This is a genomic window from Pantoea sp. SM3, from assembly GCF_000963995.1.
In the GTDB taxonomy this organism is placed as follows: domain Bacteria; phylum Pseudomonadota; class Gammaproteobacteria; order Enterobacterales; family Enterobacteriaceae; genus Pantoea; species Pantoea rwandensis_B.
In genome coordinates this window covers 115,344-169,748 of sequence record NZ_JZRD01000021.1, presented here as the reverse complement: position 1 = coordinate 169,748, position 54,405 = coordinate 115,344, and the positions used below count along the sequence as shown (strand labels likewise).

Sequence of the window (54,405 nt, the reverse complement as noted above, 5' to 3'; positions counted from 1 at the left end):
TAGTTAATAGTGAAATGGTAACCTAGGGTATTATTATTTTCATCGAAGGCACACAGCCTTCATAGACAACCCAAAGGAATAAAACCATGAAAACCATCAAAACACTGACCATCGCCGCTGCCGCCGCTCTTTCACTGATGTCTGCTGCCAGCTTTGCCCAGAGCATCTCCGTTGAGTCTTCAACTCTTGACGGTGCAGAAGCGAAAGTGGCTGCAGTCGCACAGCAGCAGGGCGCACAGTATAAAATCACTGAAGCGAACACCAACAACCGTGTGCACATGACTGCAGAACTGTACAAATAAGTTCAGTTTCCGCTTCAGCGTTAAGGCCGCCTTCGGGCGGCTTTGCTATTTAAGGCCTGATAAAACGTATCAGCTGATTGCGTTGACGAAACGCTGCGTTATTTGCTGAGGACGGGTAATCGCGCCACCGACCACCACAGCATGCGCGCCCAGTTTTAAACACTGCGCCGCCATCTCAGGTGTTTCCACATTGCCTTCTGCAATCACGGGCGCCTTCACTGCTGTTAATACTGCACGCAGGAAGTGAAAATCATTTGCCGCCAGAAAGTTGCCGCGCGTTTCCGCCGTGTAGCCATGCAGCGTAGTACCTACGCAGTCGAAGCCGAGTTCATCTGCCAGCAGCGCCTCCTCAACTGTCGCAATATCCGCCATCAGCAATAACTGCGGATAGCGTTGACGAATCGCTGCCACCAACTGCGGCAACTGCAGTTCGCCAGGTCTCTGATGCTGAGTCGCATCCAGCGCGATCATCGCTGGATTCGCCGCCATCAATTCATCGACCTCTTTAAGCGTGGCAGTGATATACACATCACTGCCTGGATAATCGCGTTTGATAATGGCGATAATGGGCAAATCCACGGTTTGCATAATCTGCTCTACATCGATCAGACTGTTGGCGCGGATTGCCGACGCGCCACCTTGCATCGCGGCTAATGCCATACGCGACATGATATAGGCGCTGTGCAGGGGTTCATTTTCCAGTGCCTGACAAGACACCACCAGTTTCCCTTTAATCTGCTCCAGCATGTTTGCTTTCATAGCGCGAGTAACTCCTCAACTTCATTTTTGATAATGGTGACGTGCGGGCCATAGATCACCTGTACGCCGTTGCCACGCTGGATAACCGCGCGAGCGCCCGTGGCCTTCAATGCGGCTTCATTAAGTTTAGAACTGTCGTTTAGCGTGATGCGCAAACGTGTGGCGCAGCAGTCAAGTTCGGCAATATTGCCTTTACCGCCCAGCGCTTCAATCACCTGCAAAGGGCGTTCGCCAGCGGCAACTGGCAAGGTATCGATGCTGACATCTTCACGGCCTGGCGTTTTGAAATTGAATCGTGTGATCAGCAGACGGAAGGTGAAGTAATACAGCAGGAACCACGGCACGCCGACCAAGGGCACATACAGCCAGTGGGTTTTCGCTTCACCCTGCAATACACCGAATAGAATGAAATCGATTAAACCGCCGGAGAAGGTCTGTCCAATGGTGATGTGCAGGATGTGGGCGATCATAAAGGCCAGACCATCGAACAGCGCGTGAATCACATATAATGCTGGCGCCACAAACAGGAACGAGAACTCAATCGGTTCGGTGATTCCAGTCAGGAATGAGGTGAGGGCGGCGGATAATAACAAACCGGCCACACGTTTGCGGTTCTCGGGTTTGGCGGTGTGATACATCGCCAGACAAGCCCCGATCAGGCCAAACATCATGGTGATAAAGCGGCCCGACATAAAGCGCGCCGTTCCCAGATAAAACTGCTGCGTATTGGGATCGGTCAACTGAGCGAAGAAGATGCGCTGAGTGCCTTCAACCAGGTGACCGTTGACCATTTCACTGCCGCCCAAAGCGGTAGTCCAGAAAGGCAGATAGAAGATGTGATGCAGACCAAACGGGCCGAGCATGCGCAACACAAAGCCGTATATGAAGGTGCCGAAATACCCCGTGGCATCGACCAGTCCACCCATACCGAATATCAATTTCTGAAAATGCGGCCAGACGATGGTCATTGCCGCGCCAACGATAATCGCCACAAATGAGCTAATAATCGGGACGAAGCGTGAGCCACCGAAGAAGCCGAGAAATTGTGGTAGGGCAATTTTGTTATAGCGATTGTGCAGCAACGCGGTGACCAGACCGATCACAACACCACCAAACACGCCGGTTTCCAGCGTTTGAATGCCCAGCGCCATACCTTGACCTACAGCGCTTAGATTCCCACTCGCCATTACACCGTTGAGCGTCAGCAGTGCGTTGATGGTGGCATTCATCACTAAATAAGCCAGCAGAGAGGCCAGACCAGCCGTACCCTTATCGCTTTTAGCGAGTCCTACCGCCACGCCTACCGCAAACAGCACCGCAAGATTGGCGAATACCACTGAACCGGCGCTGGCCATGCTGGTAAAGACACCTTGTAACCAGGCGATGTCCAGGAAGGGATAAGCTTTTACCGTGTTGGGATTGGATAACGCTCCGCCAATGCCCAACAGCAGACCGGCCGCGGGTAATACGGCGATCGGTAACATAAAGGATTTTCCGAAACGCTGTGCTTTTTCAAACCAGCTTCCAGAGGAAGCTCCACTGAACATTGACATAAATTTTCATCCCCGAATGATTGTTGTGGTAAAAATTATTATCACAACATACTTCATTTGATGAAAATAACTACCATTAGTGTGATAGCTTTCACTTATAATCAATTCTGCTGGCACAAATCAGGGCCTTTACGCACACTAGACGCCATCAATATTGGCGAACGGAGGGATGTCATGACGGACAATGGAAATATTTTGCTGCATCTGAAGCAGGGCCTGCCGGGTTACAGTCCGGCGCTGCAAAAGCTGGGCGATTTCATCCTGACCGAACCGCAAAGAGTGCTGTATCTCACTATTACCGAGTTGGCGAAAGAAACGGACACCAGCGAAGCCAGTGTGACACGCTTGTGCCGCAACCTGAGTTGCAAGGGCTACACCGAATTTAAAATGGCGCTGGCACTGGATGTGCAACAGAGCCAGCCAATGGTTCCGGCGAGTGGCGATCCCGTCGATGTGCTGGTGGAAGAGTCGGTGCAGGCGCTGCGTGACACCGGTAAATTTATCAATCGCGAGGTTTTACAGCAGGCCGCCACGGCATTGCATCAGGCGCGTTCTATCCAAATTTACGGCGTAGCAGCCAGCGCCATCACCGGTGAATATTTGCATTATCGCCTGCTTCGCCTGGGTAAATCCGCGCAGCTGTTTGGCGATATGCATCGTGCGGCCATGAACGCGTCGACCCTGGGTAAAGGTGATGTGGTGATTGCGATTTCGGCTTCCGGTTCGACCAAAGATTTGATGCACGTGGTCAATGTCGCGAAGAAACGTAAAGCGCAAGTCCTGATGTTGAGTAACACGTTGCGCAGCCCCATGGGCAATCTGGCGGATATGTTGCTGGTGGCAGCCCGTCCGGAAGGGCCGCTGAACGCGGGTACGTTGAGTGGTAAAGTGGGTGCGATGCTGTTGGTGGAAGTGTTGATGGGGGAGCTGATGACGCATGACACAGATTACGCCACAGCCAGTCAGCAAACGGCCAGTGCAACGTTGCCGATGTTAATCTGATCGCTGGGTAATTCGCTCTCAATTCCAACATGACGTAAAAAATCGGTGCGCAGTGATGCGCACCCTGCGAAGATAAATCTACTCACTTGCCAGTGCGGCGACCGGGTCCATGCGAGCCGCTTTGCGGGCTGGCAGATAACCAAAAATCATGCCGATAATGGTGGAGCAGGCGAAGGCTGCCCCCGCGGATTCCCAAGAGTAGATGGCTGTCAGCACACCGCCTGCCATCAGGCTAATCAGCGGACCGATCACCAGTGAGAGCGCCACGCCGAGTGAACCGCCAACTAAACATACCAGCACCGCCTCAATCATAAACTGCTGCATGATATCGCCACGCCGCGCACCCACCGCCATACGCACGCCAATTTCATGCGTTCGTTCGGTGACGGACACCAGCATAATATTCATCACGCCGATGCTGCCGATCATCAGCGCAATCGATGCCACCATCAAAATCAGCAAGGTCAAGGTGGCGGCCGCCCCTTCAATCGCTTTGCGGTACTTATCGCGGTTAAACATCAGGAAGTCTTTGGTGCCATGGCGCGCAGTCAATAATTGTGTGAGAGATTCCACCGCCGGACCACTGACCACATCATCTTTAAGCTTCACGCTGATACTCGTGAGCGCTGTTTGCCCACTGATGCGGTACATCATGGTGCTCCAGGGCAACCAGACGCTGAGACGATTGGGCGAAATGCCGTTATCTTCATGTGCCACACCTATTACTCGCACCGGCACAGACCCTAACACGATCATTTTGCCGATGGGGTTTTCATTGGCTGCAAACAGCTTATTGCGCGTATTGGTATCAATGATGATCTCTTGCCGGGCATGGCGTTCATCACTGAAGTTGCTGCCTTCGGTGAGTTTGATGCCCTGAATCTCAAAGTAATCTTTGCCAACGCCTGATACGGATGCTTTCGACGAGTTGGAGAGGTAGCGGATCGGCTGCGTCGAGAGCAGCTCAGGACTGACTTTGTCGACGAACTGCTGACGAGCAATCACATCGGCATCAGCCATCACCAGCGTCAACACCGGATGCGCATCATCTTCGGCGAAGTCGCCGCCGGCATACACGGACACCACATTCGTCCCGAGACCGGAAATACTCTCCAGCGTTTTTTCACGCGCACCTTGTCCAAGCGCGACGACAGTGACGACAGCGGCAATACCAAAGATAATACCGGTCATGGTGAGTGCGGTGCGCAAGCGATGCGTATTCATGGCATTTAGCGCCATACGCATTGACTCGCGCAGGCGATCAATCAATCCGCGCAGCTTGCTCTGACTTCTGCTCACCATTGGCTGATAGCGCGCTCGCGTCGCCTCTGTTTTTGGCCCGCTGTCAGCAAAAATTTCGCCGTCCTGGATTTCGATGATGCGGTCAGCGTGCTGCGCCACTTTCATATCGTGTGTGACGATAATCACCGTATGACCGTCACGATTCAGGTCATGAAGAATGCGTAACACTTCCTCGCCAGAGTGCGAATCCAGCGCGCCGGTCGGTTCATCGGCGAGAATGATCTCGGCCCCATTAATCAACGCTCGCGCAATACTGACGCGCTGCTGCTGGCCGCCAGAGAGTTCACCCGGTTTATGGTGTTCACGGCCTTTGAGCCCGAGTCGTTCCAGTAATTGAGCAGCACGCTCCCGCCGTGCATGCCCCGGCAAATTGGCATAAATCGCCGGGATTTCGACGTTGCTTAATGCAGTCAGGTCCGGCATTAAGTGGTAGCGCTGAAAAATGAAGCCAATATGTTCGCGACGGACTTTCGCCAGTGCGTCCGGAGAGAGTGAAGCGGTATTCTGGCCTGAGATAAAATAGTGACCGCTGTCGGCGGCATCCAGGCAGCCGAGAATATTCAGCAATGTGGATTTGCCCGAGCCTGAAGGGCCAATGATCGCGACCATCTCGCCACTGGCGATCTGCAAATTGATATCTTTCAGCACAAGCAGAGATTCTGAACCGTTAACATAGCTGCGCTGAATGTTTTTCAGTTCGATCAGGCTCACATCACCACCTTGTCCGCACCGACGGCTTGGGTAGCAAGAATGACTTTCTCACCGGCATTCAAGCCGCTAAGAACCTGAATATCAACGCTGTCTGAAATCCCGGTGGTGATAATGCGTTTCTCTGGCTGATTCTGCTTGTTCGCCACCTCGACAAAGGTCTTGCCTTCTGCGTCTTTTTTCGTTGCCTGTACCGGGATCAACAGTGCGTCTTTCGCGGTGTCGCGCAGCAGATTAACTTGCGCGGTCATGGAGATGCGCAGGGTGTTGTCGGGATTGGGAACATCGAGTAAGGCATTGTAATAAATGGCAGCATTGGTACTGCTGGTCGGCGTACTTTCACTGTTGCCCATCAAGGCATCATCTTTCATCACCGATTCGGGTGCCAGTTCAATGCTACGCAGCGTCGCGTTGTAACGTTTATCAGGATTGGCGAAGGTGGTAAACCAGGCTTGCTGGCCGGGATGGATGTTGGTGATGTCCGCTTCGGAAATCTGAACTTTAATGGTCATGGTGCCAAGTTGCGCCAGCTTGGCGATGGTCGGTGCGCTCTGCGCAGCGTTAACCGTCTGGCCCTGTTTGGTCACGATGGCGATTACCGTGCCATCCATCGGTGCCATGATGCGGGTATAGCTGAGATCGAGCTGCTTCTTGTCCACCTCAATTTGTGCCTGAATGACGCGCGCCTTTTGCGCCGTCAACTCAGCGCGAGCGGTGCTCCACGCTTCTGCCGCCTCGTCAAAATCCTGGCGCGACACCAGATTGGCTTTGATCATTTGCTGCAAACGTTTGAACTGCGCATCCTGTCGGACTAAGGTCGCTTCGCGTGTCTCCAAATCGGCTTGTGCCACGCTAAGCGCGGCCTGCGCATTACGTAAATCACTGCGCTGTGGCTGATCGTCAATTTCAGCGATCAGTTCGCCCTTACTGACGTTATCACCCGCTTTGATATAGAGCTTTTTCACCTGCCCAGACACCTGAGCACCGACGTTGACGCGTTCGATAGCGTCCATCTTGCCTGTCGCGGCGATGACGTTTTCGATGTTGCCTTGACGCACAACGGCGGTGACCAGTGGGTTCGGTTTGGGTTGTGCGCTGTGATAGGCCCAGACCAGAATAATGATCGCTAAAAGAGCGATCGCGACAACAAGCCGCTTTTTAGAGGTATTCAACATAAGCATCCCTTTAATGAAGCGAGAATAGTAATCACTAAATGCAACAAACAGGAGAAAATTCGTCAGGATTCTTGCATTAAATGGATTGTGTTGAGAAAAAAATGAAAATTTTCCGAATAGAAATCGTCGTTGGGTTGTTTACCGCTAAACCACACACTATTTGGGAAATGTTATGTCCGCTTCGACCCGTCAACACTCACGTCAACGCTATGACGCTTTCAGCATGACGTTGCACTGGATCACTGCGTTTAGCGTCATTTTTCTGTTTGCCTCTGCGCATATTTGGGAACAACTGGAAAAGGGCACACCGCTGCGTAAGGGTTTACAGGCGTGGCATATCTCTTTTGGCATTTTGCTGGCTCTGATGATAATTGTGCGCCCATTGTGGCGTTGCTATTGCCAACGTCAGACGCATTTGGCCGTGGTGCCAGCTGAAAACAGCACGCCGATGCGCATCATCGCGCATGCCGTTCATGGCTTGTTGTACCTGTTGTTATTCACGCAGGTTGTATTGGGTTTTCTGTTTCGCTGGTCGCAACAGGAACCGTTTAATTTCTTTGGCCTGTTCGATATTCCAACCTTTATTCATGTCGATACCGCACTGCGTCATACGCTGGCGGGATTACACAATAACGTTGCCTGGGCGCTGATTAGCCTGGCAGGCGCGCATGCGCTGGCAGCGTTACTCCATCACTACGTTCTGCGTGACAACGTGCTGCGCCGCATGCTGCCGTTGCGCGATTCGATGCCACTCCGTGAGGATAAATGAATGATGAAGATGATGACCCCGATTCGCTGGTTTGCCGTGCCGGTATTGTTGATGGTGTTACATGCACCGACTGCATTCGCCATGGGTGATGACGACAGCGACAAGAAAACCCCGGATTGTCCAAAAGGGCAAGTGTATGACAGTAAAACCAAATCCTGCGTGCCGGAAAAAACCAGCATGCTGAGCGATGAGGATAAGACGAATTACGCCTACCACCTGGCGAAAAAAGGCGAGTATCAAGCTGCGCTGACGTTACTGGATACGTTGCACAATCAGAACACCAAAGAAGCATGGAATTATCGCGGTTACGCCACGCGTAAACTGGGCCGCACCGACGAAGGGATGCGTTACTATCAGAAATCGATCGCTCTGGACCCCAAATATGCCAAAGTGCGTGAATATTTAGGTGAAGCCTGGATGATCAAAGGCCGTCCGGATCTGGCTAAAGAGCAGCTCACTATCATCAAATCGCTGTGCGGTGTGAATTGTGAAGAGTATCAGGATTTACACGCGGCCATTAATGGCCATCCTGAGTCCTGATGACCGTTGTTGACGGAGGATAGAAACATTACCAGCACTGAAGTCCGTCAACATCTGGCGGCGCATCTGACGCGTATGTGGCGCTACGCGATGGTGTTATCGCGTAATAAAGATGTCGCCGAAGAGTTAGTGCAGTCCACCTGTGTGCGGGCGCTGGAACGCAGCGCCCAGTTCACACCGGGCACACGCATCGATCGCTGGCTGTTTACCGTGCTGCATTCCGTGTGGATCAACGAACTGCGCGCGCAGCGGGTACGCATGGGGCAGGGATTCGTCGAGAGTGATGAACTGCTCGCTCCCGACCATCAGCAACACAATGAACAACGCATGCAGTACGCCAAAGTGATGCAACGGGTTGGGCAGTTGCCAGAGGCGCAGCGCAACGCGGTATTTTTAGTTTATGTCGAGGGCTTTACCTATCAGGAAGCCGCCGACACGCTGGCCGTGCCGATTGGAACCATCATGAGCCGCCTCGCTGCGGCACGCACCACTTTAGCCAGCGCAGTGACAGCGCGGCCTGCGGTACAGGAGAAACGCTTGTGAATGCACCACGATTTACCTCGCCCTATGCCGATGAAGCTATCGTTGCCTGGCTGGATGGCGAAATGCGCGCGGAGGATGCGCAGGCGTTTGAAACTGAACTAAAGCGTAGTGAAACGTTGTCAGCACGGACGGCTGAGCTAATGAAAAGCAATCAACCTTTTGCGGATGCGTTCGCGCCAATGCTGGATGAGGCGCCGCTGGAGCGCATGGAGTCACGACTGGCTTATCTGTTGGACAACACGCCGTGCGCACCGGTAAAAGAAGCTGTGCAGGTTAGCCGTCGAGCGTTGATCGCGGCATCAGTCAGTTTTCTGCTGGTGGGTAGTGCCGTCGGTTTTTGGGCCAGACCCGTCGCGAAAGCTGAACAGGATGAGAGCGCGCGAATACGTGAACTGGAAGCACAATATATGTCACTTTATAGCCCGGAAACGTTGGCGGATGTCGACAGTTCTCCACAGGTGTTAGCGCGTTCATTACAACGCACGGCGCGCGACCTCGATCTGCGTCTGACGACTGAGCAATTGACGCTTCCTGAAGCGAGCTTGAAAAGTGTGCGTATGTTGCGCTACGACGATTCACTGATCACTCAAATCGCCTGGAATCACAGCAGTTACGGTCCGATGGCACTGTGTATTTCGCGGGAAGATCGAATTAAACAGAGCGTATTGGCGCAGGAAAAACGGCACGGCATGAATCTGGTGTGGTGGCATCGCAGCGGATATCAGTATGTTTTGATTGGGCGCAATCCTGCTGAGCAGTTAAAACGAGCGGCACAGGTGTTAAGCGCCGCTCTGGTGTAATTTATCAGTGATTACCCACTATGCCCCCTGGGATGCAGGATACAAATATCACAGGGGCGTATTAAGGGGTGTTTGCTTAGAGGATGCCCAACTGCTGTTTCAGTTGCGCAATCTCATCGCGCCATTGCGCCTGCAGCGCCGGTTTCTGATGTTTGGGCTTACGTTCTCTATCCTCATCCAGCTTGTTTTCCAGATCACACAACGCCAGCAGCAGCGCATCTTCATCGTTGTAGGATTCAGATGTCACGGGCAGAACATTTACGCTCTCGTTGTCTGACGGTTGTTTGGCACTCAGCTGCTCAATGACCGGTTCAAAGTCATGCCACTCGCTCAGTTGCTGATCCTGAATTAGCCAAAAGCGATTGCAACTGCTGGCAATCAGATTGCGATCGTGCGACACCAGAAGCACCGCGCCCTCAAACTGATTAAGGGCGGCTGCCAACTCCTCTTTGCCCAGCATATCCAGATGGTTGGTGGGCTCATCCAGCAGCAATAGGGAATAGAGCGCGAGTGTCAGCCCGACAAACAGCAGGCGTGAGCGTTCACCGCCACTCAGTGAGCCCACTAATTGCTGATGGCGGAGGTAGGGGAATCCCGCACCGATCAGAGCCATTTTTCGCTGGTCGTCACTTAGAGGGGCAAAATGCGCCAGTGCCTCGTTGAGGCTCTCCTCATCCTGCAATTGCGTGAGGCTTTGGTCGTAATAACCTAGCTTTGCACGTGGATGAAACAGCGTGGTGGTCTCACGCTGGTAATCCAGCCAGAGTTGGCGCAGCAGCGAAGATTTCCCGCTGCCGTTACGACCCACAATGGCGATGCGATCGCCACTTTTTACCTGCAGGCTGGGTAACGAAAACAACGCAGGCGCGTTCTCCGCTGGGCGAATGCGCATTTCAGTCAGCGCCAGCACCCGATCGGCATCCAGTGCTTCCCCCAGCAGTTGAAGACGCCATAAGCTGCCTCCGGTCAACGTGGTTTGTGCCTCTCTCAGCCAACTGGCGCGTTTCTCCATTTGCTGCGCTTTACGCGACAGACCTTCGTTGTCGTAAGTGCGTCCCCAAATCGCCAGCCGTTTGGCACTTTTTTCGACGCGCTCAATCTCGTTCTGTTCTGCCTGAAAACGTTGCGCATCGGTTTCATCCTGCTGTGCCAGCGCTTGTCGGGCTGCGGAGCAGGGCAGACGGAAGAATTGCAGGGTTTGATCGCGCAGGATCCAGCTGCAATTGGTGACCTGATCCAGCAAGGTGCTGTCATGTGAGACCAGCACAAAGCTGCCTTTCCAACTTATCAGGAACTGTTCCAGCCACAGGAGCGTTGGAAGATCCAAGTGGTTGCTGGGTTCATCCAGTAATAGCAGATCGGGCTGGAGAATCAGTGCACGCGCCAGCAGTAACCGCATATGTTGACCACCACTCAACGTGGCTGCCGTTTGGGTATGCTGTTCAGTATCGAACCCCAGCGAAGAGAGTAGCGCCTCCGCGCGCCAGGCTTCACTGACCTGTTGCTGCTGTGGCAGACGCGCAATCACGCCTGCCAGCAACGTGGCTTGCTGGAGCTGAGAGGGAAGATGTTGTTCAATTCGCGCCAGCAGACAGTGGTTGGCTAGCGTAACGCTGCCCTGACTGCTTGCCAGTTCACCGCTGAGGATTTTTAGCAGGGTACTTTTCCCCGTGCCGTTATCACCCAGCAGCCCAATACGATCGCCTTTTTTCAGGCTGAAATTGATGTCGTGAAATAGCGTACCGAAGGCGTTATCAAAGCCGACAGCGTGTGCGGATAGTAATGTGCTCATGTGCTTACTCATAAGTTGCAGGCGTGCGAACGCCTGACGTCAAAAACTGCTGACGACAACCCGGTAAGCCGGAGGAAGGGATGAGATTTCAGTAGACTTCGCTCAGGCGGATTATCGCAGCACGAATGCAGAGATAGCTGAGCGCGGCCAATTACTATAAAAGTGTGAGTAAATAAACAATTCACACGATGGCATAGTAATCCTCCTTATTTATTAGTGAGTAGTAGGGTGAGATGATGATAGTCTTCTGGGCGGGTACTATCTATAGATTGTTCGCGATGTTGTGAAGCTACAGCGTTATATGCACCCGACGTCACGTAAAGTAGTTAACTTTACACATTAAAGGATTCACGGATGAAGAGTAAAACTTTACCCCTCGTATTAATTCCGGGTTTCATGCTTGATGAAACACTTTGGGACGATTTTGTTCGGGTCTATCCCGATGACAGGACCTGTATCAGAGCCAGCCTGAGCCAAGGCGAAAGCATCACCGAATATGCTTACAATATCGTGGCAACCTTACCGCCGCGCTTTATTTTGGTTGGTTTCTCACTGGGAGGCTATGTGGCAAGAGCCATCGCCGAAGCCTTTCCCGAGCGCACTGCAGGAATGGTTTTGGTTGCCACTTCACTTCGTGAAAACCCACCTGAACAACGTGAGTTACTGGATAAGGCGTCACAAGCGGCCTTGATGGGTGATTTTAATGGCTTTAGCCAGGCGGTGCTGAAGCCATCGTTACATTCCTCTCGACAGGATGATGCCCAACTAATTGATAAAATTCGTGTCATGGGGAAACATCTCGGTGCAAATGTTTTTCGAACACAAGCCATGCTTGATCGCAGTGGTGTCACGCAGCAACCGATTCGTTGCCCAATATTGGTCATTGCATCTGAAGGGGATGGCCTGCGCGGTCTTGAAGAGTCCCGAGAGATTGTCACTTTACTGGGGGGCGATATGGAAATTATCGGTGAAAGTGGTCATATGTTGCCCCTTGAGCAACCTGTTAGACTCGCCTCTGTCATCGCCGATTGGCTTGAAAAACAGCACTTTGAATAAAAAAGTGCAGAGCTTATCTAAAGCTCCATTGAATGGTGATGACAAATACCGAGGGGATTATAATCCCCGATTCAATGCCGAAATAGGGTGTGAAATTATATTGAAAGCCATGATAAATATAGGGTGAGAACCCTATTCCGGTGGCCTTTTTAAAGTCGTGATAGGAACCGTGATCGCCACAATCCTTAAAGGCATCGAAAAAAAACTCACCGGTGTAGCCGTAGATACCTTTAAAGGTCCAGCCATCATCCCAGGTTTTCCAGTCTTTTCTCACCCCTAACGCAAGACAGCGGTCATCAAAGCTGTTTTTCATGGTGCCGATCAGCACGCTATAGGTTGAATTTTCGGACAACTTTCTTTCTACCGAGAAGAAGTTATTCTCAAAATTTTCAGTGTATTGCCCATGATTCCCGGTCAGGTGATAAACGTAGGAACCCGTGTTAATGGAATAAAGGTTAATTTCGCTCGCTGGGCAGTGCAGCGAAAAGAGTGTTAATACAATCAGTAAGCCCCATACTAATCTGAAATTTATTCTGGGGTATTCTTCTGTTATTTCATTCATTTTTTCCTCACCACTGGCAATGCGATAATGAAAAAAAGCTAACAGCAGTCTGATGTATTGACTCAACATATTGATTGATAAGTCAGAATGACCAGAACTCTGAAATTTTTAGATAAGAGTATTTGATACTGATAAAATCATGACGATGACGTATTTTAGCAGGTTTTTTGATAGGGCAATCTTGCGAAGAGAGGCGCATTATTAATATGCAAGGTTATATGATTAATAAATAAGGGATTCGTTTAAATAAATCATTCATCAGCTGTTATCACGGAATGAGGTGCCCCTCATCCAATCAGGGGGAACCCGTGATGTGCTGCAAGCCTGCAAGTGTTTGGTCATACGCCGATTGGAGATTCTCTACCCCATAACCAGAATCTCACGCCCGGTTATGCTGAACTAAACAGGGATGAAAATAAAATCACTTCATCCCTGAGTGCAGTTTTAACCTTGATCGACCCAGATCAACTTATCCACTTCAAACCCAAGTCTCTGCGCGACAGCCAGATAGTGTTTTTTCACTTGATTCGGAATCTTCGGCTCTCGCGACAAGATCCATAAATAGCCCCGATTTGGTCCACTCACTAACGCATATTGATAATCATCATCCAAAGCGATCACGTTATAGCCGCCATAGAACGGGCCAAAAAAGGAGACTTTAAGCGCTGCGGTATCCGACTTGCCGGTGAAGTAGGCTTTGCCGTCGCTCTCACTCCACTCTTTTTTCACCGGATCATATCCACGATTCAGCACGTTTATGCCGCCATCGTTGCGTTGAGTATAAGTGGCTGTGACATGATCTTTGCCGCGCTCAAAGCGGTGATCCAGACGGGCGATTTCGTACCATTTGCCCAAATAGCGGTTGGCATCAAAAGGGCTGATGGGCGTGACACCTTTTGGCGGCGTCGGGGATTTACAGGCAACCAGCGTTAACGATAACGCGGCAAGTGCGGCGATTGGCCATATTTTCATTGCTGCTCCTTAGTCGATCCTGATCCGTATTTAAGGGTATGTCAGCATGATTATAGGCAAGAAAAATCGAGGTGGCCCTCAGGCCACCTGATGCAGGGGATTATTTCTTCTCTTTATCTTCGTCAGCCGGAATCAGCGGCTCATCAATCGCAATAGAGGTGCCTGACTTCAGCAACTGAATATCGAGTATCACGTAGGTCATGGTGGTGATGAACAAAGAAATCACGCTGCCAATCACGCCGCTGGTGGTGAAGGTGAAGTAGTTGTACATCACCACCCAGGTCACACAAATAAACAGGGCAAGCGCAACGTTAATGGCTGACTGTGAATAGTTGGTGGTGCGAGCGCCCATCTCATTAATTTGCTTAAAGAGGTTGGTGCCAACGTATTTCTCCAGCACAAATATGCCCTGATCCCAACTGCGCAGGCGTCGTGCGCTGCTGCGAGTGAAGAACAGGAATAACAACGAGACAAACAGACCGGAAAAGGCGATCAGCACGGGGACCGCTTCTAATGCATACACCAAACTTTTGTGGCTGGGTGCTTGTGCGGTGAGATCCAGCGTCAGCGAGGCGCCCAGGACAGCATAGAGGAAAATAAACAACGCTAAAAACACCGCATTGCGTTTCCAGTCGAGTTCCGCTTCGTGATTTTTCTGCTGGCGAGCGATGTCGAGGGCTTGTTGCAAACGCGTGTCGCTGGATTGGGTATCCACTTGCTCTATCTCTTCTCCGAGCAAACGGTGAATAAACGGCTGATCGGCCGAATCAATGGTGATGCGCATAACTATCCTGATGGCGTAACTATCGAGGTGCACAGTGTAACGCAATTTCGGCCGCAGGCAGGAATCTGCGAGGCAACACGCAGTTTCAGTGCTGCAGTTGCTCATGATTTGCACATCATTTGTACACTTTACTCTGCGGCCAGTGTCGGCCGTGTACAGCACGACGGAGGAATAGCCTATGTCGTACGTAGATGGTTTTGTCGTTGCGGTGCCTGAAGTCAATAAAGAGGATTACCGCGCCATGGCGGCCAAAGCAGCGCCGCTGTTTAAAGAGTTTGGTGCCACACGCATCGTGGAGTGCTGGGCAGATGATGTACCTGAAGGCAAGCTCACGGATTTTTATAGGTCGGTGAAAGCGGAAGAGGGTGAGACAGTGGTGTTCAGCTGGATTGAATATCCCTCACGTGAAGTGCGTGATGCGGCCAATCAGAAAATGATGTCCGATCCGCGAATGAAAGAGATGGGCGAAAACATGCCTTTTGATGGCAAAAGAATGATTTACGGCGGTTTCTCGATTCTACTCGAAGAGTAATGCGCAGGGCGCGTTGGCGCCCGCGCATTTCTGTCACGCTCAGGCATGCAAGAATTTACGGCCACTGCTGACACTGTATGACGGTCCGATAACCATCGTGATCTTGATACGTTTTTCCGTTTTGATCCCAATATGGGTTGAATGATTCAATCTGTACAAATCCCGCCAATACCATTTGCTGGCATGTTTGCTGCCACCTATCACGCTCGGGTAAATACAGCACCAACAGATCTTCTGATGAGGGTGAAGGGATGACCGGATGCGAAGTGCATTGTGTGAATTCCAAATGCCAGGGCAGATCTGCTTTTCCCAGCATCACGCCATTGAAGCCTTGGTGGTCTTCAAAGGCGCCAATCACATCCAGTCCCAATCCTGATTGATAAAGTTCACGACTGCGCTCCAGTTGTGAAACCGGTCGCGCTACGCGTAGGGTAAGTGTTGCCACAAGTTGATCTCCATAACGATTGTGATTAATCCTGTCACTCATACTTTAGCGGCGACAAAAGAGTGATGGCGCAATGCGTGCGCATTGTGTATCGACGATGGCTAAATCGTCGATTTAATTGATGGAAGCCTGGGAAATGACCTCTATCACATCATAATCAAATGAAATAGGCTTCTGTTTGGATCGCAAGATTGTAATCAGTACAATAAACACCGCATCTACAAGGAGTTAATATGCTGGATATCATTCATTTCCCCCTGTTTCTCGTTTCGGTATTCCTTTTGTGTATCACGCCGGGCCCGGACCTCGCGTATGTGGTCGGGCAAAGCGTGGCCAATGGGCGACGGAGCGGCGTGATATCTGCGAGCGGTGTGGCGCTCGGCAGTTGTACTCATGCGTTGGCCAGTGCAATAGGCTTAACGGCGTTAATTACCGCCTCGCCGATGTTATTTACAGTGATTAAATATATTGGGGCTGCTTATCTTATTTATTTAGGTAGCAAGATGGTGTGGGAAACGTTTATCACCAAACCACAGGAATGTAGCTCACAGAATCAGGTGCCACGCTCCAATACGCGTAATCTTTTAGTACGAGGTTTTATTACCTCTATCACTAATCCCAAAGTGTTATTGTTTTTCATTTCTTTCTTCCCGCAATTCGTGGTGGTAGATGGTCACTATCATGCGAGTTCCTTCCTGCTGTTGGGACTGACATACGCGGTGATTGGGCTGATCACTGATGTGACGTTTGCCCTGCTGGCGGGCGGTGCTGCGAGTGCAGTATCGCGCAACATTACCCTACAAAAGCTGTTAGATCGTATCGTCGGTATGACATTCATAGGCCTGGGAATTCGCCTGGCCCTGACCCGACGTTAAAATTCAGAAGAGACAGCAAGTCTGATGATTGGCGATAGCGACTTAATCGGGTAACGTGAAGTGTCTTACGTTACCTACAAAATAATGACCGCACGCTAAGTTGCAGGAGAGCTCGTTCATGGCCGTTAATCGCAATATCATCGGCATCGTCAGCGATGAATTCACCAACCCCAATACCGTCACGATGCTGAATGAAATGACGCGCCAGTTAAATGCGCGTGGTTTAGTGACGCTGTTGCTGAATGTTGATTCAGCAGAAAACTATCAACGTATGTTGCAGAATGCCGCATCTCTGCCGCTGGCGGGGTTGGTGTTTCTGACATCCTTGTTTGAGGATGAATTGCATACCGCAGCAAAACTACTGCCTGACGTGGCGACGGTGCATTTAAGCCAGAGCCGTGAAGCAGGTGCTGAGGTCGTGATGGCTGATGGTTTCGATGCGGGCGCCGAGATGGGGTTATTGTTACTGTCTCAAGGACATCAGCGCTTTGGTTTTATGCACAGCCAGCAGCACGCCGATCCCGCGCGTCAAATGTCAGGCCTGGTGTCCAGTCTCGAGGCAGAACACAAAACGCTGAACATTCAGCTGGTGGCCGGGGCTAACGATCGTGAACTGGCTTATCAGGCCATGATGGCCTACCTGAAGAAAACCCGTGCAGCGGAGCGCATTAATGCACTGTTCTGCGAAAGTGATGTGCTGGCCTTTGGTGCATTGCAAGCAGTGCGCGATTTTGGCCAGGGCGCACATGTGGCGGTCGTAGGCTTTGACGATGTGGATGAAGCGCGCGCCTCAACCTGGCATCTGACCAGTTGGGCACAGCGTCGTGACTTGCTGGTCAACGAAGCACTGAATCGCTTACTCGAAAACCGTGCTGATACAGGCAACGCCTGGCAGCAGGGTGAGTTGCAGGTGCGCCACTCCCATCACGGTAAATATGTGCCGGGTGAAATGTCGCAGTGTGGTTGTGCGATTCGACACTAATTTTATTGGGTCGCCACGCGGGCGACCCGCTGCAATCAATTTCCTAAACGCCCGACAAGGCTTGCGGAACCCAGCGCGTGACCTTTCAATTTTGCGACTAACTCATTGTGACTGAGCCCTGCGGGTAAACTGCCTTTCGCAAGGTCGGTCGCCACCAGCACAAAGTTGTAGTGGTGATAGCCCGCGCCCGCGGGCGGACAGGGGCCATAATAGCTTTGGGTACCGGGCGTATTAGTGCCATAGCTAAAGTCTCCCCCTTCGCTTAACTCACCCTGCTGGAATTTATTACGCGTAGCATCAATGTTGTATGCCAGCATATGCGTCACTCCCAAGCCTTTGGCACCAGCCGGATCGGTCAGCAGTAGCACATAACTTTGGGTGCCGATGGGCGGGTTGGCCCAGTTCAGTGCGGGCGACAGGTTTTCGCCGCTGCAGGAGAGATTGTTCTTATCATTGCCACCCAATGCTTTCTTCATCACGCCGTTATCGGCAAAGTCTGCTGACTTAAGCGAAAACGTCGCCGCATGGGCAAACAGTGGCAGGCTGCTTATGCAGAGTAGGGTGATTAACTTCTTCATTATTGCTCCTCAACAAGGACGGGTTATGCGTGCGACAGTCGATCCCACGCGTGAAAATTAGCGCTGGGCTAGCGTCGTTGGCTGACGCGAACTGCGCGCCGAATAGAGCACGACGATGGCGGAAAACAGGGCAAATGCGGCAGCACACAACAACATGCTGGCAAATCCATCGGCGTAGCTGGTAATGATGAGTGGTTGTAACGAGACCTGATGAACGGCGTCATACATTGCCAGTGCATGGCTGAAATCACCGGCGATAACCTGTGCGCTAAAACCGGGTTGAAAGGGCAACTGCGCGTGTAGCATCGCTGATTGTAAATGCCACTGTGTGCTGGCCGCCAGAATCGCGCCCAGCGTGGCAAATCCTAACAAAATGCCGGAAAAACGGGCTGTGGTGCTGATACCCGATGCCATTCCTGCTTGTTGCGGAAGCACGGTTGCCATAATCGCCTTTTGGGTTTCGCCATTGATCAGCCCACCGCCGCTGCCGAGTATGGCCATACCCGCCAGGCTCAGCAGCAAATGGTGATGGAATACGGCAGTCGCAATCACCATGTTGCCAAAGGAAACAGTGACCAGACCAAGCGCCAGTAAAGTGGCGGCATGCAGGCGTTTGCCGAGCCAGCGCGCCACAACAGGAAACAGCAGCATTGCCAAAGCGAAAGGCAGCATACCCACCCCGGCCATTAACGGCGTCATTCCCTCAACATTCTGTAATAACAGGGGCAGCAATGAGGTCATCACTTGCGCGGTGGCAGCGTAAGCAAACATCGCTAAAACTGCGCCAATAAAGGGGAACGAGCGGAAAAGTTGCAGATTCAACATCGGCCTGCTTTTGCCACTTTCCACGCGAATAAACAGGCAAAACCACAACGCGCCGAGACACAATCTGCCCACTATCTCACGGCTCACCCAGCCATGTTGCGGCGCTAATATCAATGCCCAGGTCAAACAGAACATGCCTGCGATAAACAGCGCGATACCGGGTAAATCGAGTTTACCCGCGTGTTCATGCCTGGATTCCTCAATGTGGCGGGTGACGGCCAGCATCAGCAGGGCACAAATGGGAATATTGACAAAAAATGTCCAGCGCCAGCCAAGCAACGTACTGATCATGCCGCCGGCCAACGGTGCTAGCACCATGGTCAATCCCATCACACCGCCCCAAATCGCCCATGCGCGGTTACGAGCCTGACTATCACGAAAGCTGTGCGCGATTATTGCCAGCGCTGGCGCCAGCAGAAATGCGGAGCCCATACCTTGAACCGCACGGGCAATATTGAGTGCTAAAACGCTGGTCGCCATGCCACAGGCGAGTGAGGCCAGCGCAAACAGTAAGATGCCGCCGAGAAAGAGACGGCGCCGGCCAAATTTGTCTGCCAGCGACCCAGCCGGCAAAAGAAGTGAAGAAAAGCTCAGCACGTAAGCGCCAATAACCCATTCCATGTCTGCAAAAGAAGCATGCAGACCTTTAGCGATGGTCGGCAACATGACGCCAACGATATTGGTGTCGATTACCGTCAATGCGCACCCGGTTGAGGCGACGAGTAAAACACGATTCAGATGGCGATGGTCGAGCGCGATGGTAGCAGTGTACATCTTTTCTCCCGCGAGCAAGGTGGTGAATGCACTACAGCTTGAATCCATCAATGAAGTCATTCAATAAACCGCACTGGAGTTATTGTTAGGTAAAACCTAACAACATTTTTATTGCTGGAGATTCGATTTCAGGTAATGATCGACAGGCTCATCACCCAAGATAAGTAGGGGTTAAAACGTGGAATTGCGCCATCTACGCTATTTTCTGGAATTGGCAAAAACGCTGCATTATGGCGTGGCGGCAGAGAATCTTAATATATCCACGCCGACGCTGTCGGTGCAGATTAATCAATTGGAAGAAGAGTTAGGTGCGCCGTTATTTTACCGTACTCAACGTAAAGTCGAGTTGACGCAGATTGGCGAAATTTTCCAACAGGAGGCGCGCGAGACGCTACAACATGCGGAACAGGCCAAAGCCCGAGTGCGCAGTGCCGCACGCGGCGAACGCGGCTATATCCGCGTGGGCTATGTGGCATCCGCACTATTATCAGGCATTTTAACCCGGTTATTGACGTGCTTTAGCGCCAGCGCGCCTGATATCTCAATCAATGCACGTGAATCAGTCATGGATACACTGGCCACTCAGGTCAGTGAACGTACTATTGATGTTGCCTTTGTGCGCGGTCCTGTGCCGTTGCCTGCCGATGTCGGATACATTGAAGTCGAGCAAGATCACTTCGCATTGGCGCTGCCGGATAATCACCCGTTGGTTGCGCAGGAACAACCCATCGAACCTGCGCAACTTAAAGGGGAAACCTTTATTATGCCCGAACAAGTGTCTGGCACCGTTACCTTTGCCCAGCGTGGTGGTTTTATTCTTAGTCGCAGCTGGTCGGCTGGCAGTTTAAATGAAGTGCTGGCAAATGTCGCTTTAGGTAACGGTGTCGCGGTAATACCGGCAATTCTGGTGACCCAATTAAAATTAACAGGCATCACTTATCGCGAAATACCCGGTGCCGTTATTCCTTCATCCATCTGGTTCTTATATCGCAAACGCGAACGGACTCCCGCAGTGAATAAGTTGGTGCGCATGGTTGAACGAATCGCCTGACTATTTTATTTGCAACGTCGCAACGCGATCTTTCAATGCGCGCTCAATCGCCTTGCGGTGATAGGGTGACATTTTCCGCCACTCCTGTGCCTCTTTACGCGTACGGCCGCAGGCACGACACCAGCTATTTTTTCCTTCAAAAATACAGACATCAGTACAAGGCGATTTTACAGACATGTACATAATTCCTTATTGGGTGAGGCCACTGTAGCCATGGAACATCATATAGACGCCCACGATGGCAATGAGGGCACCTGAGAAGTAAGGCGCGCGGCGTGCAATATCGGCGAAACCTTTCCATCGACGGGATACATGCCGAACACTAAGCGCCGCACCTACGCCGACGGTAACCAGCGTAAGCGCGAGGCCGATGCTAAAGCAGACCACCAGCGCCGCACCAAGACTGAACTGCTTAACCTGCAGGCAGAGAAGGAGGACCGTGATCGCTGCGGGGCAGGGAATGAGTCCACCCGTCAAACCGAAGAGAAGAATGTGCAGATTGCTGATTTCACGGCCATCAAAGCGTCGGCGGATGTCTTCCGCGTGCGCGCGCTCGTGTGCATCCTGATATTCTTGAGAACCTTCCGCGAACCTGGCCAATTCGCCATGATGTCCATGTTCATGATGATGCCCATGCTCATGATGATGCTCATGTTCATGATGCCCATGCGTTTGGTGATGATCGTGGTGCTGATGCCACGCTTGTGCTTCAGACCAGGTACGCCAGATCATCCAGACGGCTGTTGCAATGATAATGAGACCCGAGATCAACTGCAGCCAGGGTTCGGCAGCTTCGGCGGTAAACTGCCGACTGATATACATCCCGCCCATCGCAATCAGCCATACCACCGCAGTGTGGGAAAAAGTGGCTGCCAGACCCAGCATCACCGCCTGGCGAACACGGCCACGGATGGCGACGATAAATGCCGCCATCATCGTCTTAGAGTGACCCGGCTCCAGGCCGTGCAACGCCCCAAGCAAGATGGCGCTGGGGATAAACAGCAACGCGCTAGACGAGCCCTGGCTAAGCAGGGCAGCGAAATCATTCATGGTGTGCATCTCGTGTCGTGATAAGTTGAAAGCGGCATTGCAGTGCCGTAAAATCAAAAAATTCAAAGAAAATATACTATACCCCAGTATACATTAAGATTAACAGGAGCCGAGAATGGGCCATACACTCAAGCATCAGAAAAGCCTGTTAACCCGCGTACGTCGTATTAAAGGGCAGGCAGCTTCGCTCGAGACCGCACTGGAATCAGGTGAGGAGTGCCTAAAAGTGTTGCAGCAGGTAGCAGCAGTACGCGGGGCAGTTAATGGTCTGATGGCAGAACTGCTGGAGGGGCATATCAAAGAGCACCTGATGAATGAATCTGCCACCGAAGCGGAGCGTAGTCAGGATTTGGAAGAGATTGTCAGCGTTATTCGTTCCTATCTGAAGTAGGAGCAAACCATGCTGTGGCTCATCGTAAAATACGCCATCACGGCGGGCATGGTGGTGCTGATTTCTGAAGTGGCGAAACGCAGTGACCGTCTCGGAGGGTTGATTGCGGCGCTGCCATTAGTGACGGTATTGGTGCTGATCTGGATGAAACTGGAAGGTCAGAGCCAGGAAAAGATCGCCAGCCACGCCTGGTATACCTTCTGGTACGTGGTGCCAACCCTGCCGATGTTTGTCGCCTTTCCATTTCTCTATCAGCGCTGGGGATTTTGGCCCACGCTGGTGGCGAGTTGCCTGTTAACTATCGTGCTTTTTGTCCTGTGGGCAACGTTGCTAAAGCGCTTTGGCATACAGTTGATGTAGCCTGATTTTTCCTGATTTTTTATGCCTGTTCCCGTTTTCTTTACGCCTTTTTTATATGGCGAGCGGTTTAATCAGAGCATCGCCGGATGCCAGGGCATAATCAGGAGAAAGTATGAGCGGCCTCATTCTCGTATCACACAATCAGTATCAATCATCGACGCTCGCTTCTATTTACGATCGCATCCTGACGCGGCGTGGCGGATTGTGGATCAGTTGGGACGGTAAAAAAGCACCGCCGAATTCGGAAATTACACGTGATCTGTCATTCCGACATGGCAACGATTACGACACACTCAGCTTCCCATTAACGCGTAGTGAACGGGAAGAAGGGTATCAGGGGTATGTCCATCAGGGGTTATGGCCGGTATTCCATCAACGGCCCGACCTCGCGCATTTCACGCCACAAAGCATGCACAGCTATCGCCAGTTCAATGAGGTGTATGCACGTGCTATCGCGGAATATGCGATGCCTGATGATGCGATCTGGATTCAGGATTACCATTTTATCCCCGTGGCAAAAATGCTGCGCGATGCCGGGTTAACCCAGCGCATTGGCCTGTTTTTCCACCAACCGTTTCCGTCGGGGCAGATGTTTGAAGCGATCCCCGACTGGCGCTGGCTGGTGGAATCGTTGTTATGCTGCGATGTGCTGGGATTTTAGACCGCGCAGGATATGAATAACTTCCTGTTGTGGATTGAAAGCGAGTTCCGCGCAGAACGCATGGGTAAAACCCTGTTTCGTATTCATGGTCGTCTGATTTCGACCGGTGTCTTCCCGGTTGGCATCGATTTGGATGATGTGCTGGCACTGCAGGAGAGCAACAGCTGCCAGTTTATGGAGCAGCAGTGTCGGGAGCGGCTGCCGGAAAATACCATTCTCAGTGGCGGCCATCTTGATGACAGTGCTGGCTTACCTTATCGCATCAGTGCTATCGAAGTGTTGTTGCGTCAACACAATCAATATGCGGGTAACGTCATGTTGTTGCAGTTGGCTTCATCCGCCAGCGGTCATGCGCACCGTCAACAGGAAATCAGCCACGATCTTGAAAATATCTGCGGGGAAGTCAATGGCGTACACGGGATGCTCAACTGGTATCCCGTCAGCTACCTTAACCATCACTACAGCCGCGAAGAGTTAGCCGGAGTGTACCGTGCGTCGCGCGTGGCGTTGGTGACGCCACTCATGGCAGGGATGAGTTTAATGGCAAAAATGTACGCCGCACTGCAAGACCCTGCGAATCCCGGCGTGTTGATCCTTTCACAATTTGCGGGTGCCGCCGAGCATATGGACGGCGCACTGATCGTTAACCCCTACGATCCGGATGCCATTGCCGATGCGATCCATACCGCCCTAAAATTACCGCTCAGAGAACGACAAAACCGGCATGCGCGGCTGATGAAAAACATCCATCTGTATGATTGTCATTGGTGGGCAGATCGCTTTATCTCGCGCTTAATGAATGAGGAGGGAGAAGCCAGCACCCAGTTTTATCAAAGTATTGTGCCCGGTGCAGGATTCAGCGGGCGCGCGCGCTACTGAGGTCAGGGCGCGGTATTGACCGCGCCCAAACATTCAAAATAGCGCGTCAGCCGTTGCCGCCAGTTGGGCAAACGGACCCGATAGCGTTTGGTTGTGATGGGCAATGATCTGGGATGCGCTAATCTGCCCGTTGTCTGTCGTGCTATGTGCATCGCTGATTAATACCACGCGAAAGCCTAAATCCGCCGCTGCCCGACAAGTCGTATCCACGCAATATTCTGTTTTCATACCACAAATCACCAATTCTTCAATTCCGGCAAGTTGTAGCGAAGCCAAAAGCGTCGTGCCACGGAAACAGTTGGGGTAGCGCTTCACAAACACACCATCCGACCCGGCATCTATCGCCAACTGTGGAATAAGCTGTGTGAGCGGACTGCTCTCGGCAAGAGGTGATCCCTCCGGCCCGGTATGGCGGGCAGCAAAGATCGGGGTTTTGGCGTCGCGTGCTTGGGCAATCAACCTGTTGATATTGTTCAGCAGAGTTTCAGCGGCAAATGGCTGCTGCGGCGCAAAAAACAAGCCGTGCTGCATATCGACAATCAATAGCGCTTTTTTACCTGGGGATGTCATGGTGTGTCTCCTTTCACTGGGTGATGAACGGAGACGATCCCCGTCCATTGGCTGACGGGTTGAGGATTCTGTACGCTTACGTTTTCGCTACAGATACACTCACGCCGCCGACGAATGCGGTGGTAGTGGTCACTGTGGTCAACGTAATGAACCAAGGCATCATCGGCTCGCGGCAGATTGGGGAATAAATCTGACGTTAGCACAACATCGTACAAAATCCCTGCGGTTTTTATCTGCTGAAAGAAAAAGGCGCTAAAGTTCGCGATAACCCATTTATAAAGGAGAAATCTTGATGGAATTTGACTCTATTGATGCAGTTCGGGAAGAAATTGATCAATTGGATCATCAACTGGTGGCTCTGATTGCTCGGCGTGGAGAGTGTGTTAAGGCTGCTGCACAGTTTAAACAAGACCGTGCAGCGGTGCGCGCCCCCGACCGTGTCCAACAGGTGATTGATAAAGTAAGAGGTCAGGCAAAAGCGCAGGGGTTATCCGAGGAAATTATTGAGCAGGTTTACCGTGCGATGATTGCAGCCTTTATCGATTATGAGCTACAACAGCATCGTTGTTTGCAGGAAAAGTGAGCCGCCGCAGCAAAAGAAAAGGCTGGAATGGATAACCATTGCAGCCTTGAGTAACGTGGATTGATTAACACGTTGAGGCCCTGAGGCCTTTTTTAATGCTGTGTGTCTTTGCCCGTATTATCGCGATTGCGAAAAATGTGTGTGACGTTGTTAGTATCTTTTAGCGTGACGCCTTCGGTGTTGGATGATTGCATGTTGTTCATCACTTCTGCCATGGCGCGCTGCAGTGCTTTTTGGCGGGTTGAATTAGATTCCATTGACGCCATAAAACGCAGCTTATCCAACAGGGCGCTATTGGTGACGGGCCCCGCTTTTTGCAACAGTTGCAACACGGCATCGCCCATGACGATATCCGTTAATCTTTCATCATCACTTCTGTTCATACACGTTCTCTGTTGACCGCAACAGACCTGCGACAGGTAACAAAGTGGATTCAGTCTAACGTGAAATGACCTATGAGGCGGAAGCCACTTTGTCCGATGTCAGGTCGGTGCGTGTGTTCTCAGGGTTATCGTTCGGAGGTAAACATCAGGCCAATAAGCTGTTGCAAATGCAGTTCTTCTTCCGGACTATTGGCTTGCTCCAGCCGGCAAATAAGCTTGGTGCACAATGTCTTGCGGCTCAGCGAACGTCCTGATCGCAGTATCTCCACCACTATTTTCCCCAAGGTTTCCTGCTGAGAAGGCAGAGAGGCTTCATTAAAGTAACGTGTAATTGCATCCAACGTTGATGAGAGGTTTTTATCCTGACGCATGGTTCCATCCTCCAGGTTAACTAATGAGCACAAGGCCCAATAAAGTTATACAAAGAAAAGCCTATTGTACAGGAATATGGACAAACATTAGGAAGGCTGTTTTTGCGAAAAGTGCTAGTCCATTAATTACAGATGCTTATATAAAAGTCGCAGTTTTGAGCATCATGAAAAATCATTTTTGCTAAAAACACGGTGTTGAGTGAAGGTGTGATACTCAGTATCATAGTTTTTGTATGTGGGGACAAGGAGCGTCCTAATCGAATCACAGTAAGGAGACGTCATGGCAATTTGTGTGTTAAAGCCATTCGATAGAAACACGAAAACTGAGGGTCTTGACGACGGCAGGTTATGCACTGCAGCGTTAGAGGTTATTGCGGGCCAGTATGAAGCTAATCTGGGCGGTGGGGTATATAAGAAACGCATTCCTTTGGGCAAAGGTAAAAGTAGCGGAGCAAGAGCTGTCATAGCTTTCAAAATGGGTAAACACCTCTTTTTCGTTAACGGTTATGCTAAATCAACCGTGAAAAGCACAACGCGAGAAATGGCAGAATCGGATCTCATACTTTATAAGCAGCTTGCTAAAGAGTTGTTCAATCTCACTGCAGATCAGGCAACGCAGGCTATCAATATGGGGAAAATGCGAGAGGTAAAATGTGATGGTTAATCACCTCAAGGATCTTCAAGAAATCGCGCATGATTTTAATGAAATTGGCGCGGTCTCCGATGAGCTAAAAGAAAAAATCGACTCAAGGGTAAGATTGCGTGAGTTACGTGCGGCTCTTCCTGTTCTGCCTATGATGTCAGGTCAAGCGATTAGGCAACTGCGTGAGCGTTTGGGGCTGAGCCAAGCCATGCTGGCTGCTTGCGTTGGAATGTCAGTAGCAACGGTGATCAAATGGGAACGCGAAGAAAAAAAACCTAACGGTGCTGCGATCCGTTTACTTAACATCATGGATCGTAAAGGTCTAAGTGTTCTTCAGTGATAATGAAGCCCCTTCATCATGGGGCTTCATTGTTTCACGTGCGCCAACTTTATTTTCTGGCCCACCCGCTGTCTTTTATGCTGACAATACCGCTACTCCCCATCGGTAGAACGTGTCAGCGCCTCCCACGCTTCAATTTCTGCACGTATCGCCGCCAGTTTATCCTGGACTAGCTTCAATGCATCGCTACCCAGCAGCAAATGCGCAGGTGGGTTATCGCTTTCAATGATAGCCAGCATCGCGCGGGCGGCTTTTTGTGGGTCGCCTAACTGCTTACCACTTTTCTCCTCGCGTGCCTGACGAATAGGATCGAAGAGCGCGTCATAATCGCTGATGCTGCGTGCGCTGCGCACCATGGAACGGCCAGCCCAATCAGTACGGAATGAGCCCGGAGCAACAGCGGTGACATGAATATTGAAGGGCGCAAGTTCTTTACTCAGGGTTTCTGAAATACCTTCCAGCGCAAACTTACTGCCACAGTAATAGCTAATGCCTGGCATGGTGATAAATCCGCCCATCGACGTGATGTTAAGGATATGCCCACGACGGCGTTTGCGCATGAAAGGCAATACCGCTTTGGTTATCGCCACGGCACCGAACACATTGACGTCGAACTGGCGGCGCATTTCCTCCAGTGAAGACTCCTCCATAATTCCTTCGTGTCCATAACCCGCGTTGTTCACCAGAACATCAATCGGACCTTGCTGGTCCTCAATGTCAGCAATAAGCGCATCAATAGCGGTGAAATGGGTGACATCCAATTCAAAAGCCAGCGCGTTTTGCCCATGAAGCTCTTCAAACGCCGCTTTTGCTTCGGCATTTCTCACTGTACCGATCACACGATAGCCGTTTGCTAAGGCCTCCTGCGCCAGTGCTCGGCCAAATCCGCTGCTGACACCGGTAATCAAAAGGGTTTTAGAAGGTGACATCGTTTTCTCCCGACATGAATAATGCATGCATAATATTCTCTGGAAGTCAGTGCTATAAGGCCGTATCTTCTGTTTTTATTGCCTAATCTTATGACTGAGGAGGGCTGGTGGTAGAACCAGATGTGCAAACGCGCACGGTGGAATTGCTCAAAAATCTCGCCCCGAGCGAGGGTTACAACCTGACGGCACTCTCTGATGTGCGCATTTTGCGTTCAGATCGTCCATTAGCGCGCACGCCAGTGCTTTACGATCCCGGAATTGTGATTGTCTGTCAGGGCAGCAAACGTGGATTTTTCGGTGATCAGGTTTATCTCTACGATGAGCAACATTATCTGGCGGTTTCAGTGCCGGTTCCCTTTACCATGGAAACCGCGGCGAGCGCAGAACACCCGCTGCTGGCGATCTACATGCACCTTGATTTCAGTGTGGCGACAGCATTGTTGCTGGAATTAGAGCAGCAAGTGCCTTTCACGGCGAAAGCGGCGCAAAGCATGATGTCGAGTCCCATGGATCAGCCGCTTCGTGATTCAGTGCTACGTTTTCTGACGGCCCTGAGTCATCCTTTGGATGCACAGATCCTCGGCCCTGCACTGGTGCGTGAACTCTATTATCGTGTGTTGACGGGTGCACAAGGTCAGGCACTGCGTGCCGCTCTGACGTTGCAGGGGCAATTCGGCAAGGTGGGCAAAGCGCTGCGCCATATTCATGCCAGCTATGCGCAGACGCTCAATCTCGCGCAGTTGGCGAGAGAGGCAGGCATGAGCGTGCCGACGTTCAGCGCGCATTTTAAAACCATCACGCAGCAGTCACCGATGCAATACGTGAAATCGGTCCGCCTGCATCAGTCGCGTATGCTGATGGTGCGTCAGGAGATGACGGCGGCGGCGGCAAGTCATGCGGTGGGCTACGAAAGTGCCTCGCAATTTAACCGTGAATTTAAACGTCTGTTCGGGCTGCCACCAGCGGAGGAGATCAAACGCATGCAGCGCAATTTCGCTGTGCCGCCTGCACAACAGGCTGCTGTGTTTGTCTCTTCGCATTAAGTCTCATACTGCCGGTTTCAGCACCAATACTGCATAGCGGCAAATGTCATCGGTAGCATTACTAAACACGCAATCTGTAGGATCGCCCAACTCCAGGCAATCACCCACATTCATTTCAAACAGATTATCGCCTTCCTGAAAACGTAAAGTGCCTTCCAGCACCCAAATTAACTGGCGACGTGAAAGGTAGGAAATTGCTGGCATGGGCACATCAGTATGCGGCGGCAGTTCTACACTCACGACATCCAACGGAATTTCGCCAGGCGAGACATGGCGACGAATGTAGCCGGTTTCTGGATCTTGCCACACCGGTTGCTGTGCATGACGCAGCAATGTACCCGCTTGTACCTCGGTGAGCGCGATCAACTGTGACATGCTCATCGCGAATGAACCGGCGAGGCGCGCCAATGAAGTCGCGGTAGGGCTACTTTCACCTCGCTCTATTTTGTGAATCATCGCCCGTGAAACACCGGATTGTTCTGCCAGGTCGGTTAATGACCAGCCGCGCTTTTCTCGTTCGATTTTAATGTTCTGACCAATGCGCGCATTGATGTCATCTTCTTTACTGGACAATTCATCTAACATAATGGATAACTACGATAGTAAACGAATCATCCACTATAGTGACGAGGCGCAAATCATGCAAATACGAGCAGCAGAAGAGGGCGATGCCGGGGCGATCGCGGAGATCTACAACGACGCAGTACTCAACACCACCGCGATTTGGAATGAGAATACCGTGGATATTGCTAACCGCATCCAGTGGATGGCTGCACGCCAGGCCGCTGGGTTTCCGGTATTGGTGGCGGTTGAGGAGCAAGCCGTTCTTGGCTACGCCTCCTATGGTGACTGGCGTCCCTGGGACGGTTATCGTCATACCGTGGAGCATTCAGTCTATGTCCATAAAAACGGGCGCAGCAAAGGGGTGGGCGGCATGCTCATGGTCGCTTTGATTGAGCGGGCGCGCGAGCAGGGCAAACACATGATGATTGCGGGGATTGAGTCAGAGAACCGCGCTTCAATCGCGCTGCACAAGAAGCTGGGTTTCAGTGATGGCGGCAGATTAAATCAGGTAGGCTGCAAATTTGGCCGTTGGCTCGACCTGACCTTTTTGCAGCTTCAGCTTGATGAGCGGGTACAGCCTAACTAAGAAATTCTGAGGAGCGGAGAACGACCCGTCTGACGCACCTCAGATAAATGCACGTGTAGATACTGCGGCATTTATTCCCACTTAAACCTCATCACGATGCTATATAAATGATAACGATTATCATCAATTGCTTTGTGCTGAGGTCAGGATGCAACCAACAGAACTCACCGCCGATTGCTGTATCGTCGGCGGCGGACCAGCGGGATTAATGCTGGGTTATTTACTGGCGAGATCAGGATTAAGCGTCGTGGTGATTGAAAAACATCCCGACTTCCTGCGCGATTTTCGTGGCGATACCATCCATCCCTCGACGCTGGAGATCATGCTCCATCTCGGGTTGCTGGATGAGCTACTGACCTTACCGCATCAGAGAGCCGAAAAATTACAGGCAGAAGTAGCCGGTCAGGAGATCACGATGGCTGATTTCTCGCGCTTGCCGGTGCAGTGCCGCTTTATTGCCTTTATGCCGCAATGGGATTTCCTCAATTTTCTCGCGCGCAAAGCGGCCGCTTTTCCCGGCTTCACGCTCTTACAATCCACCGCTTTTGATGATTTGATCTATGCAGAGAGTGTAGTGTCGGGTGTTAAAACGTTACAGGGTAACGATGCGCGCATCATTCATACCTCGTTGGTGATTGGCGCGGATGGGCGTAACTCGCAGGTTCGTACCAAAGCCGGATTGCAGAGTAAAAGCTTTGGCTCATCCCGTGATGTGCTGTGGTTCCGGCTGGGCAAACAGGAAACCGATCCCGAATGGGGTATGGGTCATAAAGGGCCAAAGCAGAATTTCATTGTGATTGATCGCGGTGACTACTGGCAGTGCGGCTACACCATCCAAAAAGGAGAGTTTGACGCGTTAAAGCTCGCTGGTCTGGAGACGCTAAAACAGGCTATCGCTGAAGTCGCCCCCTTCAGCGCTGAGCGCATGGCGGAACTCGTCGGTTGGGATCAATTGAAGCTGTTGTCGATTCGCATCGACCGGCTGGATCAGTGGATGAAGCCCGGCGTGCTGTGCATTGGTGATGCAGCCCATGCGATGTCGCCGATTGGCGGCGTTGGCGTCAATCTGGCGATTCAGGATGCGGTGGCAGCGGCCAATTGCCTCACTCTTCCACTGAAAAAAGGTCATGTCACAGTACGTGACCTGCAGAAAGTGCAACAGCGTCGACAGTTTCCCACTGTTGCCACGCAATTCCTGCAAATTAAAATGAGCAGTAATAAACGTAAGCGCACTACGCCGAGTAAAGTGCCGCAGATGATCAGCCGTTTCCCGTTCTTGCGCCATCTGTTTGGTCGTTTAATTGGCTTGGGGTTTAGAACTGAAAAACCAGAACATCTCAATTAGAAAGTTTGGCTTTCTAATCCTGAAAGCCTTCTTCCATTTATCCCGATGCCTCCAGCGGCAACAATAGATTCACAGCAGCAGACAACAGTGGGTTGTCTGCTAAACCTCATCAAACAGCAGGTGGGTAGAAGCGAATTGCTTGTCATTTGTAACATTCCATTAACCTTGCAATGGGTTTTGATAATTTTTACTAATGTTTTTTTGGGCTGAATTAACCTTTTTGTGCCTTATATTCATTTCGATGCGTGCCAGAACCTCAATATTTAATCAACAGTTTGCTTATTTTAACCAGTTGATGAAATTAGTTTCTATCCTCGATTAAATCCTTAATTTGAATCGACCTGCACACTGTTACATCGCAATGCCACAGCTTCACTATGGTTTATTGGCCCTATTAAGACCATAAGAAACTGAGGAAACAACAGGTATGAAATTAGAAAACTTATCTCGTCGAACCTTCATGGCATTTGCAGCGGGTGGCACCGTGGCGTTGGCAGCGGGTAAAGTTCATGCCCACGATGCAACAGTGGCCACTTACCCAGTAAACGACCCCCACCATCCCCGCGACCCCGGTCCACACGATCCTATCCGTGAAGGGCTCAATCCCGATATTGTCGATCCACCCGCAACAGACAGCGGTACGTTACCGAATCTGCGCTTCTCTTTTAGCGATGCGCATGTACGCAAAGGTAGCGGAGGGTGGACGCGGCAGGTGACACAACGCGAATTAGGGATTTCCACCACCATCGCAGGTGTAGATATGCGGCTTGATAATGGTGGTATTCGTGAACTGCACTGGCATAAAGAGGGCGAGTGGGCGTACATGCTCTATGGCAATGCACGTATCACTGCACTGGACACCCAGGGTGGATGGTTTGTGGATGATGTTGGCGTGGGTGACCTGTGGTACTTCCCGCCCGGTGTACCGCACTCTATCCAGGGGCTCGGTCCCGACGGTTGTGAGTTTTTACTGGCCTTTGATAACGGTAACTTTGATGAGGACAGCACTTTCCTGCTTAGCGATTGGTTTAAACACATTCCGCCTGAAGTGCTCGCTAAAAATTTTGGCGTCTCAGCGGACGTTTTCAACACGCTGCCATCACCGGCAGACGAGTATATTTTTGCCGGGAAAGCGCCGGAAGGCGAAGCTTCAGCCGCCGTTAAAGGTGGCGTGAAATCTGCGCTGAATTTCTCACATAAAATGCTGGCTCAAAAACCGATCTCACTTCCAGGTGGCACTGTACGCATCACCGATACCAGCAATTTCCCCATATCAAAAACCGTCGCCGCTGCATTGGTGGAACTTGAGCCTGGCGCTATGCGGGAATTGCATTGGCATCCAAACAACGATGAGTGGCAATACTATCTGGAAGGTGAAGGGCGCATGGGCGTGTTTGCCTCATCGGGGCAGGCGCGGACCTTCGATTTCCGCGCGGGTGATGTTGGCTATGTTCCTTTCGCCATGGGGCATTACATTGAAAATATCGGCGATAAGCCGCTGCGGTTTTTAGAATTATTCAAAAGCGATTACTACGCGGATATTTCATTGAATCAATGGTTGGCCAGTACGCCAGCAGATTTGGTGCGGCAGCATCTGCATCTGGATGACAAATTTATGCAGGCACTGCAGTTTGCTAAGCATCCGGTGGTGAAATAGCATGGAAAGCGCGTCGTGGGAGCGGCGCGCTGCAAGGGTTTAATGCCTTAAACGATAGATATCAGCAAAGTACAGATAGCCTTTCCTGGCGCGCATCTCGTTCAGCCGTGTTTTTTCACTCTCGGTCAGAATGGCGCTGTCCAGCAGTTCATCGACAAAAGCGTCCCGGACATGGACTTCCATATACCAGTCACCGGTGTAACAATTCTTCCAGGCGCCTTTATCGATGTCCTTCGCTTTGTACGACGGATTAACATGGAAGAAGAAGAAGAAATTACACACCGCAAATATCAGGATGCAGACCATATATTCGATGGTGCCGAAGGAGTCGGAGTACAACAGCAGCGCCATGGTAAGAACAAACAGTATCCACATCAGGCTGAATAAACCGGGATAATTTTTGATAAAGGAGATATCAAAGTAGGGGCGGTCATTACGCTGCTCTTCTACGTTGATTCTATCCAGCTCGGTTTGTAGTCGCTCATCCAGTTGATTACTCATGTATTCACCTCAGTGGTTTCCTTATCCCTACTTCGCCCGCGCGAGTCTAACAGATAACCACCACGATTTTAGCCTAACCTTGATGGTGATTAGGGGAATTATCTGTGGGGAATAGAATGGAGTATGAAACCGTATTGGCATTCTGGTTTAACGCGCGCCATGAAAGCTATTGGTTCCAACAGAATGACGGGTTTGATGAAGCAATACGAGGTGGTTTTTATGATTGCTGGGAAGCGGCTCGTCGCGGTGAGCTATCGGCCTGGCGGAAAAACATTCGAGGGCGATTGGCCGAAATCATCGTGCTGGATCAATTCTCCCGCAATCTCCACCGGGAGAGTGCTCTCGCCTGGCAGCAGGATGGCATGGCGCTATTGCTCGCGCAGGAAGCGGTGAAAATTCCGGGTTATGCATCACTGAGCCTGGATGAAAAAGGCTTTCTCTTGATGCCCTGGATGCATGCCGAGTCTCGTGTTGTCCATCAACAAGCCGAAGTGTTGTTCGATGCGCTGAAAGGATCGTCTTACTATCAGAGTGAGTTAGAACATCGGCAGATTATCGAGGCGTTTGGTCGCTATCCACATCGTAATCAACGGCTTAATCGCCCATCCACACCGGAAGAGCAGGCGTTTCTCAATGAGAAGAAACGCTCATTTTATTGACTCAACATCTGCCTCTGCTATTGGGATGGGGCATTCATGGACAAAAAAATGCCCGCTAAGCGGGCGGGGTAATTAAATCAAGGAAAAAATTCTCGTAGGCAACGCATTGCTGTGTGTTGCGTCACTATATTAGCAACGATAAGCAGCCAGTACAGAAAATGATCGATGATTAAATTTTGCTGATTTGATAAAGGTTATATTTGTGACGAGAGTGTTATTTTGATGTTTACAACCGCACGTTAAACAGGCGTTGAAGCGCCTTTTTCCCGGCTGGTGTGACATTTATCTCTCGATAGCCTGCCGTGCGGCTCAGCCATTGTTTATCAATTAGCAGACTAAGAAGCGCGGCTCCCGCTGCGCCACACCATTTATCCCACCCAGCGTGACTGACGGATGACGCTACAAAAGTTCATTGGCGAAAAACCAGGCTGCTTGTCGGCAATGACATCGGCTTTGACATTGCCAAAGGTGGTATCAGGTTTGTTTTTAATCCCATCGTAGAACGCCTGAATAATCTCTTCCTTGAATTGGGCAGGACGTGGATGCTGCTCTACCACGGCTTCACGCTCCGCATCGCTGAAGTGATCATAGTTGATGCCCAGGACATCCATTTCCACGCCAGCGGTGACTAACGCAATTTCCGGGGCCATAAATTGCGGAATGCCCGGAGTGGTATGCAGCGCAATCGCGGTCCAGACTTTATCGATATCGGCCTGCTCTACACCATACTGTTGCAAGAAATCACGCGCCGCATTGGCGCCATCCACCTCAAAGCGTTTGTCGCAGCTGCAGTGTTCGTGCGTCAGTCCAACATCATGGAACATACAGCCGACATAAAGCAGCTCAGCATCCACCTTTAGATCTAAGCGGCGTCCTGCGAGTGCGGCCCAGTAATAGACGCGGCTGGAGTGGTGAAGCAGCAAATCGGATTCGGTATCACGGACAAAAGTCGTCGCGTCACGGGTCATTGCAGTATCGGGAATAGTGATGCCGTTAATGGAAAATTTCATGGGAGGTTCTCCGCTCGGTTAAGTTGCAACCAGCTTAATACCGAGGCAAAATGTCTTAAATAGACTTTTAACGACCTTTTAAGACATTAAGGCTTTTACAGACGGGAATAGCGCATGAATCACCATCTTGCGATTTTAGCGGTGCCGGGAGCGCAATTGCTCGATGTCTCTGGGCCCTTGGATGTGTTTGCCGAAGCTAATCGACTGCTCAATCGTACCGTTTACCAGCTGCAAGTCATGTCACTGGATGGGGAAAACATTCGTTGTTCATCAGGTGTGCGTTTGATGGCGGATGTCACACTGCAAGATATCCAGCAAACTGACACGTTTCTGATCGCGGGGGCACCCGATGCGCGGGATATGCAGTTAACTGCGCAGCAAACCGCACGTATGAATGAGCTATGCCATGAAAGTCAGCGCTTTGGCTCGATTTGCACCGGAGCGCTGCTGCTGGCCCAAACCGGGTTGCTGAGTGGTAAAAAAGTGACGACCCATTGGGCCTGCGCTGACGCACTAGTGGAACAGGTACCGGATGCGCAGGTGGAGGCCGATGCGCTTTACATCGCAGATGGGCGATTACGTACCGCCGCTGGCGTCACGTCGGGGCTCGACCTGGCTCTGAGGTTGGTGGAAGAAGATTTGGGGCGCGAATTGGCACAGGATATCGCTGCCAATTTGGTGATGTTCTTTCAACGGCCAGTGAATCAAGGGCATTTTGTTCGCAAACAGCCACTTTCGCTGGGTGGTCGCAGTGCGTTTCAGGAGATGCAGCGATGGGCTTTGGCGAATTTAGCACAGGTCAATTCGCTCGACGATCTCGCCACACATATGCAAATCAGCACACGGCACTTAGCGAGGCTTTTCCGTCAGCATATGGATGTACAGGCGGGCAATTGGCTGGAGAATGCGCGTATCGATCAAGCGCGTAAGTTGCTGGAAGCTGGTTCTATGCCGCTGAAAGCCATTCCGGCCGCCTGTGGTTATCGCAGTAACGATGTTCTGAGGCGGGCCTTTGTCAAGGTGACGGGCCTGACGCCTTCGATGTATCGCAAGATGTTTATGCGCTAGCGGCGAGGCTATCAGCGCATGCATGAGACGCAATCTATTGCGTCGCTACGTTTCATTATTAGACGAGGCGTTGATCGCCGTAGCGGCGTGATTAATCACGCGTATTCAAAGCCAGGGTGGCACGGGAAGATGCGCAATAAATGTGGCCGCTACGGTTGGTGTGTATGATTTATTCCGGCCAGTTATCCAGAATGCGCTGACGCACTTCTTCCGGATAGCCTTGCGCGAACGAAGCATGCAAATGGCGCTTAGTTTGTAAGGTGTCAAACACGACTTTGGCGCCTTTCCCGGCAACGTATTCTGCCTCGTCATAACACTGTGGCAGACGAATGACACGTTGATCCTCAAATACCGCACGACGGCCTACCGGGTGTACGCGTGTTGACAATGCCCAGACCACTTCGCGCAGGTTAGTGGGGTCAAAGTCGTCATCCACAACATACACTTTCGGGATAAACACCATGGCGTCGGTTTTAAACAACACTTCGCCGATACGCTGAGTCAGTGCTTCGCTGCTGACCCCCGGCAACCGTTCGCGCCAGTTCTCCGGCATCACCACCAACAGCCAGTGGACGGTGGAGTCTTCTGGGATCCAGGTGGTTTTAATCGGCAATTCCGCTTCACGCAAATAGGTCAGCGCATCGGCGGCCAGGCCCATCGCCCACAGGGTATGAGACTCATCGGTCGGACGGCCAGTGATCGACATCGGCCAGATAGGATCGTGGCGATGGGTAATGGTCTCAACATGGAACGTAGGTTGCGCCGATGAGCCTTCACCGAGATAGCCGCCATATTCACCATAAGGGCCTTCCTGGTAGTCACGCTCAATGGAAACGTGGCCTTCAATCACGATCTCGGCTGTGGCAGGCACATCAAGATCGAGGCTAATGGCTTTCACTACCGGAACCGGTTCACCTGCTAGCGTACCGATATAATCGGCTTCATCCGCATTGGCTGGAATGGGAATGCCTGAGACGCAGGAAATCGCCGGAGCAGGACCTTGCACCAGCGCATAAGGCATGGGTTCACCGCGCGCCACCCACTGCGTCCAAATCTGCCCGATATGCTGGCTCGGCACGATCAAGCCGACCATGCGTTTACCATCGACCTTCATCACGCGTGCAATCGACCAGTTAACCCACTTGCCGTCTGGTGTCTTAACAATCAGCGTGCCCCAGGTATTGGCATAGCGCCCACCATCTTTGTCATGGGCGAAGGGAATAGGGAAGCGATCGAGGTTGGCTTCAGCGCCACGCAAAATGTTTTGCTGACATTCAGCTTGCGCGGACTCAACGCGTACAGGGGGAATACCAGGTTTAAAGCGGGCTGCAGACAGGGCTTCGATAATTTCCGGGCCAGTGGACTCGGGTGCTAAACCCAGTGACATGGCCACACGTGCATACGGCATGTCGCTGCGTGATGAGAGTGCCGCTGGTGCACCGAACAAACGAAAACCGGGTGCTACCCCCGCGACCTTGTGAAACAGTGGAGCGGGTGACTGAATTTCATAGCTGCGCCGGGTAATGGCGCTTGGCTCGAAATCGCCATCAACTTCACGATGCACATGCATGATGTCGCCCATTTCGTCGAGGGCAGTGATAATGCTGCGTAAATCGCCGTAATATTTCATCAGGCTCTCCTTAAGCCGTGGCGGAACGGGGACCGGCCCAGCGCTGGGTGAGGCTGTTCTCCAGGCCGAACTGGTCGAGAATGCGGGAAACGGTATGATTGATGATGTCGTCAACGCTTTGCGGGTTGTTGTAGAAGGCGGGCATCGGCGGCAGCATCAGTGCACCAGCACGAGTAAGCGCCAGCATGTTCTCCAGATGAATCGCGTTCAGCGGCGCTTCGCGCGGCACCAGCACCAGCTTGCGTTGCTCTTTCAGGGTGACGTCAGCGGCGCGCGTGATCAGTCCATCACCGTAGCCGCTGCGAATGCCGGCAAGGGTTTTCATGCTGCACGGCACCACCATCATGCCGTCGACACGGAATGAACCGCTGGAGATCGCTGCCGCTTGATCGTGTTCGCTATAAGTCCTGGTCGCGAGAGCCGTGACCTCCTGTACACTGTACGGCGTTTCCATCTGGATGGTGGCGCGCGCCCATTTCGAAATAACCAAATGAGTTTCGACGTCAAGTTCGCGTAATGCCGTGAGAACGCGTACGCCAATTGCCGCACCCGTTGCGCCGGTCATCCCTACAACAAGCTTCATAAGTGATCCATTTTGCAGTATGGTTTAAGTTCAAACTGTTTGTGTTCGAACTATAAGTTTGACGATTTGAGGAGTCAAGTGCATCCATGTCACAAAATCCCGACTTAATTCTCGCGGCCCCCTTGTGGCCGCACGGCGATTGTTCGTTAATGCACCTTGTACGTCGTGCCGGGCAACACTCGACATTTTGCTGGTCACAATGTGTGGATACCGGGCTTTCAGCGGTGCAATACGCCATTTTGGTCGTGCTGGCTGAGGAAACAGTCTGCGATCAACAAACGTTGGGTAACCGCGCTGGATTTGATAAAGCCACGGGTACCTATGTGATTGACCGCATGAGTAAAAGCGGCCTGCTGAATGTAGAAACAGACGCAACTAATCGCCGGCGTAAATTGGTCACCATGACCGCGGAAGGGAAAACCATGTTGAACCTGATGGTTGAGCAGGCGAAAAGTGCTGAGAAGATGATTACCGCCAATCTCGATATGCAAGACATTGCCGATCTCAAACGCTTGTTGAGCAAACTGGGCGGATTGCAGGAACCTGAAGACGATGCCGCAAACACCCCTCGCTGATCAGCACAGCGAACCGAAGCCGGATCTCACCATCGGCTTTCTGTTGATGAAAAGTTTCACCCTGGCTTCGGTGGCCGGCCTGGTGGAGTCGTTGCGCTTTGCGGCCGACGAATCGTTTACCAGCCGCCAAATCTTTTGCCGCTGGGAGTGGATGACTTGTGATAATCAGCCCGTCACCGCCAGCTGCGGATTACCGGTTTCGCCAACGGCTGGCCTCGATTTCAGCAGGCACTGGGATTACTTTGTGGTGGCGGGAGGATTACTGGAAGAAACACGCCAGTCGCCACCGTGGCTGTTACAGGCACTTCGCGACTTGCATGCGCGTAACATTCCCGTCATCACGCTGTGTAGCGGCGCGTTTGTCGCAGGCAACGCAGGCTTACTGGATGGGCGGCATTGCGCTATCCATTTCACCACGCGCGATGAATTTCGCCTGCGATTCCCGAAAGCGATTCCGGTGATTGATAAGACCTATATCAAGGATGGCGGCATTATTTCCTGCCCTGGCGGCACGGCGATCGATCTCGCTGCCGACCTGATCCGCCAGCATTGCGGTCTGGTGCGTTCACAGAAAGTCTTGAAGTATTTGCTGGTGGAAGAGCCCGCTGCCCCGGTCAAAAAAACACAGCAAAAGAACACGCTTAACGAGCCGGATGTGTATGAAAACGAGCTGGTGAATAAGGTGATCGAATTTATGAAACATCACCTCGATTCGCCGGTTCCGCTGGCCGATGTAGCCGAATTCGCAGGCGTCACTTTCCGCCAGCTGAATTTGATTTTCACCAAATGCACCGGCTACTCGGCGGCTGTCTACTGGCGGCGTATGCGGCTGGAGCAGGCGCGCAAGTTGATGGCGGACTCCAGCAACAGCATCAATGCGATTGCCACCGCGACGGGATTTGCCGATGCCTCACATCTGATTGCCTGGTTCCGTAAGCAGTATGGCGAAACGCCGAGTTCGTTTCGTAAACGGCGGCGTGTGGTGGAGAGATTGGTTAAGGAGTAGGGGCCGAGATGGCCCCTTTTTAGTTAGTGCGAATGCTTAGAGAGTTTGCCAGAAACGGATGGCGCTGGGCTTTCTTCTTCCAGCGAGGCCGCATCATCCAGATTGCGCGATGCGGTTTCTGGTGCCAGGAACCACGAGACGATCAGGCCAATAAACGTAATGCCTGCAGCAATGTACATGGTGGAACCAATGCCGATGGTTTGCAGTGAGATTGGCACCAGATATGTCCCCACCGCCGCGCCAATGCGCGACATTGAGGTGCCAATGCCGACGGCTCCGGCGCGAATTTCAGTCGGGAAGATCTCATTCGGATACACCAGTTGCAGCACCTGAGCGCCGCCAATAAACAGGGCGTAAGCACCAAACATCAACAGGATGATCATTGAAGGCCCATCACGCAAGGCGCCGAGTAACAGCAGTGCCAGGCCAGACCACAGGAAACTGTGCAACAGTAGCTTGCGTCTTCCCAGTGAGTTCACCAATCGCGTGCCGATAATACAGCCTACCACGAACAACAACGTTATCGCGATGGAACCGTAGGATGCCCAATCACCACTGAGATGTAGCGCCTGTAATACTTTCGGTGCAAAGGCGTAAACGGCGAACACAGGAATGACCGAGCAGGTCCAGAAAATGGTCACGAACGCCATGCGTTTGCCATAACCGGAATGCAGCAAGCTGCTGAATGACAAGTGATTATTCTCAGGTTGTGCGGGCAGATTCTTCAGGCTAAAGCTGTCGCCATAAACGCGACGGATCACCACTTCGGCTTCCTGATGCCGGCCCTTGCTGATCAACCATCGCGGTGATTCAGGCGTGCCCATGCGCACAAGGAAGAGCAACGCACCAATCACTGCTGTGCTCGCCAGCGTATAGCGCCATGCTTCTGCACCGCCAAAATTCAGCAGAGCTTCACCCACTAAATACGCTGTGGCCGCCCCGGCAAACCACAGAATGGTGAGCGTGGCGAGGCAGGGGCCGCGCGACTTCTTCGGCATAAACTCGACTAAAAATGCGGTGGCAACCGGATATTCAATGCCCACTGCCACGCCCGTCAGAAAGCGTAAGGCAAAGAGCGTTTCTCCGCTTTGCACCCAAAACTGCGCCAGTGAACAGATAATAAACAGGGTTGGGCCAACGAAGTAGATCATGCGGCGGCCCAGGCGGTCCGTCAGAACACCGCCCATGAAGCCGCCAAAGAAAATCCCAATCAGGGCGGAAGCCGCAATCAAACCTTCCCATAACGGGCTAAGACCTAATGCCGGCGACACTTTCGTCATGGCTATACCAATAATACTGAGCACATAGCCATCGACGAAAGAGCCGCCACCGGAACGCACCGTTAATAAGCGATGGAAACGGCTGATAGGAACATCTTCAACAGACATGTTATTTGACATGTTTTACTCCTGTTTCTTTTCGGCGTAATGGAGCGTAACTACGCCAATGCGACTGAATTAAGCACACTCTGCGATGCGTGCTTAACATCATCAGGACGCCAGATAAATATAAACCTGTAGCGGTGATTAAAATGTTATTCAGAACAGAAATTAATAACGAAGTGAGTCGGTGACGCTAACGGAATTGTTTCATAGGTCATTTCCTCCGGTGCAGGATGGTCGGATAAATAAAATCATGGCTTTATAATTAGAATGGGGCTTTTTTAAGGGAGGCGCTAACGCCTCCCAACGTTTTATTCAGAAATTTTACTGCTGACACTTTTGGTGACGGCGGTACGTGTTGACCACCAGCAGACTAATGACCCGAGACTCACCATCGCTGTGCCTTGCCAGAAGGAGAGCGTCAGATGTGAACTGAGAATAAAAGCGGCTAAAATCGACGAAATAATCGGAATAAAGTATGAGGCGGCGGCGAGAACCGTCACATTGCCATGCAAAATGCCAACGTTCCAGGCTGCGTAACCGAATCCCATCGCCATCGCCGCCAGTGCCAGTGAGATCCACGTCTGGAAATTGGCGTCAAACGCGGGTTGAGGCGAAATGAAATATTTAACCCATAGTGTTAATGCCGTTAAAACAAAGAAAAGCGTAATGCCGTTATTGCCGTTGGCGATTTTTTTCGTCACCACACAATAAATAGCCCAAATGATGGCGCCGCTGAATGCAAGGCCATAGCTCAATGGGTTTTCCATTATATTATTTGTCATCTCGCTGATGGAAAACCCTCGATCGCCACCCAGCACGCGGCAAATTCCTGCCACGGCTAAAATCACGCCGGGAATAATCAACGGGCTAACTTTTTGCCGATTGACAATCACCGCCAGCACAATCGTCATACTTGGCCATAGATAATTCACCATGCCCACTTCAATAGCCTGTCGCCCACTGTGGGTAAACCCAAGAGATAGCGAAAGGCAGAGTTCATAGCAGACAAACAGCACGCTACCGATAATCACATAACGGCGGGGGAATTTTTTCAGATTGGGAAATCCCACGCTGAACAGCAGCAATATCGCACTGCAGCTGTAGATCAACGCCGCTCCAGCGATCGGACCAAAGCCTTCGCTGACACTTTTGATTAATCCAACAATCGCGCTCCATAACAGGATGGCAATTAAACCTATGAGCGTCGCTTTCTTTTGGGGCATCACCCGCTACCTCTTCTACACAATGTTCACCTGAAATGCCGGTGCAAGCTTACCTGTTAAATTCAGGTTAAAACCAGCATAAAACTATGCCGCCTGACGCGCAGTGTAAATACGCCAGAGGGAACGATAGTTGTGGAATGTGATCGTTATCTGAATTCATTTAGAAAATTATTACGGCATTGAAAATAATTTAATCTATTGATAATAAAGTATTGTTTTTCATTTGTGGGTAGAAAAGTTCTATCCTGTAGTATTTCCTTTGTATTTTTCACGTATACAAAAAACTTATCCCGATTGACCTCTCTCCATGCGATATGCAAATTGTTAACAAACGCAACCAGACGGCGTTGCATTTGGTCCTGAATTCACCTGGAGATTTCGTGATGACATTTGAAGGTATCTATACCCCGGCAATTACCCCTTACGCAGCAGATGGCAGCATTGATTTCGCGGCTTTCGCTAACGTCCTCGAGTCGCTGATTGAAGCACGCGTGCACGGCATCATCATCGGCGGTTCAACCGGTGAGTATTATGCACAAAGCGCAGAAGAGCGTCTGTCTCTGGTTGAACATGCGCGTAAAGTGATTGGCAATCGTCTGCCACTGATTGTCGGTACCGGCGCTATTCGTACTGAGGACGCGGTGGCATTCGCGACCCACGCTCGAGAACACAAAGCCGACGCCATTCTGGTCACGTCACCGCCGTATGCGCTGCCGACCGAACTGGAAAACGCCCATCATGCGCTGACCGTCGACAAAGCCGCTCAGCTGCCGATCATGCTGTACAACTATCCGGGACGTATGGGTATCACGATGGGAGAAACTTACTTCCGCGAAGTGAGCCGTTCGAAAAATGTGGTGGCGATTAAAGAGAGTTCAGGTGATTTCAACAATCTGCACCTGCTGGCGTGTCAATTCCCGAACATCGCGCTTTCTTGCGGTTGGGACGATCAGGCACTGGAGTTCTTCGCCTGGGGCGCGCGTAGCTGGGTATGCGCGGGTTCTAACTTTATTCCCCGCGAACACGTCGCATTGTACAACGCCTGTGTCGTGGAAAAAGACTTCGATAAAGGCCGTAAGATCATGGCCGCGATGATGCCGCTGATGAACTTCCTCGACGGCGGCAAGTTTGTGCAGTCTATTAAGTACGGTTCTGAACTGGCTGGCCTGAAAGCAGGACCGGTGCGCGCACCGCTGCAGGCACTGGAAGAAGAAGAGAAAGCGCAGTTGCAGGCCGTGATCGACGGTGTGAAACGCAATGTGGCAGCCGTTGCAGTGCTTTAAGGAGTGCGCATGAAACAGGTACAAACGCTGAGCGATGTCGTGAATGTGGCGCGGGAACTGCGGTTCCCGGATCAGGCGTTCATCAACGGACGTTTTACTGCGGCGGTTTCCGGCAAAACGCTGGAGACCACCAATCCTGCGACGGGCGAGATTCTGACGCACCTGGCCGCTTGTGAGAGCGCTGATGTGAACCTGGCGGTGCAGGGCGCACGCCGTGCGTTTGAATCCGGCAGCTGGAGCCAGCTTCATCCCGGCGAGCGTAAAGCCGTATTGCTCAAACTGGCGGATTTGCTGGAAAACGAAGTGACGCAGTTGGCGGTGATGGAGAGCCTCGACAGCGGCAAACCGGTCAGTGAGTGTCTGGCGGTGGACGTGCCAGAGACGATTCACGTGATCCGCTGGCACGCGGAAGCCATCGACAAGCTGTATGATCAGACTGCGCCAACCGGTAACGGGGCGATGGCGATGATCGTTCGCGAGCCGATTGGTGTGGTGGGTTGTGTGTTGCCCTGGAATTTCCCGCTGCTAATGCTGGCGTGGAAAATCGGTCCGGCGCTGGCGGCGGGTTGCTCGGTGATTGTGAAGCCCGCCGAGCAAACTTCACTGACGGCATTGCGCGTGGCAGAACTGGCACATGAAGCGGGTGTTCCTGCTGGCGTGCTCAACATCGTGACGGGTACCGGGAAAGAGGTGGGTGAACCCATCGGCCTGCATCCTGATATTGATATGGTGAGCTTCACCGGTTCAACGGCAACCGGCCGCCGATTCCTGCACTATGCCGCGGAATCGAATCTCAAGAAGATAGTGCTGGAATGCGGCGGCAAAAACCCGGCGCTGGTGTTTGATGATGCCGAGGATTTGGCTAGCGTTGCCGCCAATGTGCTGAACGGCGCTTTCTGGAACATGGGTGAAAACTGTTCAGCCACCTCGCGTCTGCTGGTACAGGAAGGGGTTAAGGATAAATTGCTGGCGCAGATCGCGGAGCAGATCGGTGAATGGCGGATGGGCAATCCATTGGATCCAGAGAATCGCCTTGGCACCATGATCACTACCGACCATTTCTGCAAAGTCAGTGATTATCTGAAGACAGCGCGTAAAGAAGGGTTGCGCATCATTCAGGGTGGGTTCACTGACCGCGGCATCTATGTGCAGCCGACCATTGTGGATGGCGTGACGCCGAAAAGCGCGCTGTTCCGCGAGGAGATCTTCGGGCCGGTGCTCTGCGTCACTACTTTCAAAACCGAAGCCGAAGCCATTGCGTTGGCGAATGACACTGATTACGGTCTGGCGGCCTCGGTTTACACCGGCAAATTGAGCCGCGCAATTCGCGTTTCACGTGCAGTGCGTGCGGGAACGGTGACGGTCAACTGCTTCGGTGAAGGTGATGCAACGACACCCTTTGGTGGCTATAAGCAGTCTGGTTTTGGTGGCCGCGATAAATCGGTGTATGCCCTCGATCAGTATACCGAACTGAAAACCATCTGGATTGATGTGCCTGCCGAGTAAACATTATGCCCGACACGGATGGCGGGCATGTCGAACATTAGGATAATTTTCTGCTGCTGTTATCCCGATTTTATCTACTGTAACTCCTTGTAATCCCATCGTTCCCTATTCTGTGATCGACCGCAGAATGCACAAAATATCCCATATTTATTTTTGCTGTATACACACTTTTTCTGTAGGTTAAGCAGGAATTACGTGCGGAATGTCATCACAGGAGGTCACATTGAGATCGGGAAAAGCAGCGTTATACGAAGATTTAAAACGCCTAATTTTGACCATGGAACTGGACCCAGACGAGCTGCTGGATGAAGCCAGCCTGACGGGACAATACGGTTTATCTCGCACTCCTGTGCGTGAAGTGTTTCAGCGCCTGGCGGGGGAAGGCTACTTAGAAATCGTCGAAAAACGCGGCGTGCGCGTCATCCCGATGAGCCATTCCACACTGCGCAATTTCTTCCTCGTTGCGCCGATGATTTACGCCGCCACCGGTCGGTTAGCGGTACAAAACTTCAAGCCCTCCCAGCTGAAATCGTTGAAAGAGACACAAAAGCGCTTCCGTAAAGCGGTGCAAACACGGGATGCCGAAGCGCTGGCGCTGGAAAACAATCGTTTCCACGAAATCATGGGCGAGATGGCAGCCAATCCTTATTTACAGCCCAGCCTGGGGCGCTTACTGATCGACCACTGCCGCATCGGCCACACTTTCTTCCGCCCGCAGAATGAAGACATGGAACGCCGCCTGCAGTTAGCCGCCGAACATCACGATGCCTTTATCAGCGCGATTGAAGCGCGAGATGAGCAGAAGGTGGTGGATCTGGTGTTCGAACACTGGGAGTTGTCGCGGGAAAATATGGAAATCTTTATCGCGCCGCAGGGGTTAAAAGCGGACGATCTGGTGCAGTCACCGGAAGGAAATAAACTGTAATTTTCGAGTTGTCGATGTTAGACGATAAGACGGCCTTAGGGCCGCCTTCAAATATGTCGAGTACCGCTAAACAACTGGGTTTAGTCGTTGCCCCACTCATTTAAAAAGTTGGCAATCTCATCGATACGCACCGCTTGAATACCCGCTTCACGCGCCATCTCTTGCTGCGCCTCTTCGCTGATCTCTTCATTATTATTCAGACGAGTCAGCAATAACTGGAAGTAGTGCGCCAGTGCATCAAGTTCTGCTTCGCTCACATCGTGTTCGGATTCCGAAGCGTACTCTTCAGCAATGTCATAATATTTCAGTGGAATGTTGTTATTCATTATCGGCTCCCCGTTAAATTTTGAGCATTTTCACTGCGGCATCAATGTCGATCTCATCTTCGGTAAAGATCAGCGTCGTACCCTGGAAAGTGGTTACCGCCAGTTTTTTCACTGAACGCATTTCATCAGGTTTGACGTCGGTCTTAGGTTTGATGTTGTTCATCAGAATGCCCACCGACAGTACGGTGTTTTCTTTATCAATACGGGTATCAACCGGCTCTTCTTCACTGTAAACCACGAAGGATTTAATCGACGTCAGTTTCAGGCGTTCACCGGCGATAAAGATATATTTGCTGTCTGGTATCACTTTGACCGCGAAAGCGGATAAACCTTTGTTATTGGTCGTGGGTTCGAACGTCACTGCCGCATCTTTTTTAATCTGATCAGGGTTGGCGACCTTAATCACATGGAAATAACGGTTGTCTCCGTTTTCATCTTTGATAAATCCAAAACCTTTGTCCTGAAACCAGGTTGTGATCGTTCCGTTCATCGCCATTACCGCCTACTCAATCGTTAATCTAATCAGTTTTTTGCAGCGCGCAGTGTAAAGCACATTGCCTGCGCAGACTACGCCTTTGCTGTAAGTCTGGACGATAAATTTCTGCTGTGCGAGCGGGAGGCCGGGTTAAGCGGGCAAAATTCGTCAGCCCGCTGAAAATTGGTTATTATCCGCACCCACTTCACAGTCTGGCAGTCTGATGTCTACGATTATCGATACCTTTATAGCTCCGCCGTGTTCGGCAGAGATCGCGATTCTCTATCAGGATGAGCATTTGGTATTGATCGATAAACCCGCCGGTTTGCTCAGCCTTTCAGGAAAAAATCCACAAAATCTCGATTCCGTTCATCACCGTCTGGTGAAGTTGTTCCCCGGCTGTACTTTGGTGCATCGCCTCGATTTCGGGACATCCGGATTGATGGTGGTGGCACGCAATAAAGCCATCAACGCTATGTTGTGCCAGCAGTTTAGCCAGCGAAGCGTGACAAAAATTTATACGGCGCTGTTGTGCGGACATCTGAACCGCGACCAGGGCACGATTGACGCCGCGATAGCAAAAGATCCGGCGCTGTTTCCATTGATGTCGATTTGTGCCGAGACGGGTAAACCTGCACGTTCACGCTATCAGGTGACAGAACGCTTAATGCGCGAAGGGGATGATGGCATGCTGATACCTGTTACGCGGGTGCAGTTGATACCAGAGACGGGGCGCACCCATCAATTACGTATTCACTGCCAGCAATTGGGCCACCCAATTCTTGGGTGTGACCTGTATGGAGGATTGCTGCAGCCGGGTACGGAAAAGACACCCCGGCTGATGCTGCACGCCAGTGAACTACATTTTGTCCATCCCATTAGCGGGGAGAACATCACTGCGCGTCATGCCAGCCCGTTTTGACACGGGCTGCATTCCTTACCACATCAAATCATCAGGCACTTTGAAATCCGCGTACGGATCGTCCTCATCCTGCTCTTCCTGACTTAATGCACTGTTCAACACAATGCTGTCTGCATCACGCTGCGCAATTTTATCGGCTACGCTGGCGGGAATAATCGCGTATTTGCTTTCGCCACTGCTATCCGCCGCCAGGCGTGCGATCGCCAGACGACCATTGATCAGCTGCGTTTGCGTGGTCTTATCCACGCTGATTTTCTTGATTAAATTGTTGTCGGTGAAGTTAAAGTCAATTGTTCCTTTTGCCACGGTGATGGCGTTCATTTCAATCAGGTGTTTAACCTGTGCCTTGTACTCTTTGGATAAAGTGGCTTGTTTCTGCTGCTCGCTTAACTGCTTATCACGCTCAATTTGCGCTTTTTTATTCTCTTCCACCGCTTCACGGGCTTCACGAGCCTGTACGCGAGACTTCTTGGCAGTGCGCTGCACTTTGGCCATTTTTTTGCTGGAGACGAGTCCAGCTTTGAGCATCTGCTCTTGTAAGGTGAGTTTTGTCATCTTCGTCTCTAAAATTCGTTAAAACCTGGCCGGATTATACCTGTAATGCAAAGGCTGATCACGGCGAGGTTTGAGATCCTGATGAATCGGCCTATCAGCGCAGGAGTAATGCCAGCAACGCAATCAGAGCTGGCAGTGCCTGCACATAAAGAATTTTTCGGCTGGCGGTCATCGCGCCGAAAATCCCGGCAATGAGCACGCAGATGAGAAAGAACAGAGTGACAGGCACACCGTTTTCTCCCAGCCATAACCCCCAGAGTAAACCCGCCGCCAGAAAACCGTTATAAAGGCCCTGATTGGCCGCCAGCACACGGGTTTCGCGCGCAAAGTCGACGCTGAGTTTGAAGGCTTTCCGGCCGGTTTTCGTCTCCCACAGAAACATCTCCAGCACCAGAATGTAGATATGAATCACGGCGACGAGAGCAACAAGGATATTGGCTAACACGGAATTCCTTAATTGAGCGTTCTTAAAATGTATGGAAAGTTTAAGCCAGATTAGCGCCGGTTATTTTTTCCGGAAAAAAAGATTAGCGATAGCGGTTAATATCCCAATGAATGGCATCGTGATAGCCCCCGCTCGAAAATTATGCTGATCAATGCGTTTTTCTTTACGGATGTCATTAAAACGTGAAAGTGCTGCCTTTTCATCGGCCGCGCTGACTTCTTCAAACTGTTGTTCGAATCCCTGACGGGTTAACAGAGTTGCTCCTTTAATGTCTGACTTTTGCAGCGCCACGATCTGACTTCCTTTTTTATAAAAACAGTATTCAGGCATTCGATATTCCTTATCAAAAGAGGTAACAGCAACTTATCAGCAGTCGCGAATGTGTGCCAAGCTTCTAAAGCGTTTTTTTCATGAAAATGCGACTTGCGCCTTCCGGTAGGCAGGCAATGCGGCCAAACTCCTCCCAGCCGTGTTTTTTATAAAACTCAGGCGCCTGAAAACTAATGGTATAGAGAAAAGCTGAAATGCAGCCTCGATTTCTGCCTTCTTCTTCAGCATGTGTAAGAAGTTTTTCTCCTAAACCTTTCGATCTCAGTTCTGAGGGTAAATAAACAAGATCGATAAACAGTATCCCAAGATAGGTACGCCCGAGTATTCCTCCCAAGACCTCTTGCGTTTCATTGCAACGTATTACCACTGATAGCGGCAAATGGTCATTGTAACCTGTCATATCCGTATTAAATGCCGTCAGCCCAGCATCAATGGGTTGTAAATGTTCTGGCGCGATAACGGCGGATACTTCAACTGATAAATTTTCCATATATCACCTGAGGTCAGTTTAAATGCCTTTTAATTTCATGATTCGGTCCGGACTAGAATAACGAATATCACCAGGACATTGCATTAGCGTTTTCGTCATAAACTACAGTCATGCACAATGCAGTTATCTTACCGATCCGTTTTACCCCAGGAACAGAACAACGCTTGCCATGATGATACCTGACGCGGCTCAAACCCTCTTTCCCTGGCCCACAGCGGATTATTACTGCACACCAGCGGCAAGTGTAGCCATGCTGGTTCGAGGTTCGCCAGCATTCACTGATTCAGCAGGGCGAAATCAGCACACGCCTGGCGATGGTTTTGCGCTATATTGGCAGCACTAACACCCGAATATCTTTGTGAAACAGGTAACATTGGCAATGGCTCTGATCCCTAAAAACTATGCGCGGCTGGAAAGCGGCTACCGTGAGAAAGCATTAAAAATCTATCCATGGGTTTGTGGACGCTGCTCACGGGAATTTGTTTACTCCAACCTGCGCGAACTCACCGTGCATCATATTGATCATGACCATACCAATAACCCGGAAGATGGCAGTAACTGGGAGTTGCTGTGTCTGTTCTGCCATGATCACGAACACTCCAAGTACACTGAAGCTGACATGTACGGCACCAGAGTGGTCGCCGGTGAAGATGCGCAGAACGATGTGGAAGCAGCAACCTATAATCCCTTCGCGGATTTAAAGTCGATGTTAAATAAAAAGAAATAAGCATCACTGATTTCCGATGCTGCCAGCTTGCCAAATAGGGGCTGGCAGCCTCTACTGCAAGGGGTTTACTGGCGTAATTTTTCTAACAACTGTTCCGCGCCTTTATCAATCCCGGTTTCAGCCGCACTGAGCGAACCGAAGGTCGCACCCACGTTCATGGCGTTGGGGTATTGTTCCGCGACGTATGCCAGTAAGAGTTCATTTGTTCCCGCATCTTTCACCTCTACGGCGAAATTAACGTATCCACTCATCAAGCCACGTCCTCCACGTACCGACTGAACGATATTGTACGGCCCGCCGGCTAAATCAAATTTTGTGAATGTGCCTATCACCTGCGGCGTGGTATCGGTGCCGGTCAGCGTCAGTTTCAATTTGAGCGCTGGAACCGTCCCGGCTGGGGGATGGGTGTTAAATTTCTCCGCCAGCACTTCCTCAAACTTTTTATGCATATAATCAGCCAGTTGACGGCGATCATCCACAGACAATTCATTGAATTGCGCATCACTCCCGCTATAAATCTCGACCGGTTCAATGCTGATGCTACGGTATTTACCCCAGTCCACGGGAGCGGCATAACGGAATGGAATACGATCGCTGTCATCCGAAGTATTAGGCGACATACGTGATGCAGAGGCGATACCAGCATATTTCACCGGGCCGGTAGACGAACAACCGACAGCGGTAAAAGCAGCCGCGAATACAAGGCTACGACACAACGGGCTGAACAAACGACTCATCTTGAAATTCTCCGATAACATTGATAAATGAACTGTACGGTTTAGTTAATATCAGTTAGCATCAATCTGTCAAGAAGGGGTTTCAGGGTGTGACATCGTGATGCGGGGGCAGAGAGGTGAATGCAAAACGTTTGTTTGTGTCGAGTGAAAGGGTTAACGGAAACTATGTAGGATGATGGTCGGATTAGCGGCAATTTTGTTATTGCTCTTTCGCGCCATCCGCAATCTGGGGGAGATATTTTATCTCTGGAAATTAGGCATAAAACGAGGCGGTTTTTATGCGGTCAGGGTTTGGGGAGCGCGCCTCAAACCCTTGATAGTACTCCTGGTGATCGACACCATTGTCGTGCTGACGCTCATTTTCAACTTGTCAGTCAGGATTCAGTTGTTTTGACCAGCACCTTTGAGGAACAACGAAACGGCGTTTTGCACCATGGTCGTCACCTCACTTTTCGTATAACTCGGCAAGGTCCGCTGTAGGAATAATTCATCGACTTCAGCTTTTACCAATGATGAAAATTGTTTGGCGCGTAAGGCTGGGTTGCCGCCGATCAATTCCCCGTTGGCGATGTGATGCTCCATCACCGTCGTCAGAGCGTTCATACTCTCCCGCACACCGGACTCATGAAAAAGCGCGCCGATGTTGGAATGACCTGCTTCTCCAACCACCATTCTGTACAACTGTAAGGCCTTCCAGTCTGACGTCAGCGCTCCCAGCATGCCCTCGCCAAAACGCTGTAACTTCTCACTTAACAACAAGGTTTGAGTTTCCGGGTCGTTAAGTTCTTCAGCCGCATGCATCAGAAAGTTAGTACTAAAACATCTGACAACAGCTTCAAAAAGGCTCTCTTTGGAGGAGAAGTAGTTATACAGGGTCGCCTTGGAACAACCGGCCTGCTTTGCAACGCTATCCATTGAGGCTCGCTCATATCCTTGTTCGAGAAACACGGCTGAAGCGGCGTTGATAATGTCAGTTCTTTTTTGTTCGGTTAGCGTACGCATCACTCTCTCCTTTGTCGGCGATGAATATTAACAAAACCAGGTGGTTCATTAAAGGAGAGAGGATGGTGGATTCGACGTCCAATACAATGACGAGTGAAGCCTTATTTGCCACGAAGCGATGTGCGCTGCACGAGCAACACGCTGATTAAAACGATGACCAGTCCGACAAAAGCTGTGCCGCTCATCACCTGAGATAACACCATCCAGCCCAGCAGCACGGCGGTAATCGGGCTAAGTAATCCGAGCGATGCCACCGCAACGCTGGGCAGGCGGCCAATACCCCTGAACCACAACCCGTATGCCACAAATGCACCGGCCAGGGATAGATAGGCATAGGCGCCCCATTGCGGCAGCGTCAGTGTGGGGAGTGGGGCGTCAATCAGCCACGCTGCGGGTAGCAACATTATTCCACCCAGTATCAACTGCCAGCCGGTAAGCGACATCACCGGCAAATCCATTTTCCAGCGACGAGTCAGCCATACGCCTGTGGCCATACAGGTCGAGCCCAACAGCGCTGCCACAATGCCGACGGGTTCGAACACCGTTTGCGGAGAGAGTAATAGCAAGGCCATCCCGACAACCCCGGCCAGCGCTGCCCATAAAGTGATGCTTGCGGGCGCACGATGTTCAACTCCCCATGCCAATAGCATCACCAGCAGCGGTTGTATCGCGCCTAATACGGCAGCAAGCCCGCCGGGCAGTCGATAGGCAGCAACAAACAGCAGCGCCTGAAAAACACCGATATTCAGCGCACTAAGAATAATGAGCCGACCAATATCGCGGCTGGCAGGCAGGCGACGAGTGAACAGTAACAAAAATAAACCTGCAGGAAGTACCCGAATCAGCGCCGCCGTAAAAGGGCGGTCGGGTGGCAGAAATTGTGTTGTGACAATGTAGGTCGATCCCCAGATTGCCGGGGCCAGGGCCGTCAAGATCACGTCACGCCAGTACGAAAGAGAGAAAGAGGATTGCATCATTTTGCCTTTACCTTCAATTCAAGATAAAATCAGCGTGCCCACTAATTACCTTGAAGTCAAGATAAATGAATGATCAAAGTGAAACCCGACCTGATGCTGTCGATCTCATCCTTCAACAGTGGCAGCGCGAGCGGCCAGATTTAGACTGCAGCCCGATGGGACCGATTGGACGTCTAAAGCGTTGTACGGCGCTGATTGAACAGCGTCTTGAAGAAGCCTTTGCAGCGTTTGAATTGAGCATGTGGGAGTTTGATATGCTGGCAACGCTGCGCCGTGCTGGAGCACCTTACAGTTTGAGTCCCACCGAGTTGTTTTCGACGCTAATGGTCACCTCGGGCACCATGACGCATCGCCTAAAGCGTCTTGAATCCAGAGGGCTGATTACCCGGCAGGTAAATGCAGAGGATGCGCGAAGCATGCTGGTGCAATTAAGTCAGGACGGGCTGACGTTGATCGACCGTGCGGTAGAAAAACACGTGGATAACGAAAGAACGATTTTGTCTGGGCTCTCCTCTGAAGCGCTGATGGCACTGGATAGTCATCTGTCAGGCTTACTACGCTCGCTTGAGGGATCCCACCGGCGTTAATCACCGGCTTCACACGCTTGAGCGTGGTGACAGAGCGATGGGTAGTCCCCATTCAGGCTACCGAAATTCAATTCAGGTCCGGTGTTGTTGTGTCAGCTGAGCACACCGGATCCATCAAACACCTCATCGCCAATCACCGCATTTGAACCCTCGAATTTTTGCGATCCATAACACAATCGTATCGTGATCATATTGACAACATTTCATGAAATTCAGTAAAACTTTATACATCATGTATACATGATAAATACCCGTGAAATGCATTAAATACTTACGCTTTACACCGCTAACAAACCCTACGTTGTACGGGCAATCCGCCAGTACAAAAAATGAAAAACGTGTATTGGAGTAACGGAATTGCAAAAGATCACCTCACTGCCTGCCGATGATTCGATGCCGGGTTGGTTTCATACCAGTGCCGCTCGCACGCCACGCCCCGCGC

General features: G+C 51.3%; 65 protein-coding genes and 1 pseudogene (1 of these 66 cut by a window edge). 33 read left to right on the top strand and 33 right to left on the bottom strand.

Annotated features, from left to right (window positions below):
• Positions 1-86: 86 nt before the first annotated feature.
• On the top strand, positions 87-302 hold the full coding sequence (locus VI01_RS14085; protein WP_034829885.1) for a YdgH/BhsA/McbA-like domain containing protein: 216 nt from the start codon (positions 87-89) through the stop codon (positions 300-302).
• A gap of 69 nt (positions 303-371) precedes the next feature.
• On the opposite strand, the gene VI01_RS14080 is transcribed toward VI01_RS14085, so the two are convergent.
• A complete protein-coding gene (locus VI01_RS14080) occupies positions 372-1,061 on the bottom strand; it encodes an N-acetylmannosamine-6-phosphate 2-epimerase (protein ID WP_045815671.1) in 690 nt (229 codons plus the stop codon).
• A complete protein-coding gene (locus VI01_RS14075) occupies positions 1,058-2,614 on the bottom strand; it encodes a PTS transporter subunit EIIC (RefSeq protein ID WP_045815670.1) in 1,557 nt (518 codons plus the stop codon). Before VI01_RS14075 ends, VI01_RS14080 begins: the two co-directional genes overlap by 4 nt.
• 174 nt (positions 2,615-2,788) lie before the next feature.
• Here VI01_RS14075 and VI01_RS14070 point away from each other — a divergent pair, with 174 nt between their 5' ends.
• Positions 2,789-3,616, top strand: coding sequence for a MurR/RpiR family transcriptional regulator (locus tag VI01_RS14070; RefSeq protein ID WP_045815669.1), 828 nt, complete (start codon positions 2,789-2,791; stop codon positions 3,614-3,616).
• Positions 3,617-3,694: 78 nt separating this feature from the next.
• On the opposite strand, the gene VI01_RS14065 is transcribed toward VI01_RS14070, so the two are convergent.
• Together VI01_RS14065 and VI01_RS14060 are read right to left on the bottom strand one after the other, a co-directional pair.
• Complete coding sequence (locus tag VI01_RS14065) at positions 3,695-5,629, bottom strand: MacB family efflux pump subunit (protein ID WP_045815668.1); 1,935 nt, start codon at positions 5,627-5,629, stop codon at positions 3,695-3,697.
• Complete coding sequence (locus VI01_RS14060; protein ID WP_045815667.1) at positions 5,626-6,801, bottom strand: efflux RND transporter periplasmic adaptor subunit; 1,176 nt, start codon at positions 6,799-6,801, stop codon at positions 5,626-5,628. The genes VI01_RS14065 and VI01_RS14060 overlap by 4 nt, the downstream gene beginning before the upstream one ends.
• 172 nt (positions 6,802-6,973) lie before the next feature.
• Here VI01_RS14060 and VI01_RS14055 point away from each other — a divergent pair, with 172 nt between their 5' ends.
• The 4 genes from VI01_RS14055 to VI01_RS14040 all read left to right on the top strand — a co-directional run bounded on the left by VI01_RS14055 (position 6,974) and on the right by VI01_RS14040 (position 9,453).
• A complete protein-coding gene (locus VI01_RS14055) occupies positions 6,974-7,570 on the top strand; it encodes a cytochrome b (protein ID WP_045815666.1) in 597 nt (198 codons plus the stop codon).
• A 3-nt stretch (positions 7,571-7,573) separates the two neighbouring features.
• Complete coding sequence (locus VI01_RS14050) at positions 7,574-8,110, top strand: tetratricopeptide repeat protein (RefSeq protein WP_045815691.1); 537 nt, start codon at positions 7,574-7,576, stop codon at positions 8,108-8,110.
• Between the two features lie 75 nt (positions 8,111-8,185).
• On the top strand, positions 8,186-8,653 hold the full coding sequence (locus VI01_RS14045; protein ID WP_231638539.1) for a sigma-70 family RNA polymerase sigma factor: 468 nt from the start codon (positions 8,186-8,188) through the stop codon (positions 8,651-8,653).
• Positions 8,650-9,453: an anti-sigma factor gene (locus VI01_RS14040; RefSeq protein ID WP_045815665.1), complete on the top strand. Its 804-nt coding sequence runs from the start codon at positions 8,650-8,652 to the stop codon at positions 9,451-9,453. Before VI01_RS14045 ends, VI01_RS14040 begins: the two co-directional genes overlap by 4 nt.
• Before the next feature lie 76 nt (positions 9,454-9,529).
• On the opposite strand, the gene VI01_RS14035 is transcribed toward VI01_RS14040, so the two are convergent.
• On the bottom strand, positions 9,530-11,245 hold the full coding sequence (locus VI01_RS14035; RefSeq protein ID WP_045815664.1) for an ATP-binding cassette domain-containing protein: 1,716 nt from the start codon (positions 11,243-11,245) through the stop codon (positions 9,530-9,532).
• Between the two features lie 354 nt (positions 11,246-11,599).
• Between VI01_RS14035 and VI01_RS14030 the strand changes: the two genes are divergently transcribed.
• On the top strand, positions 11,600-12,301 hold the full coding sequence (locus VI01_RS14030) for an alpha/beta fold hydrolase (protein WP_045815663.1): 702 nt from the start codon (positions 11,600-11,602) through the stop codon (positions 12,299-12,301).
• A gap of 13 nt (positions 12,302-12,314) precedes the next feature.
• On the opposite strand, the gene VI01_RS14025 is transcribed toward VI01_RS14030, so the two are convergent.
• From VI01_RS14025 to VI01_RS14015, 3 genes are all read right to left on the bottom strand, one after another.
• On the bottom strand, positions 12,315-12,863 hold the full coding sequence (locus VI01_RS14025; RefSeq protein WP_045815662.1) for a hypothetical protein: 549 nt from the start codon (positions 12,861-12,863) through the stop codon (positions 12,315-12,317).
• A 444-nt stretch (positions 12,864-13,307) separates the two neighbouring features.
• The gene (blc, locus tag VI01_RS14020; RefSeq protein WP_045815661.1) at positions 13,308-13,835 is read right to left on the bottom strand and encodes an outer membrane lipoprotein Blc; all 528 of its coding nucleotides are present in this window, start codon (positions 13,833-13,835) and stop codon (positions 13,308-13,310) included.
• Positions 13,836-13,935: 100 nt separating this feature from the next.
• The gene (locus VI01_RS14015; protein ID WP_045815660.1) at positions 13,936-14,619 is read right to left on the bottom strand and encodes a hypothetical protein; all 684 of its coding nucleotides are present in this window, start codon (positions 14,617-14,619) and stop codon (positions 13,936-13,938) included.
• Positions 14,620-14,797: 178 nt separating this feature from the next.
• On the opposite strand from VI01_RS14015, the gene VI01_RS14010 reads away from it, so the two are divergent.
• The gene (locus VI01_RS14010) at positions 14,798-15,151 is read left to right on the top strand and encodes a DUF1428 domain-containing protein (protein WP_034829871.1); all 354 of its coding nucleotides are present in this window, start codon (positions 14,798-14,800) and stop codon (positions 15,149-15,151) included.
• A gap of 55 nt (positions 15,152-15,206) precedes the next feature.
• On the opposite strand, the gene VI01_RS14005 is transcribed toward VI01_RS14010, so the two are convergent.
• Positions 15,207-15,596 (bottom strand): VOC family protein, encoded by a 390-nt coding sequence (locus VI01_RS14005; protein ID WP_231638538.1) that lies wholly within the window; start codon positions 15,594-15,596, stop codon positions 15,207-15,209.
• A gap of 233 nt (positions 15,597-15,829) precedes the next feature.
• Here VI01_RS14005 and VI01_RS14000 point away from each other — a divergent pair, with 233 nt between their 5' ends.
• Both VI01_RS14000 and VI01_RS13995 read left to right on the top strand, forming a co-directional pair.
• Complete coding sequence (locus VI01_RS14000; protein WP_045815658.1) at positions 15,830-16,471, top strand: LysE family translocator; 642 nt, start codon at positions 15,830-15,832, stop codon at positions 16,469-16,471.
• Between the two features lie 118 nt (positions 16,472-16,589).
• Positions 16,590-17,453: a substrate-binding domain-containing protein gene (locus VI01_RS13995; RefSeq protein ID WP_045815657.1), complete on the top strand. Its 864-nt coding sequence runs from the start codon at positions 16,590-16,592 to the stop codon at positions 17,451-17,453.
• Positions 17,454-17,488: 35 nt separating this feature from the next.
• Here the strand turns inward: VI01_RS13995 and VI01_RS13990 are convergent, their stop codons facing one another.
• Both VI01_RS13990 and VI01_RS13985 read right to left on the bottom strand, forming a co-directional pair.
• Positions 17,489-18,031 (bottom strand): YbhB/YbcL family Raf kinase inhibitor-like protein, encoded by a 543-nt coding sequence (locus VI01_RS13990; RefSeq protein WP_045815656.1) that lies wholly within the window; start codon positions 18,029-18,031, stop codon positions 17,489-17,491.
• 57 nt (positions 18,032-18,088) lie between these two features.
• The gene (locus VI01_RS13985; RefSeq protein ID WP_045815655.1) at positions 18,089-19,630 is read right to left on the bottom strand and encodes an MFS transporter; all 1,542 of its coding nucleotides are present in this window, start codon (positions 19,628-19,630) and stop codon (positions 18,089-18,091) included.
• Between the two features lie 178 nt (positions 19,631-19,808).
• Here VI01_RS13985 and VI01_RS13980 point away from each other — a divergent pair, with 178 nt between their 5' ends.
• Positions 19,809-20,681 carry a LysR substrate-binding domain-containing protein gene (locus VI01_RS13980; RefSeq protein WP_045815654.1) on the top strand — a complete coding sequence of 291 codons (873 nt, stop codon included), beginning with the start codon at positions 19,809-19,811 and terminating at the stop codon, positions 20,679-20,681.
• Here VI01_RS13980 and VI01_RS13975 read toward each other — a convergent pair whose 3' ends face one another.
• The gene (locus tag VI01_RS13975; protein ID WP_045815653.1) at positions 20,682-20,858 is read right to left on the bottom strand and encodes a DUF1289 domain-containing protein; all 177 of its coding nucleotides are present in this window, start codon (positions 20,856-20,858) and stop codon (positions 20,682-20,684) included.
• A 12-nt stretch (positions 20,859-20,870) separates the two neighbouring features.
• Positions 20,871-21,731 (bottom strand): nickel/cobalt efflux protein RcnA, encoded by an 861-nt coding sequence (locus tag VI01_RS13970; protein WP_045815689.1) that lies wholly within the window; start codon positions 21,729-21,731, stop codon positions 20,871-20,873.
• Between the two features lie 115 nt (positions 21,732-21,846).
• On the opposite strand from VI01_RS13970, the gene VI01_RS13965 reads away from it, so the two are divergent.
• The 3 genes and pseudogenes from VI01_RS13965 (at position 21,847) to VI01_RS13955 (ending at position 24,022) form a co-directional block, all read left to right on the top strand.
• Positions 21,847-22,122, top strand: coding sequence for a metal/formaldehyde-sensitive transcriptional repressor (locus VI01_RS13965; protein WP_039332333.1), 276 nt, complete (start codon positions 21,847-21,849; stop codon positions 22,120-22,122).
• A gap of 9 nt (positions 22,123-22,131) precedes the next feature.
• Positions 22,132-22,482 (top strand): DUF3147 family protein, encoded by a 351-nt coding sequence (locus VI01_RS13960; RefSeq protein ID WP_045815652.1) that lies wholly within the window; start codon positions 22,132-22,134, stop codon positions 22,480-22,482.
• Between the two features lie 112 nt (positions 22,483-22,594).
• A pseudogene (locus VI01_RS13955) lies at positions 22,595-24,022 on the top strand (trehalose-6-phosphate synthase).
• Between the two features lie 33 nt (positions 24,023-24,055).
• Here VI01_RS13955 and VI01_RS13950 read toward each other — a convergent pair.
• Complete coding sequence (locus VI01_RS13950; RefSeq protein WP_045815651.1) at positions 24,056-24,592, bottom strand: cysteine hydrolase family protein; 537 nt, start codon at positions 24,590-24,592, stop codon at positions 24,056-24,058.
• Positions 24,593-24,884: 292 nt separating this feature from the next.
• On the opposite strand from VI01_RS13950, the gene VI01_RS13945 reads away from it, so the two are divergent.
• Positions 24,885-25,175 carry a chorismate mutase gene (locus tag VI01_RS13945; protein WP_045815650.1) on the top strand — a complete coding sequence of 97 codons (291 nt, stop codon included), beginning with the start codon at positions 24,885-24,887 and terminating at the stop codon, positions 25,173-25,175.
• 92 nt (positions 25,176-25,267) lie between these two features.
• On the opposite strand, the gene VI01_RS13940 is transcribed toward VI01_RS13945, so the two are convergent.
• On the bottom strand, positions 25,268-25,558 hold the full coding sequence (locus VI01_RS13940) for a hypothetical protein (RefSeq protein WP_045815649.1): 291 nt from the start codon (positions 25,556-25,558) through the stop codon (positions 25,268-25,270).
• Between the two features lie 125 nt (positions 25,559-25,683).
• Entirely contained in the window at positions 25,684-25,929 is a 246-nt protein-coding gene (gene ycgZ, locus VI01_RS13935) for a regulatory protein YcgZ (RefSeq protein WP_045815648.1), read from the bottom strand.
• Between the two features lie 280 nt (positions 25,930-26,209).
• Here ycgZ and VI01_RS13930 point away from each other — a divergent pair, with 280 nt between their 5' ends.
• On the top strand, positions 26,210-26,593 hold the full coding sequence (locus VI01_RS13930; protein ID WP_045815647.1) for a type II toxin-antitoxin system RelE/ParE family toxin: 384 nt from the start codon (positions 26,210-26,212) through the stop codon (positions 26,591-26,593).
• On the top strand, positions 26,586-26,912 hold the full coding sequence (locus tag VI01_RS13925) for a DNA-binding transcriptional regulator (protein ID WP_045815646.1): 327 nt from the start codon (positions 26,586-26,588) through the stop codon (positions 26,910-26,912). Before VI01_RS13930 ends, VI01_RS13925 begins: the two co-directional genes overlap by 8 nt.
• Positions 26,913-27,004: 92 nt before the next feature.
• On the opposite strand, the gene VI01_RS13920 is transcribed toward VI01_RS13925, so the two are convergent.
• On the bottom strand, positions 27,005-27,841 hold the full coding sequence (locus VI01_RS13920) for an oxidoreductase (protein ID WP_045815645.1): 837 nt from the start codon (positions 27,839-27,841) through the stop codon (positions 27,005-27,007).
• 107 nt (positions 27,842-27,948) lie between these two features.
• Between VI01_RS13920 and VI01_RS13915 the strand changes: the two genes are divergently transcribed.
• Entirely contained in the window at positions 27,949-28,884 is a 936-nt protein-coding gene (locus VI01_RS13915) for an AraC family transcriptional regulator (RefSeq protein ID WP_082082064.1), read from the top strand.
• Positions 28,885-28,887: 3 nt separating this feature from the next.
• Here VI01_RS13915 and VI01_RS13910 read toward each other — a convergent pair whose 3' ends face one another.
• The gene (locus VI01_RS13910) at positions 28,888-29,469 is read right to left on the bottom strand and encodes an XRE family transcriptional regulator (protein WP_045815644.1); all 582 of its coding nucleotides are present in this window, start codon (positions 29,467-29,469) and stop codon (positions 28,888-28,890) included.
• A gap of 55 nt (positions 29,470-29,524) precedes the next feature.
• Between VI01_RS13910 and VI01_RS13905 the strand changes: the two genes are divergently transcribed.
• The 3 genes from VI01_RS13905 (at position 29,525) to VI01_RS13895 (ending at position 33,036) form a co-directional block, all read left to right on the top strand.
• Positions 29,525-30,034, top strand: a complete 510-nt coding sequence (locus VI01_RS13905; RefSeq protein ID WP_045815687.1) for a GNAT family N-acetyltransferase — start codon at positions 29,525-29,527, stop codon at positions 30,032-30,034.
• A gap of 148 nt (positions 30,035-30,182) precedes the next feature.
• Entirely contained in the window at positions 30,183-31,379 is a 1,197-nt protein-coding gene (locus VI01_RS13900; protein ID WP_045815643.1) for an FAD-dependent oxidoreductase, read from the top strand.
• 460 nt (positions 31,380-31,839) lie between these two features.
• Positions 31,840-33,036 carry a cupin domain-containing protein gene (locus tag VI01_RS13895; protein WP_045815686.1) on the top strand — a complete coding sequence of 399 codons (1,197 nt, stop codon included), beginning with the start codon at positions 31,840-31,842 and terminating at the stop codon, positions 33,034-33,036.
• 39 nt (positions 33,037-33,075) lie between these two features.
• On the opposite strand, the gene VI01_RS13890 is transcribed toward VI01_RS13895, so the two are convergent.
• A complete protein-coding gene (locus VI01_RS13890) occupies positions 33,076-33,537 on the bottom strand; it encodes a YlaC family protein (RefSeq protein WP_045815642.1) in 462 nt (153 codons plus the stop codon).
• Between the two features lie 116 nt (positions 33,538-33,653).
• Here VI01_RS13890 and VI01_RS13885 point away from each other — a divergent pair, with 116 nt between their 5' ends.
• Positions 33,654-34,196, top strand: coding sequence for a DUF924 family protein (locus tag VI01_RS13885; RefSeq protein ID WP_045815641.1), 543 nt, complete (start codon positions 33,654-33,656; stop codon positions 34,194-34,196).
• A 368-nt stretch (positions 34,197-34,564) separates the two neighbouring features.
• Here the strand turns inward: VI01_RS13885 and VI01_RS13880 are convergent, their stop codons facing one another.
• On the bottom strand, positions 34,565-35,206 hold the full coding sequence (locus VI01_RS13880; RefSeq protein WP_045815640.1) for an HD domain-containing protein: 642 nt from the start codon (positions 35,204-35,206) through the stop codon (positions 34,565-34,567).
• Positions 35,207-35,320: 114 nt separating this feature from the next.
• Here VI01_RS13880 and VI01_RS13875 point away from each other — a divergent pair, with 114 nt between their 5' ends.
• Positions 35,321-36,274, top strand: a complete 954-nt coding sequence (locus VI01_RS13875) for a GlxA family transcriptional regulator (RefSeq protein ID WP_045815639.1) — start codon at positions 35,321-35,323, stop codon at positions 36,272-36,274.
• Positions 36,275-36,443: 169 nt separating this feature from the next.
• Here the strand turns inward: VI01_RS13875 and VI01_RS13870 are convergent, their stop codons facing one another.
• Both VI01_RS13870 and VI01_RS13865 read right to left on the bottom strand, forming a co-directional pair.
• The gene (locus VI01_RS13870) at positions 36,444-37,904 is read right to left on the bottom strand and encodes a UbiD family decarboxylase (RefSeq protein WP_045815638.1); all 1,461 of its coding nucleotides are present in this window, start codon (positions 37,902-37,904) and stop codon (positions 36,444-36,446) included.
• 10 nt (positions 37,905-37,914) lie between these two features.
• Positions 37,915-38,487 (bottom strand): non-oxidative hydroxyarylic acid decarboxylases subunit B, encoded by a 573-nt coding sequence (locus VI01_RS13865; RefSeq protein ID WP_045815637.1) that lies wholly within the window; start codon positions 38,485-38,487, stop codon positions 37,915-37,917.
• An 86-nt stretch (positions 38,488-38,573) separates the two neighbouring features.
• Between VI01_RS13865 and VI01_RS13860 the strand changes: the two genes are divergently transcribed.
• Both VI01_RS13860 and VI01_RS13855 read left to right on the top strand, forming a co-directional pair.
• Complete coding sequence (locus tag VI01_RS13860; RefSeq protein ID WP_045815636.1) at positions 38,574-39,062, top strand: MarR family winged helix-turn-helix transcriptional regulator; 489 nt, start codon at positions 38,574-38,576, stop codon at positions 39,060-39,062.
• The gene (locus tag VI01_RS13855) at positions 39,040-40,068 is read left to right on the top strand and encodes a GlxA family transcriptional regulator (RefSeq protein ID WP_045815635.1); all 1,029 of its coding nucleotides are present in this window, start codon (positions 39,040-39,042) and stop codon (positions 40,066-40,068) included. The genes VI01_RS13860 and VI01_RS13855 overlap by 23 nt, the downstream gene beginning before the upstream one ends.
• A gap of 23 nt (positions 40,069-40,091) precedes the next feature.
• Here the strand turns inward: VI01_RS13855 and VI01_RS13850 are convergent, their stop codons facing one another.
• The gene (locus VI01_RS13850) at positions 40,092-41,468 is read right to left on the bottom strand and encodes an MFS transporter (protein ID WP_045815634.1); all 1,377 of its coding nucleotides are present in this window, start codon (positions 41,466-41,468) and stop codon (positions 40,092-40,094) included.
• Positions 41,469-41,761: 293 nt separating this feature from the next.
• Complete coding sequence (yddG, locus tag VI01_RS13845) at positions 41,762-42,676, bottom strand: aromatic amino acid DMT transporter YddG (protein WP_045815633.1); 915 nt, start codon at positions 42,674-42,676, stop codon at positions 41,762-41,764.
• A 383-nt stretch (positions 42,677-43,059) separates the two neighbouring features.
• Here yddG and VI01_RS13840 point away from each other — a divergent pair, with 383 nt between their 5' ends.
• The 3 genes from VI01_RS13840 to VI01_RS13830 all read left to right on the top strand — a co-directional run bounded on the left by VI01_RS13840 (position 43,060) and on the right by VI01_RS13830 (position 46,390).
• Positions 43,060-43,959, top strand: a complete 900-nt coding sequence (locus VI01_RS13840; RefSeq protein ID WP_045815685.1) for a dihydrodipicolinate synthase family protein — start codon at positions 43,060-43,062, stop codon at positions 43,957-43,959.
• Positions 43,960-43,968: 9 nt separating this feature from the next.
• Positions 43,969-45,465, top strand: coding sequence for an aldehyde dehydrogenase (locus VI01_RS13835; protein ID WP_045815632.1), 1,497 nt, complete (start codon positions 43,969-43,971; stop codon positions 45,463-45,465).
• Between the two features lie 202 nt (positions 45,466-45,667).
• On the top strand, positions 45,668-46,390 hold the full coding sequence (locus VI01_RS13830) for a GntR family transcriptional regulator (protein WP_255353430.1): 723 nt from the start codon (positions 45,668-45,670) through the stop codon (positions 46,388-46,390).
• 80 nt (positions 46,391-46,470) lie between these two features.
• On the opposite strand, the gene VI01_RS13825 is transcribed toward VI01_RS13830, so the two are convergent.
• On the bottom strand, positions 46,471-46,716 hold the full coding sequence (locus VI01_RS13825) for a DUF2543 family protein (RefSeq protein WP_045815631.1): 246 nt from the start codon (positions 46,714-46,716) through the stop codon (positions 46,471-46,473).
• A gap of 13 nt (positions 46,717-46,729) precedes the next feature.
• Positions 46,730-47,212 (bottom strand): cold-shock protein, encoded by a 483-nt coding sequence (locus tag VI01_RS13820; RefSeq protein ID WP_045815630.1) that lies wholly within the window; start codon positions 47,210-47,212, stop codon positions 46,730-46,732.
• A gap of 202 nt (positions 47,213-47,414) precedes the next feature.
• Here VI01_RS13820 and VI01_RS13815 point away from each other — a divergent pair, with 202 nt between their 5' ends.
• Positions 47,415-48,113 (top strand): RluA family pseudouridine synthase, encoded by a 699-nt coding sequence (locus VI01_RS13815; RefSeq protein ID WP_045815629.1) that lies wholly within the window; start codon positions 47,415-47,417, stop codon positions 48,111-48,113.
• A 15-nt stretch (positions 48,114-48,128) separates the two neighbouring features.
• Here the strand turns inward: VI01_RS13815 and VI01_RS13810 are convergent, their stop codons facing one another.
• The 4 genes from VI01_RS13810 to VI01_RS13795 all read right to left on the bottom strand — a co-directional run bounded on the left by VI01_RS13810 (position 48,129) and on the right by VI01_RS13795 (position 49,933).
• Positions 48,129-48,668, bottom strand: a complete 540-nt coding sequence (locus VI01_RS13810) for a DUF2058 domain-containing protein (RefSeq protein ID WP_045815628.1) — start codon at positions 48,666-48,668, stop codon at positions 48,129-48,131.
• 94 nt (positions 48,669-48,762) lie between these two features.
• Positions 48,763-49,113: a DUF1304 domain-containing protein gene (locus VI01_RS13805; RefSeq protein ID WP_045815627.1), complete on the bottom strand. Its 351-nt coding sequence runs from the start codon at positions 49,111-49,113 to the stop codon at positions 48,763-48,765.
• 60 nt (positions 49,114-49,173) lie between these two features.
• On the bottom strand, positions 49,174-49,443 hold the full coding sequence (locus VI01_RS13800) for a hypothetical protein (RefSeq protein ID WP_045815626.1): 270 nt from the start codon (positions 49,441-49,443) through the stop codon (positions 49,174-49,176).
• A gap of 64 nt (positions 49,444-49,507) precedes the next feature.
• Complete coding sequence (locus tag VI01_RS13795; protein WP_045815625.1) at positions 49,508-49,933, bottom strand: N-acetyltransferase; 426 nt, start codon at positions 49,931-49,933, stop codon at positions 49,508-49,510.
• A 379-nt stretch (positions 49,934-50,312) separates the two neighbouring features.
• Here VI01_RS13795 and yajD point away from each other — a divergent pair, with 379 nt between their 5' ends.
• A complete protein-coding gene (gene yajD, locus VI01_RS13790) occupies positions 50,313-50,660 on the top strand; it encodes an HNH nuclease YajD (RefSeq protein WP_034824111.1) in 348 nt (115 codons plus the stop codon).
• 65 nt (positions 50,661-50,725) lie between these two features.
• Here the strand turns inward: yajD and VI01_RS13785 are convergent, their stop codons facing one another.
• Entirely contained in the window at positions 50,726-51,397 is a 672-nt protein-coding gene (locus VI01_RS13785) for a DUF3313 domain-containing protein (RefSeq protein WP_082082063.1), read from the bottom strand.
• Between the two features lie 172 nt (positions 51,398-51,569).
• Between VI01_RS13785 and VI01_RS13780 the strand changes: the two genes are divergently transcribed.
• Positions 51,570-51,791: a hypothetical protein gene (locus tag VI01_RS13780; protein ID WP_045815624.1), complete on the top strand. Its 222-nt coding sequence runs from the start codon at positions 51,570-51,572 to the stop codon at positions 51,789-51,791.
• Here VI01_RS13780 and VI01_RS13775 read toward each other — a convergent pair.
• A complete protein-coding gene (locus tag VI01_RS13775) occupies positions 51,779-52,399 on the bottom strand; it encodes a TetR/AcrR family transcriptional regulator (RefSeq protein WP_045815623.1) in 621 nt (206 codons plus the stop codon). The genes VI01_RS13780 and VI01_RS13775 overlap by 13 nt on opposite strands.
• Positions 52,400-52,500: 101 nt before the next feature.
• Entirely contained in the window at positions 52,501-53,373 is an 873-nt protein-coding gene (locus tag VI01_RS13770) for an EamA family transporter (protein ID WP_045815622.1), read from the bottom strand.
• Between the two features lie 68 nt (positions 53,374-53,441).
• On the opposite strand from VI01_RS13770, the gene VI01_RS13765 reads away from it, so the two are divergent.
• Complete coding sequence (locus tag VI01_RS13765) at positions 53,442-53,963, top strand: MarR family winged helix-turn-helix transcriptional regulator (protein ID WP_045815621.1); 522 nt, start codon at positions 53,442-53,444, stop codon at positions 53,961-53,963.
• A 357-nt stretch (positions 53,964-54,320) separates the two neighbouring features.
• On the top strand, positions 54,321-54,405 hold the 5' end (the start) of the coding sequence (locus tag VI01_RS13760) for an FAD-binding oxidoreductase (protein ID WP_045815620.1). The gene runs 1,235 nt beyond the window's last position; the window shows 85 of its 1,320 coding nt (coding positions 1-85); it begins with the start codon at positions 54,321-54,323; its stop codon lies off the right edge, out of view.

Coding starts and splice junctions, on each gene's coding strand:
- VI01_RS14085 (WP_034829885.1), top strand. CDS start 87: ATGAAAACCATCAAAACACTGACCATCGCCGCTGCCGCCGCTCTTTCA.
- VI01_RS14080 (WP_045815671.1), bottom strand. CDS start 1,061: ATGAAAGCAAACATGCTGGAGCAGATTAAAGGGAAACTGGTGGTGTCT.
- VI01_RS14075 (WP_045815670.1), bottom strand. CDS start 2,614: ATGTCAATGTTCAGTGGAGCTTCCTCTGGAAGCTGGTTTGAAAAAGCA.
- VI01_RS14070 (WP_045815669.1), top strand. CDS start 2,789: ATGACGGACAATGGAAATATTTTGCTGCATCTGAAGCAGGGCCTGCCG.
- VI01_RS14060 (WP_045815667.1), bottom strand. CDS start 6,801: ATGTTGAATACCTCTAAAAAGCGGCTTGTTGTCGCGATCGCTCTTTTA.
- VI01_RS14055 (WP_045815666.1), top strand. CDS start 6,974: ATGTCCGCTTCGACCCGTCAACACTCACGTCAACGCTATGACGCTTTC.
- VI01_RS14050 (WP_045815691.1), top strand. CDS start 7,574: ATGAAGATGATGACCCCGATTCGCTGGTTTGCCGTGCCGGTATTGTTG.
- VI01_RS14045 (WP_231638539.1), top strand. CDS start 8,186: ATGTGGCGCTACGCGATGGTGTTATCGCGTAATAAAGATGTCGCCGAA.
- VI01_RS14035 (WP_045815664.1), bottom strand. CDS start 11,245: ATGAGCACATTACTATCCGCACACGCTGTCGGCTTTGATAACGCCTTC.
- VI01_RS14030 (WP_045815663.1), top strand. CDS start 11,600: ATGAAGAGTAAAACTTTACCCCTCGTATTAATTCCGGGTTTCATGCTT.
- VI01_RS14025 (WP_045815662.1), bottom strand. CDS start 12,863: ATGAATGAAATAACAGAAGAATACCCCAGAATAAATTTCAGATTAGTA.
- blc (WP_045815661.1), bottom strand. CDS start 13,835: ATGAAAATATGGCCAATCGCCGCACTTGCCGCGTTATCGTTAACGCTG.
- VI01_RS14015 (WP_045815660.1), bottom strand. CDS start 14,619: ATGCGCATCACCATTGATTCGGCCGATCAGCCGTTTATTCACCGTTTG.
- VI01_RS14010 (WP_034829871.1), top strand. CDS start 14,798: ATGTCGTACGTAGATGGTTTTGTCGTTGCGGTGCCTGAAGTCAATAAA.
- VI01_RS14000 (WP_045815658.1), top strand. CDS start 15,830: ATGCTGGATATCATTCATTTCCCCCTGTTTCTCGTTTCGGTATTCCTT.
- VI01_RS13995 (WP_045815657.1), top strand. CDS start 16,590: ATGGCCGTTAATCGCAATATCATCGGCATCGTCAGCGATGAATTCACC.
- VI01_RS13990 (WP_045815656.1), bottom strand. CDS start 18,031: ATGAAGAAGTTAATCACCCTACTCTGCATAAGCAGCCTGCCACTGTTT.
- VI01_RS13985 (WP_045815655.1), bottom strand. CDS start 19,630: ATGTACACTGCTACCATCGCGCTCGACCATCGCCATCTGAATCGTGTT.
- VI01_RS13975 (WP_045815653.1), bottom strand. CDS start 20,858: ATGTCTGTAAAATCGCCTTGTACTGATGTCTGTATTTTTGAAGGAAAA.
- VI01_RS13970 (WP_045815689.1), bottom strand. CDS start 21,731: ATGAATGATTTCGCTGCCCTGCTTAGCCAGGGCTCGTCTAGCGCGTTG.
- VI01_RS13965 (WP_039332333.1), top strand. CDS start 21,847: ATGGGCCATACACTCAAGCATCAGAAAAGCCTGTTAACCCGCGTACGT.
- VI01_RS13960 (WP_045815652.1), top strand. CDS start 22,132: ATGCTGTGGCTCATCGTAAAATACGCCATCACGGCGGGCATGGTGGTG.
- VI01_RS13950 (WP_045815651.1), bottom strand. CDS start 24,592: ATGACATCCCCAGGTAAAAAAGCGCTATTGATTGTCGATATGCAGCAC.
- VI01_RS13945 (WP_045815650.1), top strand. CDS start 24,885: ATGGAATTTGACTCTATTGATGCAGTTCGGGAAGAAATTGATCAATTG.
- VI01_RS13940 (WP_045815649.1), bottom strand. CDS start 25,558: ATGAACAGAAGTGATGATGAAAGATTAACGGATATCGTCATGGGCGAT.
- ycgZ (WP_045815648.1), bottom strand. CDS start 25,929: ATGCGTCAGGATAAAAACCTCTCATCAACGTTGGATGCAATTACACGT.
- VI01_RS13930 (WP_045815647.1), top strand. CDS start 26,210: ATGGCAATTTGTGTGTTAAAGCCATTCGATAGAAACACGAAAACTGAG.
- VI01_RS13925 (WP_045815646.1), top strand. CDS start 26,586: ATGGTTAATCACCTCAAGGATCTTCAAGAAATCGCGCATGATTTTAAT.
- VI01_RS13920 (WP_045815645.1), bottom strand. CDS start 27,841: ATGTCACCTTCTAAAACCCTTTTGATTACCGGTGTCAGCAGCGGATTT.
- VI01_RS13910 (WP_045815644.1), bottom strand. CDS start 29,469: ATGTTAGATGAATTGTCCAGTAAAGAAGATGACATCAATGCGCGCATT.
- VI01_RS13905 (WP_045815687.1), top strand. CDS start 29,525: ATGCAAATACGAGCAGCAGAAGAGGGCGATGCCGGGGCGATCGCGGAG.
- VI01_RS13900 (WP_045815643.1), top strand. CDS start 30,183: ATGCAACCAACAGAACTCACCGCCGATTGCTGTATCGTCGGCGGCGGA.
- VI01_RS13895 (WP_045815686.1), top strand. CDS start 31,840: ATGGCATTTGCAGCGGGTGGCACCGTGGCGTTGGCAGCGGGTAAAGTT.
- VI01_RS13890 (WP_045815642.1), bottom strand. CDS start 33,537: ATGAGTAATCAACTGGATGAGCGACTACAAACCGAGCTGGATAGAATC.
- VI01_RS13885 (WP_045815641.1), top strand. CDS start 33,654: ATGGAGTATGAAACCGTATTGGCATTCTGGTTTAACGCGCGCCATGAA.
- VI01_RS13880 (WP_045815640.1), bottom strand. CDS start 35,206: ATGAAATTTTCCATTAACGGCATCACTATTCCCGATACTGCAATGACC.
- VI01_RS13875 (WP_045815639.1), top strand. CDS start 35,321: ATGAATCACCATCTTGCGATTTTAGCGGTGCCGGGAGCGCAATTGCTC.
- VI01_RS13870 (WP_045815638.1), bottom strand. CDS start 37,904: ATGAAATATTACGGCGATTTACGCAGCATTATCACTGCCCTCGACGAA.
- VI01_RS13865 (WP_045815637.1), bottom strand. CDS start 38,487: ATGAAGCTTGTTGTAGGGATGACCGGCGCAACGGGTGCGGCAATTGGC.
- VI01_RS13860 (WP_045815636.1), top strand. CDS start 38,574: ATGTCACAAAATCCCGACTTAATTCTCGCGGCCCCCTTGTGGCCGCAC.
- VI01_RS13855 (WP_045815635.1), top strand. CDS start 39,040: ATGCCGCAAACACCCCTCGCTGATCAGCACAGCGAACCGAAGCCGGAT.
- VI01_RS13850 (WP_045815634.1), bottom strand. CDS start 41,468: ATGTCAAATAACATGTCTGTTGAAGATGTTCCTATCAGCCGTTTCCAT.
- yddG (WP_045815633.1), bottom strand. CDS start 42,676: ATGCCCCAAAAGAAAGCGACGCTCATAGGTTTAATTGCCATCCTGTTA.
- VI01_RS13840 (WP_045815685.1), top strand. CDS start 43,060: ATGACATTTGAAGGTATCTATACCCCGGCAATTACCCCTTACGCAGCA.
- VI01_RS13835 (WP_045815632.1), top strand. CDS start 43,969: ATGAAACAGGTACAAACGCTGAGCGATGTCGTGAATGTGGCGCGGGAA.
- VI01_RS13830 (WP_255353430.1), top strand. CDS start 45,668: ATGTCATCACAGGAGGTCACATTGAGATCGGGAAAAGCAGCGTTATAC.
- VI01_RS13825 (WP_045815631.1), bottom strand. CDS start 46,716: ATGAATAACAACATTCCACTGAAATATTATGACATTGCTGAAGAGTAC.
- VI01_RS13820 (WP_045815630.1), bottom strand. CDS start 47,212: ATGGCGATGAACGGAACGATCACAACCTGGTTTCAGGACAAAGGTTTT.
- VI01_RS13815 (WP_045815629.1), top strand. CDS start 47,415: ATGTCTACGATTATCGATACCTTTATAGCTCCGCCGTGTTCGGCAGAG.
- VI01_RS13810 (WP_045815628.1), bottom strand. CDS start 48,668: ATGACAAAACTCACCTTACAAGAGCAGATGCTCAAAGCTGGACTCGTC.
- VI01_RS13800 (WP_045815626.1), bottom strand. CDS start 49,443: ATGCCTGAATACTGTTTTTATAAAAAAGGAAGTCAGATCGTGGCGCTG.
- VI01_RS13795 (WP_045815625.1), bottom strand. CDS start 49,933: ATGGAAAATTTATCAGTTGAAGTATCCGCCGTTATCGCGCCAGAACAT.
- yajD (WP_034824111.1), top strand. CDS start 50,313: ATGGCTCTGATCCCTAAAAACTATGCGCGGCTGGAAAGCGGCTACCGT.
- VI01_RS13785 (WP_082082063.1), bottom strand. CDS start 51,397: ATGAGTCGTTTGTTCAGCCCGTTGTGTCGTAGCCTTGTATTCGCGGCT.
- VI01_RS13780 (WP_045815624.1), top strand. CDS start 51,570: ATGATGGTCGGATTAGCGGCAATTTTGTTATTGCTCTTTCGCGCCATC.
- VI01_RS13775 (WP_045815623.1), bottom strand. CDS start 52,399: ATGCGTACGCTAACCGAACAAAAAAGAACTGACATTATCAACGCCGCT.
- VI01_RS13770 (WP_045815622.1), bottom strand. CDS start 53,373: ATGCAATCCTCTTTCTCTCTTTCGTACTGGCGTGACGTGATCTTGACG.
- VI01_RS13765 (WP_045815621.1), top strand. CDS start 53,442: ATGAATGATCAAAGTGAAACCCGACCTGATGCTGTCGATCTCATCCTT.